Source organism: Nocardia sp. NPDC003979 (assembly GCF_053605015.1).
Genome location: NZ_JBSGIJ010000007.1, coordinates 55968 through 113638, shown reverse-complemented (window position 1 = coordinate 113638; position 57671 = coordinate 55968). Strand labels below are relative to the sequence as shown.

Genomic DNA, 57671 nt, shown 5'->3' with positions numbered 1-57671 from the left:
GTCGCCCTCGCGGCGGGCGGCGAGACCCTCCTGGACGGCCTGGGCGAGTTCGACCTGGCCGGTGTAGTGGGCGACGCGGGTGCTGATCCTGGTCGACAGTGTGGAGTCGGTGGTCCACACCGCGCGGACCAGCCCCTGACCGAGCACGTCCTCGCCCGCGAGCACGCTGAGGCGGGCCGCGAGCTTCTCCCGCCCGGGCGCGGCCGGTTCCAGTTCGATCTGCACGTGGTATTCGCGTTCTTCGGCCGCCCACGACGACAGCGGGTAGTCCCCCACCTGCGCACCGGAATCGGTACGGCGCGCGGTGAGGTCCTCCAGCACCGGTGCGACCTGCTTGACCATGCGCACCCGCGCGCCGGCCGGCGTCCACACGCGCAGGGTGAGTTCCGGGATCACCCGGGCCGCCGACGAGCGCATCATGGCGGCGAAATCGGCCGCCAGGTCCTTGGGGTCGGCGACGATATCGGCGCCGCCGGACAGCTTCGAGGAGATCTTGTGCAGATCGGCCGCCGCCCAGTCGGCACCGACACCACGGCAGTCGCAGACGAAAAGCCCTTCGGCGCGGTCGAGTTCGGTGGCCAGCTGCTCGGGGGTCTCGTGTTCGTTCTTGCCGTCGGTGAGCAGGATGGCGTGCGCCTGGGCACCCGGGTGCCCGGCCGCGACCTGGCGGGCAAGGGCGAGCCAGGACCCCATGGCGGTGCCGCCGTCGGGCCGCAACCGATCGAGGGCCCGCTTGGCGGCGGTGCGGTGGGTGTGGTCGGCGGGCGCCGACAGCGCGCCGGTGGGGTAGATCATCCGCGCCGACTCGGTGCCCTCGATGATGGCGAAGGCGGTGCCGTCGGGGATCTCGTCGAGCGCGGCGCGGGTGGCGGTGCGCGCGTTCTCGAACTTGCGCTTGTGCCCCATCGACCCGGAGCAGTCGATGATGAGGATCTCGAGCCGCGGCGGCGGGGTGGCGACGGCGGCCAGTTCGGGGCCGGTGGTGACGGTGAGCACCGCGTCGACCACGCTCGCACCCTCGGCGAGGAATTCGTTCTGGTCGACGGCGACCGAAAGGCCTGCGATATCAGGGGAATTCATGACACTCCTGGAGCGGGTACAGCGGCGCGCGCGGGCACGGGGGCGAGCGCGACCGTGATGTTGTCGCTGCCGCCGCTGTCGAGCGCGAAGTCGGCCAGGGCGCGGGCCGCGGCCTGCGGGGTGGTCTCGACGGTGAACCCGGCGAGCGCGACCGGATCGGGCAGGTAGTTCCAGAGCCCGTCGGTGCACAACAGCAGGGTGCCGGGTTCGGTGACGAGCATGCTCTGCAGGCAGTTCGCCGACCAGGGCGCCTCGCCGCCGTCGGCGCCGAGCCAGCGCAGCAGGGTGTGCGCGCGTGGGTCGCGCATGGCGGCTTCCTCGTCCATGGCGCCCGCGTCGACGAGGGCCTGGGCCCAGGAGTCGTCGACGCTGAGCCTGCGCGACGCCGTCGGATCGCCCGCGGCGAGCCAGAACGCCCGGCTGTCACCGACATTGGCGACGGTGATCTCGGTGCCCTCTGGGGTGTCGCGCAGGATCGCCGAGACGTAGGTGCACGAGGGCGCGTATTCGGGGGTGCGTGACATGCCGCGCACCGCGGCGACGGCGGTGGCCAGTCCGGCCATCACGGCGTCGGGGGCGGGGCGGCCGTCGGCGAGCGCGGCCAGCACCGCGTCGACGCCGGTGCGGGCGGCCGTGCCGGAGGCGGCCTGGGGGTCCTGGGAGGTCGAGACGCCGTCGCTGACGACGATCACCCGGACACCGTCACCGTCGCGCACGGCCGCGGCGACCGCGTCCTCGTTGCGGGAGTGGCTGATTCCGCGATCGGTGAGGATGTACACCGGACCGAGGTCTTCCTCGAAACGGTCCGGAACCGGCTTCGGAGTGCGGCACACCAGGCACAGCCCGGCCTCGTAGCGCCGTTCCCCACAGGTCGGGCACTGCGGCACCGTGACCGGATCGTGCACCGGCAGGGCCGCCTTGCGCACCCCGAGTTCGCGACCGCAGCTCTCGCAGTACCGGTATCCCGCCCTGGCCGCGCCCGCGCAGTCCGGGCAACCCGCGGCGGTCACAGCGTGGTCCTGGGGCGCACGTTGTTGGCCTGATCCACCAGCACGAAGCGGGTCCACATGTCGTCGGCTTCGCGCGCCAATGTCCGCAAGCATCGTTCCAACCCCGTCCGCACTCCCACTTCGGTGAATTCCACATCCAACAGCTTGCCTGGTGCACTCGGCCGTTGTCCCGACCGGATCCAGTTCAGTGCCGCCTCGAGCACGTGCATGCGCACTCGGGCGGTGCGCGCACGCGAGTCGAGGCGCAGGTGCTCGACCCGCTCCCCCGCCTCGCGCAACGCGGCTTCGTCCAGTTCGGCCGGACCACGATCGGCCAGCAGCGTCTCCACGGCACGCACGCGGGCCTCGGTGTACATCGACGAGGTGCGTTCGACCTGGTCGAGCACCCGCACCGCACCGGCGCGGTCGCCGTCGGCGCGGCGCAACCGGGCAGCGCCGAAGGCGGCCGACAGATAGGTGTGGTCCGTGCACCAGACCAGGTCGTAGAGGGTGAGCGCCTCGCGTGGCCGGTCGCCGTGCTCCAGCGCCACCGCGAGGGCGAGCTTGGGCGCGGGTTCGCCGGGCAGCGCCGCGTAGACGGCCTCGAAATCGGCTGCGGCGCTACCGTAGTCGCCCTTCAGCAGGGCGGCCTGAGCGCGGTACCACACCGTGCGCCAGTCGAAATCCAGCTCCAGCCCGGCGAGCCGGGCGAGGGCGGCGTCGGCCTCGCCCGCCTCGAGTTCGGCGCGCACCAGGCGCAACGGGATCTCCACCGACTCCCCGGCGCCGGTCACCACCGCGCGCAGGCCCGCGGTGAGTGCCTGCTCGAGTTCGGCGGGGGTCGCGGCGTCGGTGGTGGCCAGCAGCGCGGCGCCGCTGTCGCCCGGGTCGACGAGCGGCGCGGGCAGGGCGGCGACGACCGCGGCGGGCTCCGGTGTGGCGCTTTCGATTCCGAAGACGGCGCGGGCGGGACCGAAGACAGCCGACATGCCGGGGCGCGGTACACCGTCCTCGGCGGCGAGGACCTCGCGCAGCACACCGGTGAGCTGGTCGGCCATCTCGCTCGTCGAGGCGAAGCGGGCCAGCGGATCGGGGTCGGTGGCGCGCAGCAGGAACCGGTACAGCGAATCGTGGCGGGCCAGCAGCGGTTCGGTGTCGGGCGTGGGCAGCGGTCCGAGGCGGCCGTCCACCGAGGGCACGCGCATCATCAGCACCGCGAGGGTGCGGCCCGCCGTGTAGATCTCGGTGGCCACGGTCGGGCCCGTTTCGGCGATCTCGGGTGCCTGGTAGCCGAGGGTGCCGTAGATCGGGGACGTGGTGTCGTCCATGGCGATCACGGCGCCGAGGTCGATGAGTTCGAGGCGTTCCTCGGTCTGCATCACGTTGTCGGGTTTGAAATCGCAGTAGGCCCAGCCACGCGCGTGCAGATAGCCGAGGGCGGGCAGCATTTCCAGCACATAGGCGATGGCCCTGGCCGGCGGCAGGTAGGCGTTGTGCGCGGCGCGGTAGTCGCGCAGGATCTGTTTGAGCGAGGTGCCGCCCACATAGGCCATCACGATGTAGCCCACCGGTTCGCCGTCGGCGTCGGCGTGTTCGGTGAAGTTGTGGATCTTGACGATATTGGGGTGGTCCACCTCGGCGAGGAAGCGCCGTTCAGCCAGGGCGGCGGCCTGCGCGTCGCTGTCGCCGGTGTCGATGAGGCCTTTGAGCACCACCCAGCGGTCGTTGACGCGGATGTCGGTGGCCAGATAGATCCAGCCGAGCCCGCCGTGCGCGAGGGCGCCTTCGACCTTGTACTGTCCGCCGACCAGGTCGCCGGGTTGCAGGCGCGGCACGAACGAGTAGCGGGTACCGCAGTGCGGGCAGAAACCGCTGGTGCGTCCGGGGATTCCGTCGTTGGTTCGGCCGACCGGTTTGTCGCATCGGCCGCAGTAGCGGTCGGATTCGGGGACCCTGGGGTCGGTGAGCACGGCCGACGCGGGATCCACGCGCGGTACCGGCGGCACCTCGACCAGTCCGGCGCCGAGCCGGCCGCGCGCCGCCGATCGGGCCGAGCCCGAGCGGGTGCGTACCGAACGGCTCGAGGTGCGGTTGGCACTGATGGTCGCCGCCGACGGGCTGTGCACGGGGGCGCTGAGCGGGGCGGGCGCGGTGCCGCAGGTGTCGCAGTAGCCGTCGACGATCGTTCCGTCGCAGCCTGTTTCGGCGCAGAGTCCGGGCGCGGTCACCTTCGGGGCGGCACCGGTCGAGGTGTCGCCTGTCGGGGCAGGTGTTCGCCGGACGGCCGTGGTGTGGCCCGAGCGCCGGGGCGAGGTCGGCGCGGCGCCGTGGACGGCGACCGCCACGGGCGCGGTGCCGCAGACGGCGCAGTAGCCGTCCTCGATTACACCGCCGCAACCCGGTTCACTACAGATCATGCTGTCCGCCCCGCTTTCTCCCCGATGATCGAACGATAGTCGGCGACCGCCCGGGTGACGGCGGCCAGATCGCACGGTGTGCGCGTGAGCAGGCCCGAGGCGATGCGGTCGGCGGCGAGCACATCGCGCTCTTCGGCCACGCCCAGGCGCGAGGCCTTGGCACGGTAGGCGGCGAGCCTGCCCTGCAGCTCGGCCCGCCGATCGAGCAGACCCTGCGCCAATTCCGTTCGGCGCGCGGTACGGTCGGCCGCGTCGTCGGCACGGACGCGCAGGGCGAGGAGGTGTTCGACGATCGAGCGGGTCGGTTCGTCGCCGAGGGTCGACAGCTCGGCGAGCAAGGTCGCGGCCGACGCGCCATCTGGCGGCAGCGGTCCGGTGTGGACCTTGCGTTCGGCGCGGGCAGCGGTGTCGTCGGCGCGGTGCTGTGCATCGGCGAGGTCGACGAGCCGGGCCCGCAGAGCTGCAACGGCGGCGGGTAAATCGGTTGCCACCGAAAGGAATTCGGCATTGCGGGCGGTTTCGGTGTCGATCAGCTCGGTGAGCGAGGCCAGTGCCGCGGCGATCTCACCCGGTGCGAAGCCGAGCGGGTCGGTGCCCGCGCGGCGCAGCAGGGCGGCCAGGGGTTCGGTGGCGGCGGCCAAGGCGCCGTTGGCCTGCTCCACCCGCTGCTGCAAGGGCGCGAGGGCGCCGAGTACCTGCCGGTCGACGGCGTCGACCTCCTCGGCGAACGGTGCGACGAACGCGAAGGCGGCGCGCATGCGGTCGAGGCAGTCGGCGATCCCGACCGTCACCACGGTTTCGCTCGGCCCGGTGAGCCCGCGCTGCGCCAACGGCACCGGCACGCGGGCGATTTCGTGCGGACGCCCCCGCAGCAGGTCGGTGAGCCGGGCGCGGGCACGATCATCGATCCGGCCGCGCCCACGCACCGTCTCGGCCTCGGTGAGGATGGCGCGCACGCGGGCGAGGTCGTCGAAGAGCTCGCCGAGCGCCTTCTCCACCGGCGCCCAGCGGCGCGCGGTCTCCCCCTCCGGCGGATAGCGGCGCACCAAGGCGATGCCGGGGTGCCGGTCCAGCTCGAGCAGGGTACTGCTCACCGTCGCCAATTCCGCGGTGCGCCCGGCCAGTTCACGATCGATCTCGGCGGTGCCGAGTATCGGCGAACTCATCCGGCATACCTGGGCGCGGGCGCGCCGGGCGAGGGGCCGAGCACCGACAGATGCTGGGCGTATATCCGTTCCCAGGTGCCGTCGCTGCTGATCCGTTCGAGCACGCCGTTGACGAAACGCACCAATTCGTCGCTGCCCTTGGGCACACCGACCGCGTAGGCCCCCGAACCGATGGGCGCACCGACGAGTTCGAGATTGCGGTCCTGGGCGACCAGACCGGACAGGATCGGTTCGTCACCGCTGATCGCGTCGACGGTGCCCTGCTGCAGCGCGACGAGGCAGTCGGTCCAGTTGGTCACGCCGAGCACCGTCGGCGGGGTCGGCAGGGTGAACAGCGGCGCGGCCGCGGTGGTGCCCTTGGTGACGCACACCCGTTTGCCCGCCAGGTCGGCACCGGAGGCGATACCGGCGCCGCGCGGTGCCGCGAAGCGTTGGGCCGCACGGTAGTACACGCTGGAGAAGTCGACGTCGCGGCGGCGTTCGCAGGTGGCGGAGAAGGTGCGCACGATCATGTCGACCTTGCGCTCCTGCAGCAGCTGGATGCGGTCGGCGGCGGTCACCGAGCGCAACTCGATGCGGTCGGGGTCGCCGAACAGATCGCGCGCGATCTCGCGGGCCAGGTCGATGTCGAAACCCTCGAGCCGCCCGGTGGACGGATTGCGGAACCCGAACATGTAGGTGTTCTGGTCGACGCCCACCCGCAACCTGCCGTTGGCGACGATCGCGGCCATCGCCGATCCGGCGGGCATCGCCCCCGGTCGCGGCTGGGCACGCGGCGCCAAAGTGGCCTCGGTATCGCAGGATCCGGTGCCCTCGGCGGTCGGTGCCGAGGTGATCGCCTCGGCGCCCGGCAGCGGTGGTGCGACGGCGGTGGCCTCGATCGACGACGGCGCGGGCGCGTCACCACAGCCCGCGAGCAGGACGGCGGTCGCGGCCAGAACCAGCGCGAACCGGGAACGACGAATGCTCACAGGAACTCCTTCAACCGTGGCCACAGGCCCGTGACCACCGCACCGGCCGCGGCGAGCAACAGGAGCAGGGTGCCGAAGGGGCTCAGCGTCAAGGCCGTTCGCGCGTCGTCGACGCCGTCACGCAGATCGGTGCGTGCCTGGGCGAGGGCGTCGCGCAGTTCGTTGTCGAGGCAGGTGAAGCTCGTGGCCGAGCTCTCGGGGCCGGTACCGATGGCCTGGGTGACCGCGCCCGTGAAGTCGGCCTTCTCGTAGGCGGTGCGCTGCGCGTTGTGCCCGGCGTTCCAATTGGTCAGCGCGCGTGCGGCATCGGAGTCGGCGGCACCGGCGGCAGCCAGGCGCTGTTCCAGGTCGGCGGTGTGGGTGCGGAAGGCGGCCTCGGGTGCGGTGATGTCACCCCGGGTGATGAGGGCGAGAGTCTCGTCGGTGCGGGCCTGCTGGGCGAGGATGCGCGCGCCCGCCAGGTTCTCCACCCGCGCGCCCGCACCGGAGTCGCCGGTGTCGAGCAGCTGGGCGGCGGCGAGCGTCGAGCCGACGGTCCACAGCAGGGCGAGCGCGGCCGCCGCGGCAGCCAGTGCCACACCGGGGTTCACCAGGCGGTTGGTGCGGCGCAACAGGATCACCGAGGCCACCGCGCAGGCGAGCAACACCAGCAGCAGCAACAGGATCGCCGTGAGCGGCAGGGCGCCGATGCGCTGCTGATCGTCGCGAACGGCGGCGAAGCGGGCTTCGTTGAGCTGCTCGGCGTGCGGCAGCAGGGAGTTCTGCATGAGGTCGGAGGCCTGGCGCAGATAGGCCGAGCCGACCGGGAAGCCCTGGCGGTTGTTGGCGCGCGCGGTTTCCACCAGCCCGGTGTAGGTGGGCAGGTCGGCGGCGATGCGGGCCACGATCGCCCTGGTCTTGGCGTCGCCGGCGCCTGCCGTCGCCTCGGCGAGGGCGGCGGCGGCCTCGGCGAGCGCCTGCTCGTAGGTGTCGCGCACCTGCGGTGATTCGATGCCGCCCGACAGGAACGCGGTGGCGGCGCCCGCGTCGGCGGCCGAGAGCGACACGTAGAGGCTCTGCGCGGCGAAGGCCAGTGGTTCGGTGCGATCGAGCACCTGCTCGGAGCGGACGATCTTGGCGTCGAGCTGTTGTCCCGCAGTCGATCCCGCGATCAGACAGGCCAGGGTGGTGAGGACGAGGACAACCCCGATCACCCCCGGTGTCGTCGCGGCGAACCGCCGCAACCACGTCCCCGCGTCACGGATGGTCGCCGGTAGGCGAGATCCCACACCGTCCTCCTCACTTCTCCCCGGGCGGTGTCTTCGATCGCGATCCTACGGGAGCCGCGGATAATTCGCCCGCGCGCGGGAAAGGCGCTCGCGCAACCCGATTCACCAGGGAAAAAGCGACGGGCCCGCCGCACCTTCCGGTGCGACGGGCCCCGTGTGGTCGGCCGGTCAGGCGCTGGCGACCTGCTCGTCGGGTCGGGCGGCCGAGCGGGTCTTGCTGAACCGCAGCACACCGTCCTCGATGGGCGCCTTGTGCATGAGCGTGCGGTCGCGGTAGTAGTTGTTCACCAGCTTCCAGGCGCCACGCTTGCCCTGGCGCGGCATCTCACCGTTGCCGCGCTGGATGTAGCCCGAGGTGAGGGCGCCACCCATCAGCGACTCGTCGGCGTAGTCCTCCGGATCGGCGTGCACCTCGAAGGTGCTGTAGCCCCGGTCACGCATGATGTTGAGCACCCGGCACAGGTAGGCGGCGGCCAGGTCGGCCTTCAGCGTCCAGGAGGCGTTGGTGTACCCGATGATCATCAGGAAGTTCGGGATGTCGGAGTACAGGACGCTCTTGTAGGCGACCGTCTCGTTCATCTTCACCGGGTTGCCGTCGATGCTCATCGTCGCACCGCCGAGGATCTGGACGTTGAGACCGGTGGCGGTGACGATGATGTCGGCCTCGAGCTCCTGGCCCGACTCGGTCAGGATGCCCTTCTCGGTGAACTTCGCGATGCGGTCGGTGACGATGTCGGCCTTGCCGCTCTTGAGCACCTTGAACAGGTCGCCGTTGGGCACCACGCACAGGCGCTGATCCCACGGGTTGTAGCTGGGGGTGAAGTGGCGCAGATCGACCTTGTTGCCGAGCTGCAGGCGCACCTGGGCCAGCATCAGCTTCTTGGCCAGCTCGGGGTTGGTCCGCGAGAGCTGGAAGCTGGCGCGCTGCAGGGCGATGTTGCGGGCGCGGCCGATCTTGTAGGCGATCGAATCGGGCACCCGGGTCTTCTTGAACCCGATGGCGACCGGGTCGTCCGACGGCAGCGCCTGGATCCAGGTGGGCGAACGCTGCAGCATGGTGACGTGGGCGGCCTTGTCGGCCATCGACGGGATCAGCGTGATGGCGGTGGCGCCGGAACCGATGACAACGACCTTCTTACCGGTGTAGTCGAGGTCCTCGGGCCAGTGCTGCGGGTGCACGATCTGTCCCTGGAAGTCGGCCTCGCCGGGGAACTCGGGCCGGTAGCCCTTGTCGTAGTTGTAGTAGCCGCTGGCGCCGACGACGAAGTTCGCGGTCCAGGTCTCGGTCTCACCGGTGGCCTCGATCAGGGCGGTGACGGTCCACTGCGCGGCGTCGCGGTCGAAGGCCAGGTGCACGACCTTGCGGCCGAAGGTGATGTGGTCGGTGACGCCGTATTCCTTGGCGGTGTCCTCGACGTACTGACGGATGCTCGCGCCGTCGGCCAGCACCTTGGTGCCGATCCAGGGGCGGAAGCCGAAGCCGAAGGTGAGCATGTCGGAGTCGGAGCGGATGCCGGGGTACTTGAACAGGTCCCAGGTGCCACCGATGTTCTCGCGGCGCTCGAGGATCGCGTAGCTGCGTCCGGTCTGCTCGCGAATGAGGTGACAGGCCGTGCCGATTCCGGACAGGCCAGCGCCGATGATCAGTACGTCGACATGCCGCGTCATTGAGGAAACTCGTTTCGTAGGGTCGTCGCCGCCCGGGCACCGTCGCCCGAGCCTGCCACGAGGTTACGTGTTTCGCATGGTTACGTCTAGTTCCGTGCGGCGGGTGGGAGTTGTGCGCACGGTGAGCACAATGCGTGACCTCATCGGATGCGCCGGTCAGCATCGTTACCATGAGTAAGCAAGCACTGTCGTTCCACTGGTTCCTGCCCACCTACGGCGATTCGCGGGGGCTGGTCGCGGGTGGGCACGGCAGTTTCATGTCCGGTGACCGACCGGCCACCCTGCGCTATCTCAATCAGCTCACCGCCGCCGCCGAGGACAACGGATTCACCGGAGTGCTCACCCCCACCGGGGCTTGGTGCGAGGACGCCTGGCTCACCACCGCGATGCTGGTGCAGACCAGCGAGACCCTCAAATTCCTGGTCGCCCTGCGGCCCGGCCTCGTCAGCCCCACCCTGGCCGCGCAGATGGCCGCGACCTTCCAGCGCCATTCCGGCGGCCGGTTGCTGCTCAACGTGGTCACCGGCGGTGAACCGAAGGAGCAGCAGGCTTACGGCGATTTCCTCGACAAGGAGCAGCGGTACGCCCGCACCGGGGAATTCCTGCACATCGTGCGTGAACTGTGGCAGTCGACCGAGCCGGTCACCTTCACCGGCGAGCACCTGCGGGTGAACGAGGCGCTGCTCAGCGCGCGACCCGATCCGGTACCGCCGGTGTTCTTCGGTGGGTCGTCGGGTCCGGCGGGTCCGGTCGCGGCACGCTATGCCGACACCTATCTGACCTGGGGCGAACCACTCGACGCGGTCGCGAAGAAGCTGGACTGGATTCGTGGTCTCGCCGCGCTCGAGGGCCGGTCGGTCGACTTCGGGTTGCGCGTGCACGTGATCACCCGCGACACCGCCGCCGAGGCGTGGGCCGAGGCCGACCGGTTGCTCTCGGGCATCGCACCCGGCGAGATCGAACGGGTACAGGCGAGCCTGGCGCGGAGCGAGTCCGAGGGACAGCGGCGGATGGCCCGGCTGCACAACGGACGCACCGACAACCTCGAGATCGCCCCGAACCTGTGGGCCGGTGTGGGCCTGGTGCGCGGCGGGGCGGGCACGGCCCTGGTCGGCTCCCACGCGGAGGTGGCCGAGCGGCTGCTCGAGTACGCCGCGCTCGGCATCGACCACTTCATCCTCTCCGGTTACCCGCATCTGGAGGAGGCGTACTGGTTCGGTGAGGGTGTGCTGCCGATCCTGGAGCGGCAGGGGGTGTGGCGGCATCCGTCCCGGCCCGTCGCCCCGCGGGTCGTCACCCCGTTCACCGCGGCGGCCCAGTGAGTAGGCCGGGCGCCTGGATCACCGATTCCGCCTGACCTACGGCGAAACGGCGTGCCCGGCACCGGGTCTCAGGCGCGCGGCTCGCCGAACCATCGAGTGAGGGCTGGGGCGAGGTCGTGGCGGCCGTCGTCGACCCAGGCGACGTGGCCGTCGGGACGGATCAGGACGGCGGGTAGATCGACCATGGCGTCCACGAGGTGATCGACCCGGTCGGCCCAGCCGGTCACCGACAACGCACCGGCCGGGTCGAGGAGCAGGGCACGACCGGCGTGCAAGCGGTCGTAGAGACTGCCCTGCGCGAGTTCGATGTCGGGCAGGCGCTTGCCGAGCAGGTCGTGGCCGTCGCCCAGGTCGTAGCGGATGGCGGTGGCGATGATCTTCTCGATCAGGTGCCGGGTGACGCCCTCGAAGTCCATCAGTTCGGACAGGACGCGGCGCACCGCCTGGGCGCCGGGATCGAGCGAGACCAGCGTCATCTGCGCGCGGGTGTTGTCCAGGACGTCGGCGGCCACCGGGCGGCGTTCGGCGGCGTAGCTGTCGAGCAGCCCTGGTGGCGCCCAGCCGTTGACCTCGGCGGCGAGCTTCCAGCCGAGATTCACCGCGTCCTGGATACCCAGGTTCAAGCCCTGGCCGCCCAGCGGCGGGTGGATGTGGGCGGCATCGCCCGCGAGCAGGACGCGACCGCGGCGGTAGTCCTCGGCCAAGCGGGTGGCGTCGCCGAAGCGCGAGAGCCAGCGGGGTGCGTGCGCGCCGAGGTCGGTGCCTGCCGTGGCGATCAGCCGACTGCGGAATTCGTCGAACGTCGGCGGGACTGTGCGGTCATCGGCTACTTCGTCGGCGGGCACGACCACGCGATAGAAGCCGTCGCCGATCGGCGCGGCACCGAAGCGCAGCTGCGTCCGGCGCACCTCGGTGTTCACGGCCGACACCGTGTCGGACGTCGCGGTCAACCGCATCTCGCCGAGCAGGGTGTCGGCCCGGCTGGGTTCGCCGGGAAAGCCGATGCCGAGCAGCGAGCGCACCGTGCTGCGGCCACCGTCGCAACCGACGAGGTAGCGCGCGGCGAGCGTGGAGCCGTCGGCCAGTTCGGCGGTCACCGCATGCTCGTCCTGGGTGAGGCCGACCAGCTCGGTGTCGCGCCGGATCTCGGCACCCAGGGCCACGGCGTGCTCGGTGAGCAGGCGATCGGTGACGGGCTGCGGGAGGCCGAGTACGAACGGGTAGGTGGTGTCCAAGCCGGTTGGCTGGGGTTTGGCGATGCCGGCGAAGTAGCCGCCGAGCAGGTGGCGCGAGCCGAGTGCCAGGAACCGGTCGACCAGGCCTCGCTGGGCGAGTACCTCGAGGCTGCGGGCGTGCAGACCGAGAGCACGCACGACCGGGGTCGGTGCCGGATCCCGGTCGAGAACGACCATCCGCACGCCCTGCAACCGGAGTTCCCCGGCCAGCATCATCCCGGTCGGACCCGCACCCACGACAATGACGTCGATCATCAATCCACCTCTGTTTCCGCTGGTCACACACTCAGGCAGGCGATTGTGCAGGACGACGGGGGGCTTGTGGCAAGACCCGGGGTGCGCTATATGTTGAGAGTGGCAGGGAGTGGTTCGACCTCCTTGCCATTGTTTTTGCCCGAGCACGTTCCGTCGCGCGATGTGCGCTGAACCGAGATCGATCGGGCACCCCGCTCACGCGCTGGTAGGCACGATCACGGCCGGAATATTGCACTCGATGCACAGCTGCACGCGATGCGAGTAACCGAGGATTCCGCAAGCGCGGCGAGCGCGAATTCGCCCCGACCTGCACGATCACGACGCCCGCCGTACTCGAGGTTATCCGGCTGTCACTGCTCGCCCGCACGCCGTGCACCACGCATTCCCACTCCCGCAAGCGATTTCGGCACCGAGTGCAGCGGCGGTTCCACGTGAATCAGGGCTCTACCGGCGGTTTCGCACCGATGCCTGATCGGTCGTCCAGCCCGGCGGCGATACGCTCGGCGACGTGACCATCACCGTCGGCTTCGACCTGGACATGACGCTCATCGACTCGCGGCCGGGTGTGGCCGTGGCGATCGACACGCTCGCGCAGGAGTTCGACCTGCCGATGATCGGCGCGCGTTTCGCCGAGCACCTCGGCCCGCCGCTGGCCACCCTGCTCGGTGACGCGGGCGCACCCGACGACCTCGTCCCGCATCTGGTCACCCGGTACCGCGAGCTGTATCCGGATGTCATCGCGAGCATCCCGGCCCTGCCCGGCGCGGGCGACGCGCTCGAAGTCGTTCGAGCGAGCGGCGGGCGAGCCCTCGTCGTCACCGGCAAATACGAACCGCATGCCCGTCTGCATGTGGAACATCTGGGGTGGGAGGTGGACCGGGTGGCAGGTGATCTGTGGTCCACCGGCAAGGCGGCGGTGCTCCGTGCGGAATCGGCGTCGATCTTCGTCGGCGATCACGCCGGTGACATGCGCGGAGCGAAGGCGGCCGGTGCGTTCGCGGTCGGTGTGACCACCGGCCCCTACGATGCCGACGGACTGCGCGCGGCCGGTGCCGATGTCGTGCTCGACGGCCTCACCGGTTTCGCCGACTGGCTGGCCGGTCACATCACCGCCTGATCCGCGAAAGCGCCTGTGCGGTGATCCTTTCGGAACCCTGTGGGACGCGCGGGCGTTGACCGGTCATGTCGACGGACCCCTACTGGAACCACAACACGCACTACCACCCCTGGCTGCTCGATCAGGTGCCCGCGCACGCCCGCACCGCCCTCGATATCGGGTGCGGTGACGGCCTGCTCGCCCGCAAACTCGCCACCCGCTGTGATGCGGTACTCGGCATCGACATCGACCCCGAGGTCATCGCGAACGCACCGTCGACACCCCACGTGCACCTGGACAAGGCCGACTTCCGCGACCTCGACGACACCTTCGACATGGTGACCGCGGTCGCCACCCTGCACCACGTCCCCGTCCGCGAGGGTATGGCGGCGCTGCACGACCTCGTCGCCCCCGGCGGCACGCTCGCGGTGGTTGGACTCTGGAAGATGCACCCGCTCACCGACATCGGCTACCTCCCGCTGCTACCGGTCGTCTGGGCCACCGACCGTCGCCACCGCCGCGAGGCGGGCGGACCGAACGCGACGATCCGGGATCCGGAGGAAACGCTCGGCGAAATCCGGCGGGCCGCCGAGGAATTCCTGCCCGGTGCGCGGATCCGCCGCCGCCTGCTGTGGCGATACACGCTGCTGTGGCAACGACCCCGCTGACCCCACCGATCCCCTCACCGCACACGGCCCGGTAGCCCGCTGTGATCTGAATCGCAGTTGCTCAACTCCCCACGGTCGGCGGCGCGAACCCGGTGATACAGTCCGGCCAGTTTTTCGACGGGGAGGGATTCTCATCAGCACAATGCCGACAGTTCTGTGGCGCACCGGTTTCGGGGTGCCGCGGTGACCCGGACAAGATGGATCGTGGTCGGCATCCTGGCCTCGGTGGTCGCGGTGATCGTCGCGGTGGTCACGGTCGTCGCGGTGACCGGGCCGCAGGATCCGCGCGAGTTCGTCGCCGAGAAGTACCAGCGTGCGCGCCAGCTCGACCAGGCCAACGACGGCCTCGCCTTCACCACGGCCGCCGCGCCCGCCGCGGTCGCGGCCGCCATCGCCAAGGCCACCGAGCCGCGCGACCGCCGCAATACCGGCGACAACCACTATCTGCGGTTCGACAAGGACCTCGTCGCGGTGTCGCCGCACGCGGGCGGCTCGCTCGTGCTGGTCGACAGCTGGGCCAACGGCACCCGCCGTCATCACTCGCACACCAGCACCTACGGCTGGACCAGCGGTTCCGCGGCGGGTGACTACCGCGGTGGCGGCAGCGACAGCGGCGGCAAGTAGTTCATTCGGGGCATCTCGCCTCACAAGCACAGGAGGACACTCATGCTCGCCGAACTGGGGGCGGACGCGGGCGCCGCGCTCGCCTATTCCGCGGTGGGAATCGTGTTGATGGCCGTCGGATTCGGGCTCGTCGACCTGCTCACCCCCGGTGATCTGCGCGCGCAGATCTGGATCGAACGCAACCGCAACGCCGCGACCCTGCTCGCCTCGAACCTGTTCGGCACCGGCATCATCGTCGCCACCGCCATCTGGACCTCCGACGGGGAGATCGTGAAGGCGCTGCTGGCGAGCGCGGTGTACGGCGTGATCGGGCTGGCCGCGATGGCGTTGGCGTTCGTGCTGCTCGACGCGCTCACCCCCGGTGATTTCCGGACCGTTGTCGCCGATCCCGAACCGCACCCGGCGGTCTGGGTGACGGCATCGGCCCATGTCGCCGTCGCGCTGGTGGTGGCCGCGGGCCTCACCTGATGCCCACCCACCGCCTGGCGCGGGCGGCGCTGCTGGCGACGGTATTCGTCTGCGCCGCCTGCGGTCTGGTGTACGAGCTGTCGCTGGTGACCCTCGGCAGCTATCTGATCGGTGACACCGCCGCGCAGGCCTCGATCACCTTGAGCGTGATGGTGTGCGCGATGGGTGTCGGTGCGCTCCTCGCCAAACCGTTGCGCCCGCATGCCGCCGCCGCGTTCGTCGCGGTGGAGCTGGCGCTCGCGGTGATCGGCGGGTTGTCGGTGGCGGCGCTCTACGCCAGCTACGCCTGGCTCAACGTGTACACCGCCGCGCTCGTCGTGGCGGCGGCGGTGATCGGGATGCTCGTCGGCGCCGAGATCCCGCTGCTGATGGAGCTGTTGCAGCAGGTGCGCAGGCAGGAGGCCAGCAGCGCGGTGGCCGACCTGTTCGCCGCCGACTATGTCGGCGCGCTGCTGGGTGGCCTGGCGTTCCCCTTCCTGCTGCTGCCGGTGTTCGGACAGATCCGCGGCAGCCTCGTGGTGGGTGTGGTGAACGCGATCGCCGGTCTGGCGTTGGCGTTCTTCTTCTTTCGCGACCGGATGACCCGCGCCGCCCGGCACACATTGATCGCCACGACCGCCGTCGTCGCCTGCGGCCTGTCGAGCGCCTACCTGTACGCCGACCGTTTCGAGGCCACCGCGCAGCAGGCGCTGTTCGCGCATCCGATCGTGTGGCAGACCCGCACGCCATATCAGCAGATCGTGCTCACCGAGTCGTTCTCGCCGTTCGCCACCACCGACACCCGACTGTTCCTCAACGGCGGCCTGCAGTTCTCCTCCGTCGACGAGTACCGCTACCACGAGGCGCTGGTGCATCCGGTGCTCGCCGGGTCACGGCGCTCGGTGCTCGTGCTCGGCGGTGGCGACGGGCTCGCGCTGCGTGAGATCCTGCGCTACCCCGACGTGGAGCGGGTGACGCTGGTCGAGCTCGATCCGGCGATGGTGGAGCTGGCCCGCACCGACGACCGGCTCACCGAACTGAACCGGCACGCCTTCGACGATCCGCGCGTGCGGGTGGTCAACGCCGACGCCTTCAACTGGTTGCGCGGTACGCCAGGGCTTTTCGACGCGGTGATCGTCGACCTGCCCGACCCCGACCAGACCTCGGTCGCCAAGCTGTACTCGCAGGAGTTCTACGCGATGACCGCGAACGTCCTGGCGCCCGGCGCCCGCCTGGTCGTCCAGTCCGGTTCCCCGTTCTTCGCGCCACGCTCCTTCTGGACCATCGACGCCACCCTGCGCTCTGCCGGACTGCACACCACCCCGTTCCACGTGGATGTTCCCAGTTTCGGCGACTGGGGCTTCGTCCTCGCGGCGATGAACGAGCCCCCGACCCCCGCCCTGCGCTCCCCCACTCCCCTACGCTCCCTGGACGAGGAAACCCTCACCGCCGCCACCGTCTTCCCCCCGGACCGCCGCCCGAAAGACCCTCAGGTCTCCACCCTCATGCACCCGGTGATCCTGGACCTCCAACGCCAGGAATGGCGCTGAACCCGGTTCAACCGCAGGCCAATTGGGTTCCCGTGACGGCCAAGGCCAACACCGCCACGGAAGTCGACAGTGCCCGTCCTTGTCGCCGCATACGCCGTCCGAGACGGTTGAGCCGGGCACCCGCGCCAGCCGCCACGGCGCGCACCGCAGCACCGACACTCAGCGCGGCCGACGCCAGCCCGCGTCGCGCCCGGCGGTACACCTCGACCGGCGCTACGGACCGCAGACGGCCCCCGAATACTGACGCGTCCACGCACCGTGACGCAGATTCGCCACCCGCGCGGCGGCGCCGAGTCCGTCGGAACGCACCGACGAGGGTCAGGATCAGAGCGGTGACGAGCATCGTCTTCCCTTTCCGCTCAGCGTGTTCCGGCCGGAACGGCTGGTGCTGATCGACGCTTGCCCGGTGCGGTGACGACGCCGAAGGCGATCAGGCTGTCGGCGGTGTCGCGGACCGTCTGTTCCACCGGGCGCATGGTCCAGCCGAGTTCGCGGCGAGCCTTCTCAGAACTCACCCGTTCGGCACGGCCGAGGACCGGCACGGTGAGGCGGACAGTCTTGTCGAAGAGGGCGACGAGGCGGACCAGGGCGTCGGGCAGTACCCGTGTCGGCACGCGGAAGCCCTGGGGGCCGAAGTCGCGGGCGAGCAGGCCGGCCAGCTCCGCCATCCACAGCGGCTCACCGCCGCAGATGTAGCGGTTGCCCGCCGCCGCGGGGACTTCCATGGCGAGGCGGTGGGCGACGGCGAGGTCGCGCACGTCGACCGGGGACCAGCCGGTGCGCACCGAACCCGGCACATCGCGGGCCAGCAGGCGCTGGATCGGTGCGTGCGAGGTGCTGGTTCGTGGTTCGAGCAGCGGCCCGAGAATCATGCCCGGGTTCAGCACCACCAGCTCGAGATCGCTGGTGTCGCCGAGGGATTCGACGTAGTCCCAGGCAGCGCGTTCGGCGAGGGTCTTGCTCTTCTGGTAGGCCGGAATCCGGTCGACCACCGACCAGTCGTTCTCGGTCCGCACGTCGTCGTTGCCGTGGCCGTAGGCGACCGCCGCCACCGAGGAAGTGAGCACGATCCGTCGCACCCCGGCCGCGGCCGCCGCACGCAGCACCCGAAGTGTGCCCTGTACGGCGGGCTCGATGAGGTCGCGCTCGTTCTCCGGCGGACTGTCGGGGAACGGGGAGGCGACGTGCAGCACGGTGTCGCAGCCGGCCACCGCCTCGGCCCACCCGGCATCGTCGTCGAGCGTCGCGGCGGCGAATTCCAGCTCGCCACCGGTACGGGCGGCCAGCTCGGTGAGGTGGGCGCGCTTGGCGGTGGCGCCGAGATCGCGCACGGTGCCGCGCACGGCGTATCCGTGGTCGAGCAGTTCGGCGACGCAGTGTCCGGCGACGAAGCCGGTGGCGCCGGTGACGAGAACCCTTGCGGTCATGGTGTTCATCCGTTCCCTCGGAGGAGCCCACCCATCTGAGCGGTGCTCAGATAATCTAAGCACCGCATAGATTTGCTGTCCAGTGCCTATTTTCCCGGGCGCGTCGCCTAGGCTCGGAGGGGTGAAGCGCACCAGTTACCACCATGGCGACCTGCGAGCCACCCTGATGGCGGCCTGCCTGCGCCTGATCGAGAGCGAAGGGCTCGCGGCGGTGAGCCTGCGCCGGGTCGCGCGCGAGGCCGGGGTGAGCAGCGGCGCGCCGTACCACCACTTCGCGGATCGCGCGGCGCTGCTGTCGGCGCTGTCGGTCGACGGCTTCCAGCGCCTTGCCGAGGAATTGATCGCCACGCGGGCGCAGGCGAGCAGCCCACTGGCCGCGCTCACCGAACTCGCCGCCACCTATGTGCGGTTCTCCCGCGAGAACCCGGCCCTGTTCCGGCTGATGTTCCGGCCCGAATTGTCCCAACCGGACAAGCATCCCGACGCCGCGCACGCCGGTGACACCGCCTTCGGCGTGCTCGCCGACACCGTCACCGAATGTGTCGCCGCCGGACAGCTTCCCGCGAACCAGGCCGACACGCTGGCCGTGGCGTGGTGGAGTCTCGGCCACGGACTCGCCTCGCTGTGGCTCGACGGCCACCTCGAAAAGCGCAGTGAACAGCTGGGAACCAACGCGCCCGACCTCGTCGACGAGATCATGCGCGCCTTCACCGCGCTCGTCGCCACACGCACCTGAAAATTTTGCGGTGCGGGGTGTACGAGCGGCCCTAGAGTGGGTAAGGCTGTTCTACCCAGTGCGCCCGAACACGAGCAGGAGGCCCGATGGCTGAGACTGTGAAACTCGATCCCGCGGTCGAGGCGTTCGTCGACGCGCTCAACGCCCAGGACACCGACCGCTTCTACGGCGTGCTCGCCGAAGACGCCACGATGTCCGACGACGGCGTGGAACGCAACCTCGCGCAGTGGACCGAGGCCGAGATCTTCAGCGCCAACGGGCATCTGGAGATCGACACGGTGGAAGCCGACGGACTCGAGTTCACCGCCGACTACACCAACAGCCGCTGGGGTTCCATGCGCACCACCTGGCGATTCGATGTGCGCAACGGCCTCATCAGCCGCTTCGAGACCGGACAGGCGTGAACGAACTTCTCCTCCCGCGTTACGGCCACGCGTCACTGGCCGACCTGCTCCCCTCGATCCTGGCTTGTCTCGGCGTGCCCGGCGAGCACGACCGACTCGGTCTCGAGCTGGATGTCGACCATGTGTGCGTGCTGCTCGTCGACGGGCTGGGTGCCACCGCTCTGGACGCCGAAAGCGCTGCGGCGCCGTTCCTTTCGGGGTTGCCCGCAGCCACACTCGATGCCGGGTTCCCCAGCACGACGGCGACCAGCCTCACCACCCTCGGCACCGGCCTGCCGCCGGGCGAACACGGCACCGTCGGCTACACCTTCCAACTGCCCGGGCAGGACCGCCTGTTCAACGGCCTGCGCTGGCAGCTCACCGGCGACGGGCCGAAACTCGACGCTCTCGCCGAGTTCCCACCGGAGCGAATCCAGCCGCACCGCACCACCTTCGAACGCGCGACCGCCGCGGGCATCGCCGCCGTCCAAGTGGCACCGAGCTACCAGGACGGCTCGGGTCTCACCCGCGCCGGCTGGCGCGGTGGCGGGTTCCGGACAGCCTTCTCGGTGGGCGACCTGGTCGACGGTGTGCTCTCCGCGCTCGGCTCGGCACCGAAAACCCTTGTCTACACCTATCATTCGGATCTCGACACCACCGGACACGCGCGCGGCCCGCAGACCGGGGCGTGGCGGTTCGAACTGGCCAATGTCGACCGGATCGCGGCCGAGCTGGCGAGCAACCTGCCGCCGCGCTCGGCGTTGATCGTCACCGCCGATCACGGCATGGTGCCGCTGGTGCACCGCATCGACTTCGACACCCACCCGCACCTGTCCGCGGGCGTGCGCGCGCTCGGCGGCGAACCGCGCGCCCGCCACGTCTACACCGAAGCGGGCGCCGCCGAGCAGGTCGCCGACACCTGGACAGGCACGCTCGGTGACGAGTTCGTGGTGCGCACCAAGGCCCAGGTCATCGAGGCCGGATGGTTCGGCCCGCGCGTGGATCCGGAGGTGGCGGCGCGGATCGGTGACCTCGTGGTGGTCGCCACCGGGACGAGCGGGGTGATCCGCAGCGGCGCCGAACCCCTGCAATCGCAGATGCCCGGCCATCACGGGTCGTTGACCGCCGACGAACTGCTCGTGCCGTTGCGGATCCACCGCAGCTGACCGCTGTGTTCGATGGTGCCGACCCTCGAGGTCCCGGCGTGGACACGCTCCGCTACCGCCTCCGTGCCCGTCGCGATCGGCATCTAGTCTGAAGCGGACCCGGGCGAGTCGCACCGGGCGCGACCTTTCAGGAGGAACCATGCACGCCACCCGCAGCGGCGCCGTCGCGGTCGGACTCGCGGTGCTGGCGGCGCTGGTGACCAGCTGCTCCGATGTCGAGCGCCTGCTCAACCAGGGCGGCGACACCCCCTGCCGCGATTACATCAACCAGGAGCCCGACACCAAGCGGATCACCATCACCAAGGCGATCAAAGAGCAGACGGGCAACGACAACGAACCGGCAGGCACCGTGGTCGACGCGATGATCGTGCAGGTCGATCTGCTGTGCGCGGGCCAGCGCAATATCGACACCCCCATCAAGAACGCCGATATCGCGGGCCTGTTCCTGAACAAATAACCGACCGCGCGTCAAGCCGACGCGACAGGGCACACCCCGGTGACCCGGTAGTCCGCCCGGAATCCCGGCCCACGCCGGTGGCACACCTGATAGACAGGAACAGCCACCGACGAGCAGGAGTGAACGTGGGCGCATCCGACGATCCGATTCCCGGATCGCCCAGGCCCGACGGGCTCGCGGACTATCGCGGCGCGATCGAGAAGCAATAGAACCGCCTCGCCGCCCCGTCGCGTCCGCTGCAACTGCCCCGCGACACCGGCCCCGTGCGCCGGGAGGTGGCCAGGTCCTGGCAGCGTTCCCTGCACACCGTCGACCCCGCCCAGACCGTCGCCCCCGGGTTCGACGACATCAGCGGCCGCTGGCGAGAGTCACCGCTGCGCAGGCCGGTCACCGAACTCGCGGGCCAATTGCGTGGTATCGCCGAGGATTCCGGCTACCTCGCCGTCGTCAGTGACGAATCGGGCACCATCCTGTGGACCGCGGGCGACCGCACCCTGCGCCGCCAGGGTGAGCAGGTGAACTTCGCGCCCGGCGGGGTGTGGGACGAAAGCCATATGGGCACCAACGGCCTGTCGCTCGCCCTGCACGACGACCGGGCCTGCACCGTGTTCTCCGCCGAACACCTCGTGGCCGCCCTGCACGGGTGGGTCTGCTATTCGGCGCCCATCCACGGACCTGACGGACGCACCGTCGGTGTCCTCGATCTGTCCTCCACCTGGGAACGCTCGCACCCGATGGTGATGACCTCGGTACGCGCCCTCGTGACGGCCGTGGAGACCATGCTGCGCGCCGAGGCACCGACTCCCGTTCCCGGTGTCCGTCTCGAATGTCTCGGCGCGGCAAGGCTGCTGCGCGACGGCCGACCCGTCCCGCTGCCGCCGCGCCAGCTCGAGATCCTCGCCCTGCTCGCCCTCGAACCCGACGGGTACACCCCGGAACAGCTGCACGCCGCCGTCTACGGCGACCGCGCGGTATCGCTGAACACGCTCAAAGCCGATGTCTCCCATCTGCGCCGGGCGACCAGGGGCGAGATCACCAACCGCCGGTACATGCTCACCGGTGCGGTGTCGTGCGATGCGGTGGAACTGCTCGCGGCCATCGAGGGCGGCGACCTCACCTCGGCGCTGTGGCTGTATCGCGGACCGCTGCTCCCCGGCTCCGATCTGCCCGGCGTGCACCAGTGGCGCGACCATCTCGATGTCGGCCTGCGCGACGCGGTGCTGGCCAGCGATCGCCCCGAGCACTCGGTGGCCTTCGGGCAGCGCTGCCCCGGCGATGTCGCCGTGCACGAACACGCCCTGCGACTGCTGCCGCGCGACGACGTCCGCCGGGCCGTCGTCACCGCTCGCCTGTACACCGCGCGCCAGGGCTGACCTGCGCGAACACTACGACCAACCTCGTACCAACCTTCGCCGACCATAGTGTGTCCCACCACGCACGAGGTCGCGAGGAGCCAGACGCATGATCTACGGCAAGCCCGGATCGGATACCGGCATAGTCAGCTATGCCGCCCGATACGACAACTTCATCGGAGGCGAATGGGTCGCCCCCGTCGAAGGCCGCTATTTCGACAACACCTCCCCCGTCGACGGCGAGCCGTTCTGTGCTGTCGCCCGTTCCGGCGCCGCCGACATCGACCTGGCGCTCACCGCCGCCCGCCGCGCCGCTCCCGGCTGGGCCGCCACCTCCCCGGCCGATCGCGCGGCCATCCTGCTGGCCATCGCCGACCGCATCGAGAACAGCATCGAACCGCTCGCGGTCGCCGAGACCTGGGACAACGGCAAACCCGTCCGCGAGACCCTGCACACCGATCTACCCCTGGCCGTGGACCACTTCCGGTATTTCGCCGGCGTGCTGCGCGGACAGGAGGGGACGATCTCCACGGTCGACAGCGAGACCGTGGCCTACCACCTGTCCGGTCCGCTCGGCGTCGTCGGGCACATCCTGCCGTGGAACTACCCGATCCTCACCGCCGCATGGGAACTCGCGCCCGCCCTCGCGGCGGGCAACTGCGTGGTACTCAAACCGGCCGAGCAGACCCCGGCCTCGCTGCTGCTCGTCGTGGAGCTGATCGCCGACCTGCTGCCCGACGGTGTACTCAACGTGGTCAACGGATTCGGGGCGGAGGCGGGCGTACCGCTGGCGCGCAGCCCGCACCTGGACAAGCTCACCTTCACCGGTGATACCGCGACGGCGCAGCTGATCCTGCGGCACGCCGCCGAGAACATCGTCCCGGTGTCGCTGCGGCTGGGTGGCAAGTGCGCCAACGTGTTCACCGCCGATGTCCTCGCCGCCGACGACACGTTCCTCGACAGCGCCGTCGAGGGATTCGTGATGTTCGTCCTGAACCAGGGTGAGGTCGGCACGTGCCCGTCACGTGCGCTGATCCACTCGTCGATCTACGACGAGTTCCTCGCCCGCTGCATCGCCCGCACCGAGGCCGTCGTGTCCGGTCATCCGCTCGACACCGAGACGATGATCGGCGCGCAGGCCGGCAACGACCAGTACGAAAGGATCCTGTCCTACTTCGATATCGGCAGAGCCGAAGGCGCCCGCGTGCTGACTGGAGGGGAAGCACGCAAGGTCGACGGCCTGCCGGGTGGGTACTACATCGAACCCACCGTCTTCGAAGGCCACAACTCGATGCGGATCTTCCAGGAGGAGATCTTCGGCCCGGTGCTCGGGGTGACCCGCTTCGACACGCTCGACGAAGCGGTGCGGGTCACCGACGACACCTCCCACCGCCTCGGTGCGGGCGTGTGGACCCGCGATCTGGGCACCGCGCACCTGTTCGCGGGCGCGGTCGGCACCCGCCGGGTGTGGGCCAATTGCTATCACCCCTACCCCGCGCACGCCGCGGGCGAGAACACCGCCATGATGCTCGGGCGCTACCAGCGGTCCAAGAACCTGCTGGTGCGCCATTCGACGACGACACCAGGGATGTTCTGATGCAGAACACGATCCACCGCGTGGATATCACCGAACGCGCCCAGGACCTGCTGCGCCGCGTCATCGAGGACAACGGCCCGGTGCTGTTCCGGCAGGCGGGCGACTGCTGCGGGGACGACTCCGCGCCGATGTGCTTACCCACCAGGCAGTTCCCGATCGAGAAGAGCGACATCCTGCTCGGCCGGCTGAGCTGGCACACCGAATTCTGGATCAGCCCGGAACAATTCGAGTGCTGGAAAGACACCCACCTCACCATCGATGTGACCCGTGGACCCGCCTCCGAGCAGTCCCTGGAAGCCTCGCACGGCCTGCGATTCGTCCTGCGCGCGCGGCAGTTGACCGCGGCGGAGAACGCGGCGCTCGCGGCCGCACCGCCACCGCGCACCGGCGCCGACCGCACGCTGTAGGCGCGGGAGAAGACCTGACCTGGCCCACCCCTCCGGGTACGCCAGGGCACGGCGAGCCCCCGCCGACTGGGCCATCGCGGCTCAGCCGGCGGGGCGAGCTCGAGGTCGCCCCGAATGCCAAATCGCGTCTCGCTCAGCGAGACCCGTGCGGCAACACTGCAACAATTCCGTTACGTTATGGCGATGTTCTTAGCGAGACTCGGTGTTCGCACCCGGATTCTGGCGATCGCTCTCATCCCCAGTCTGACCCTGGTGGTGGTCGGCGTCGGCACGGCGGGCTACCTGGTCGAGGAGAGCAACAAGGCCAAGACCTGGGCGACGGAGATGCAGGCGGCCGTCCCCTATACCCGCGCGCTGATCGAAGCGGTGCAGTCGGAACGTCAGCTCACCCTGGCCTATCTGGCCGGTGACGACACCGCCGCCGACGCCCTCGGCCCGGCCAGGACCCGCCTCGACGCGGCCGTGCAGGGCCTGATCGACATCTCCACCGATATCCGCGCGGTCGACGATTCCGAAATCGGTGACGACAAGGGTGGATTCAACACTCTCAAGACGCATCTGACCGGTGTGCGCCAGGGCGCCGACGCGCGGATGTTGCCCGCCAACGACGCCTACACCTTCTACAGCCGGCTGCTCGACGTGCTCACCCAGGGCACCAAGGTGGCCGAGCGGGCGGCCCCCGACGCGGAGGTGGCCTCCGGTGTGGCCGAGGGTGTGCGTCTGCTGCACGCGGCCGAGGCGATGTCGCGCAGCAACGCGATCTCCCTGTCGCTGGTCACCGCCGACGGCCCGACGGGCATCCCGATCGAGGAGCTCGTCAACCAGATCGGCTACTACCACACCGAATTGGCAGGCATCGTCACCGAGCTCGACGAGGACGAACGCGCCCCGATCGCCGCGATGATGTCCTCGCCGCACTTCGCCCAGCTCGCCGCGATGGAGTCGGCGATCGTGAGCCGTTTCGCCGCGCCGCAGCAGCCGTCCGGCTCGTCGAGCCGCACGCAGGCCGTCGCCGCCCTGCCCATGTCGATCCCCGAATGGCACACCGCCGCAGGCGAAGTCAACCGGGCCATGATCGAGGCCTACGGCGCTCACAACAGCCATATCCAGAAGCTGGCCGAGAAGACCGCGCAGCGCGCCGAGGTGAACGCGGCGATGGCCGGTGGCGGCGTCGTCGTGGTCAGCCTGCTGGCGTTCCTGGTCGCGGTGATCCTGGCCAACCGGATCATCCGCCGCCTGCGCAGGCTGCGCACCGAAACCCTCGCCCTTGCCGACGAACAGCTGCCGGCCACCATGCGCGCCCTGCGCGAAGGCGGTCAGGTCGATCCCGCCGACATCGCCCCGAAGCTCGACTTCGGTCGCGACGAGATCGGTCAGGTCGCCGACGCCTTCGAGCACGCCGCCGCGGCAGCGCTGCGCGCCGCCGTCGACGAGGCACGCACCCGTGAGGGTGTGCGCGCGGTGTTCCTCAATATCGCCCACCGCAGCCAGATCGTGGTGCATCGTCAACTCGAGATCCTCGACGAAGCCGAACGCAGCCAGGAGGATCCGGCGCTGCTCGAGACCCTGTTCCGGCTCGACCACCTGGCCACCCGCGAACGCCGCAACGCCGAGAACCTCATCATCCTCGGTGGTGGCCGCCCGGGTCGCCAGTGGCGCAACCCGATTCCGCTGATGGACATCGTGCGCAGCGCCATCGGCGAAACCCTCGACTACGCGCGGGTGCGGGTCACCAAGCTGCCCGAGGTCGACGTCGTCGGCACCGTGGTCGCCGACCTCGTGCACCTGCTCGCCGAACTCGTCGACAACGCCACCGCGTTCTCCCCGCCGCAGTCGCGGGTCGAAGCGGGCGGCAACATCGTCGGCAAGGGTGTGGTCGTCGAGATCACCGACCAGGGCATGGGCATGAGCCCCGAGGATCTGGCCCGCTACAACGACATGCTCGCCGATCCGCCGGACTTCGGCGTGGGCACGCTGTCCTCGGATTCGCGTCTGGGCTTGTTCGTGGTCGCGAGACTGTCCACCGCGCACGGGGTTTCGGTGCGGCTCAGCGAATCCGACTACGGCGGCATCCGTGCCATCGTGCTCATCCCGCAGAACCTGCTCGCCGGGACCGCGGCGATGCCGAGCTCCCCCGCGACCACCGGGCCGCTGCGCCGTGGTCTGCCCCGCCCGCACGAGCAGGCGCCCGCTGCCGCGCTCGAGCAGGCACCGGTGGCCACTCTCGTCGCCGAGCCGCCCGCACCGCGCACCGCCGAGCCGATCGTCGACACCCGCGTCGTCGAGGTCGAAGCCCCGCCGCAGCCGGAGACCGGCCCCGACGGCAGGCCCCTGCTGCCTCGCCGTCAGCGGCAGACGAATCTGCGACCCGAACTCGCCGAGGAACCGACCACCGCCGAAACGACCGCGCCCGCGCCGCGTCCCCGCTCCGCCGAGCAGGCCCGCGACCTGATGTCCGCGATCGAGATCGGCACTCGACAGGGCCGCAAGCCCCTGTCGAACTCTCACCAGGACGAACAGGAAGGCTGAGGTGAACTCTCCCCAACCAGGTGATCTCAACTGGCTGCTCGACGATCTCGTCGACCGGCTGGCAGGGGTCCGCTACGCGGTCGTGTTGTCCACCGACGGGCTGCTGCTCGGGCGCTCCACCCAGATGAAGCGGGAGGACGCCGAGCATTTCGCGGCGATGTCGTCCACGCTCTACGGGCTGGCGCGCAGCGCGGGCAACCGGTTCGACGGCGGCGGCGTACGCCAGGCCGTGATCGAACTCGATCGGGCCGTCCTGTTCGTGACCTCCGCCGGTGACAACGCCTGCCTGGCGTTGCAGGCCACCGAGTCGGCCAATCTCGGGATGGTCGCCTACGAGATGAACCTCACCGTGCAGCGGGTCGGCAGCTTCCTGTCGGCGGAACCGCGTCACGGGCTGGCCGAAATATAGGACGCGGCACCATGACTCGACTCGGCGATCCGTGGTTCGACGACGCGGCCGGACCCCTGGTCCGGCCGTACGCGGTGACCCGCGGCCGCACCATGGGTGCGGCGCACGACCTGGACATGCTGACAGTGGTTGTCGCGGTGCATCCCGCGCCGACCCTGCGCAGGCCCGAACCCGAGTACGGCACGATCGCACAGCTGTGCAAACGTCCGCAGTCGGTGGCCGAGGTGTCGGCCGTGCTGAAACTTCCTCTTGCGGTGACCAAGATCCTCGTCGGTGATCTCATCGGCGACGGCCACCTCATCTTCCGGGCTCCGGTAGCGGCCGAGGCAGGCGCCGGCGACCTCAACGTATTGCGAGCGGTTCTGGATGGCATCCGAAAACTTTGACCCGACCATGAGCAGGCACCTCGCCGCCTCGGTCAAGATCCTCATCGCCGGCGGCTTCGGCGTCGGCAAGACCACGATGGTCTCCTCGATCAGCGAGATCGCCCCGCTGCGCACCGAGGAGCTGATCACCGAGGTGAGCACCGGTGTCGACGATCTGTCGGGGGTGGAGCAGAAGTCGACGACCACGGTCGCGCTCGACTTCGGCCGCATCACCATCGACCGCGACCTGGTGCTGTACCTGTTCGGCACGCCCGGCCAGGACCGCTTCTGGTTCCTGTGGGACGAGCTGTGCCGCGGCGCCCTCGGCGCGATCGTGCTCGCCGATACCCGCAGGCTGAGCAATTCCTTCGCCGCCGTTGACTTCTTCGAACGTCGTGGGCTGCCGTTCCTGATCGCGGTGAACTGCTTCGACGGTGCTCCCCGCTACACCGTTGACGAGGTCCGCGACGCGCTGGACCTGGACCCGAACACCCCGGTGATCCTGTGTGATGCCCGCGACCGTCCGTCGGCCAAGGCGGTGCTCACCCACCTGGTGGAGTACCTCATCGACCGCGCCACCCGCACGCCGGTCACCACCTAGCTCCCACGGCGACGCCCACCAGCACCCTGGTGGGCGTCGCCGCTGTCAGTGACCGCCCGGTGCGGCGACCGCTCGTTCGGCGGCCCGGCTGGTCGCCTCCCACGCCGCCCAGGTGTCGAGCTTGGCGCGGGTGAGGTCGAAGGCCAAGTCGTACACCATGTTTCCGAGCAGCAGGCGCCGCGGAGGGTCGTCGGAGCCGACCAGTTCCAGCAGTGCCTCGGCGGCCAGCGCCGGTTCGCTGTCGATGGAACCCTCCGCCCACTGGGCCTCCAGCTGGGCGCGCAGTGGGGCGTAGGCCTCGATCGGTTCGGTGTTGCGCATCGCGGTGTAGAGCTCGGTCCAGTAGCCACCGGGCTGCAGAATGCTCACCCGCACACCGAAATCGGCCGCCTCGAGCGCGAGTGCCTCACTCATGCCCTCGAGCGCGAACTTGCTCGCGGCATACATTCCCGACAGCGGGAATCCGGCCAGACCCCCGATGCTCGAGACCTGGACGATGTGGCCCGAGCGCTGCGCCCGCAGGTGCGGGAGAACGGCCTGACTCACCCACAGGGCGCCGAAGAAGTTCACCTCGAACTGGGCACGGGCCTCGTCCTCGGTGAATTCCTCGATCATGCCCATCGACAGGGTGCCCGCGTTGTTCACCACGATGTCGAGGCGGCCGAAGTGCGCGACAGCTTCCTCGACGGCATCGATCACGGCGGCCCGGTCGGTGACGTCGAGGGTCAGGGGCAGTACCCGGCCCGGGTGGGCGGCGGCGAGTTCGTCGAGTGCGGTGCGGGTGCGAGCGGCGGCCACCACCCGGTCCCCCGCGGCGAGCGCGGCCTCGGCGAAGGCGCGGCCGAGACCCCGGCTGGCGCCGGTGATGAACCAGGTGCGGGGAGATACGGCGGTGGTCATGTCACTCTCCTATCCAGACGAGACGATCCGTCTCGCCTCACGAGTTACACCATGCCAACAGTCGACCGCGCTGTCAAGACGCAACGTCTCGTCTCCTTACGGCTTGCTGAGCGCCACGCGCTCTCCGAGATATCCGCCCGTAGTCGGATCTGCGGACCGCTCGAACCGGTTAGCGTGGGACCAGGCGGTTCTGCGGAAGGCGGGAAAAGCTGTGGACAGCAAGACGATCGCGCGCCAATGCACACTGTGCGAGGCACACTGCGGAATTCTGGTGACGGTGCGGGATCACCGCGTCACCCGGATCGAAGGCAATCCCGACGACGTTCTCTCCCGGGGCTACATCTGCCCCAAGGCCACCGCCATAGGCGGCCTCCATCACGACCCCGACCGATTGCGCACCCCGATGCGGCGCACCGCCACCGGATTCGTCCCGGTGACCTGGGACGAGGCGTTCCGCGAGATCGGCATCAGACTGCGGGCCGTGCGCGCCACGCACGGCCCGAGCGCGATCGCCATGTACATGGGTAACCCGGCAGCGCACAGTTCGTCGGTGCTCTACGGCGGGTTGTTGCGGACGGCCCTGTTCACCCGCAACTTCTTCACCGCGTCCTCGATCGACCAGTTCCCGCAGGAATTCACCGCCTGGCGAATGTTCGGATCGAATGTGCTGATGCCGGTGGCCGATATCGACCGCACGCACCGACTGGTGGTCCTCGGGGCCAATCCGGCGGTGTCGAACGGCTCGATCACCACCATGCCCGGCGCCAAACAGCGCATCAAGGACGTCCGAAAACGGGGCGGCACGGTGGTCGTGATCGACCCGCGCCGCACCGAAACCGCCCGCCTGGCCGACGAACACGTCGCCGTGCGGCCCGGCGGTGACGTCTATCTGCTGCTCGGCATGCTGCACGTGTTGCTCACCGAGGGGTTGTGCGACGAACGCCGGGTGCGCGGGCAGTGCGTGGGCCTGGACGAACTCAGCGCCTTGGTCGCCGACACCACGCCGGAGCGGATGGCCGGTCCGGCCGGGGTCGAGGCCGACACCATCCGCAAGCTCGCCCGCGACCACGCGGCCGCGCCCTCGGCGGTGCTGTACGCGCGGATCGGTGTCTGCCAGCAGGTCACCGGCACCCTCACCCACTGGCTGGTGAACACGATCAACGCCGTCACCGGCAATCTCGACCGGCCCGGCGGCCAGATGTTCGCCACGCCGGTCGTCGACGGCGCGCGGTATGCCAAGTACCTGCGGGTGGGCTACGGCGCGTGGACCGACCGCACCGGCGCCTACCGGTCCTTCCGCAGCGAATTGCCCGTCGCCGCCCTCGCACACGACATCCTCGAACCAGGCGAGGACCGGATCCGGGCGATGATCACCTACGCGGGCAACCCGGTGCTCTCGACACCGCAGGCGGGCAAACTCGACGAAGCCCTCGCCGCCCTCGACTTCTTCGTCGCCGTCGACATGTACATCACCGAGACCACCCGGCACGCCGACTTCATCCTGCCGCCCGTCTCCGCGCTGGAACGCGAGGAGCTGAACCTGCTGTTCCCCATCTTCAGCGTGCGCAACAACGCCCGCTACGACGCGAAGGTGTTCGACCCACCCGCCGACGGCAAGGACGACTGGCAGATCCTGGCCCGCCTCATAACCGAGGTGACCCCGCTGCCCGCACGCCGGCTCACCGGCCGGGTCCTCGACGCGGTCTTCGAACAGCTCAGTCCCCTGCGCCTGAGCGCGGCCGCTGTGGCGGCAGGCCCCTACGGGGTCTTGCGGCGCGGCCGAAAAGGATTGACGCTCGGCAAGATCCGCGACACACCGGGCGGCGTCGACCTCGGTCCGTTGCGCCCGCGCCTACCCGAATTGATCGGCACCCCCGACCGGGCGGTCCACCTGGCACCCGACGATTTCCTCACGGCGGTCCGCACGGTCCTCGACGAAACCGGCTCCCCCACAACCGAATACGACCTGCAACTGATCGGCCGACGGCACCTGCGCAGCAACAACTCCTGGCTGCACAACATCGAGTCGATGGTCAAGGGCCGCGACCGCTGCACGGTCCTGATGCACCCCGACGACGCCGCCGCCCGCGGCCTCGCCGACGGCGACCAGGCCACCGTCGAGTCCCCGATCGGCGCCATCGAGGTTCCGGTGGAGATCAGCACCGACATCCGGGCCGGTGTGGTGGCCGTGCCACACGGATACGGCCACCGCGAACCCGGCGTCGGCTGGCAGGTGGCCGCCGCCCTGCCGGGCGCCAATGTCAACCTGCTGCACGACCCGGCCCGCACCGACCCGCTCTCGGGCACGTCGGCGGTGAACAACACCTGGGTGCGGGTCGGCCGGGTCGAGAAGGCAGGCAGCGCAACCGGATCCGAGGTGGCCGTGGCGCCGCGGTGAAGTCACCGCGGCGAGACGGTCAGCGGAAACGCAGGTCGGCGGTGGCCAGACCGAAGATCTTGCGACCGGCCGACTTGGCGACGACCGCGATCACCGCGGTGCGGGTGACCGGATCCAGGGACTTCACTCGGCCGGTGTACTCGACCTGCCCGCCCTCGCGGCCGACGATCGTGTAGTTCGACAGGCGGACACCGTAGCGGGTCACCGCGCCCGGATCGCCCGACCAGGCGGACAGGAAGCCCGCACCGAGGCCCATGGTCACCATGCCGTGGGCGATGATGTCGGGCAGTCCCGCCAGCTGGGCGATGCGCTCGTCCCAGTGGATCGGGTTGCTGTCGCCGGACACACCGGCGTAGTTCACCAGATCGCCACGCGACAGGCGCGCGTCGCGCAGCGGCAGTTCGTCGCCGACGCTGAGGTCCTCGAAGGCGAGCGTGGTGCTCGGCACCCGGGCGGCCCCGGCGGCGGACAGGTGGATGTCGCCCTCGGGGCGGCGCGGGGTCTCGACGTCGGACGCGGCGGCGTCCTTGTCCTGGCTGAAGACCTTCACCCCGTGCACCATCACGTTCTCCACCGCACGAGTGATCTCGGGGTCCACCCCGTCGTCACCGGTGATGCCGACGACCGTGGTGTGCATGATGTGCACGGTCTCGCCGGATTCGTCGGCGAAGGTGTTGGTGACGGTGATGAGGTCCTTGCCCGCGATGCGGCGCACCGAGGACAGCTCCACATCCACGGTCAGGCGGTCACCGGCGACGATCGGCTTGTGCTGCTCGAAGACCTGCTCGGTCTGCACGAACATGTCGTAGCCGACGACCACCGATTCGAACAGGTGCCGGTTGGCCGCCATCGCGGGAATGGAGACGAACGTCAACGGGGCGACCAGACCCTGGTACCCGAGCGCGGCGGCCGCCTCGTCCTCCCAGTGCGCGGGATGGAAATCCTGCACCGCGCGGGCGTATTCGCGCACCTTCTCACGGCCGACCTCGTAGACGTCGTCCACCCGGTAGTAGTGCCCTACCTTCGACGCGATATCGGGGGCTTCGGCCACGGAAGTCACTATGGATCACCTTCGTTCGGGGGACGGACTCCCGGCAGGGTAGCCGACGAGCCCGTCCACCGGGCGCACCATGGCACAGTTCACAATCACGCGAGCTGTGCGATGGGCTCGATCAGAACGAGGGGACGTCGCTCGTGGAGGCGTTGCCGCCGATCGAGGGCTGCAGGGTGATCTCCCACTCGGTGTCGGCGTCGAACACGTCGTCGAACTTCGAGAACTCCTGATCCCGGGTGAAGCCGAGTGCGGCCTGGTCCCAGTCGGTTCCGTACTTCATGTAGACGTAGTAGGAGCCGGCGATTCCGCTCAGCGTGGCGTTGGAGTTGCCCTGCACGTAGATCGTCGCCTGCGGCGACTTCGGGTCGCTGCTGGTGACCACGATCGCGCAGTCGGAGGAATTGCCGTTGACGATCTTCAGCTCGCCCGACCCGTTGAGGCCGTTCTGCTGGACGACGGCGCCGTTGTCGGCCCTGCGGTTCTGCAGCGGGGCGGCGACGGTGCTCGAGGTCGAGGTGGACCCCTTACCGGTCGGTGCGGACTTCGTGTCGTCCAGGCAGGCGCTCGTGGCGAGCGCGGTCGCAATGGCGATCACGGCGAACAGGCGGCGGTGAAGCATTCTTCCCCCGTACTCAGGACCGGAATTCGATACCGGTGTCGGCGCACAGTATTGCGCGAAATGCCGGAATTGTCAGATCGCCTGTCAGCGTTGCCGGTTCGCTCCTGGGCATATGCGAGCAGGTCCTTACGTCCTCTAACGTTGCGGGGTGCTAGGACATTCACACGCGACCAGTGGGGCGCTGGCCTGGGCGGGGACCGCCGCGGCGCTGCCGCTCACCGTCGCCGCCTTCCCCCTGTTCGACAGCGAGACAACACGATTCGGCGTCGCCGAGCTGATCATGGGAACCTTCCTCACCGCGGGCGCGGCCCTGCTGCCGGACGCGGATCACCCGAGCGGGACCATCTCGCACGTGCTCGGGCCGGTGTCACATCACCTGTGCCGCTTCATCTCCTGGGTGTCGGGCGGGCACCGGCACGGCACGCATTCGCTGTTGTTCGTCGCGGGCGCGGTGGGCGCCACCTGGGCCGGTGAGCACTGGCTCGGCAGGCCGTTCACCTTGAGCCTGGTGTTCTTCCTGCTCGCGCTGGCGGTGCGGTCGTTGCACCTGTGTCCGCCGGGCAAGAGTGTGCGCACGTACGGCACGGTGATCGTGCTGGCCAGCGCGGGCACCTTCGCGGTCGACCACTGGATCGTCGACCGGCCCGCCTGGTTGCCGGTCTGCGTCGGCCTCGGCTGCCTCGCGCACCTGCTCGGCGACTGCCTCACCGAGCGCGGCTGCCGGCTGCTGTGGCCGTTTCCGCTGCGCACCCGGGTGCCACTGATCGACCGCACCGGCAACCGGGTGGAGACCTGGGTCATCTCACCGCTGTTCGTGCTCGGCACGATGGGCGCGCTCTGGTACGCGATCACCCAGCAGGGCTGACCGCGCAAGGACGGCGGAACCCCTCACCCCGCCGTCCTTGCCCGTTCTTTCCCTCGGTGTTCCAGTGAGGTTTATATATTTAGATGCGCATATCGCGCTGATCTAATGCCTTGTGCTGGAGCACGGAACCCGACCGGTGAGTCCGGTCAGATCTCCCGAAGCATCCCCGAATCCGCCGCGTTTCAGTGCACAGTTGTACTCTCAAAAGCGTGACCGAGCAACTCTCCCAGTCCCAGGCCGAAGTCCAGGCCCTCGCCCGCCTGGCGGGCGACGAGTTCGTCGGTGCGGTCGACGGGATCGCGGCCATCCACCGCGCCATCAGCGATCGGGTGTTCACCGCCGTGCGCGCGGGTGTCGGGTCGGCCGCGGATCCGGTGAAGGTCGTGCACGACGCCATCACCGAGAGCGTGTACGCGGTCGTCGGCGGCACCGGCTACGTCGTCGGGGAGATGGCGAGCGCGGTGCAGATGCCCGGCCTGCCCGCGCCCTCGCGCACCGTCTGGGGCGCGGGCTTCCTCGCGGCCGTCCAGGGACTGATCGGTGACGCGCTCGAGGACGACGCACCGATCCTGGCCTCCCCCATGACCATTCGTGTCGACGGAGCCCCGGTCCCGGCCGAACAGCTGGCCGCGCACGTTCCCGTGCCGACCACGAAGCTCGTCGTCCTGCTGCACGGGCTGGTCGAGACCGAACACGCCTGGCGCCTGGGCGGCAGGCCGACCTACGGCGAACGCCTCGAAGACGACCTCGGTTACACCCCGGTCTTCGTGCGGTACAACACCGGCCTGCACATCTCCGAGAACGCCGCGCAACTCGACGCCCTGCTGACCCGGCTGGTCGAGCAGTGGCCGCTCCCGGTCCACGAGATCTGCCTGATCGGGCACTCCATGGGCGGGCTCGTCGCGCGCAGCGCCTGCCACCGGGCCGAGCAGAGCGACGCCGTCTGGGCGCGTTCGGTGCGACAGGTGGTGTGCCTCGGCTCGCCGCATCTGGGCGCCCCGCTCGAACAGTTCGTGCACTACGCCGCCGCGGTGCTCGACCGACTGCCCGAGACCCGCCCGCTGAGCACCCTGCTGCGCAGGCGAAGTGCGGGTATCCGCGATCTGCGCCAGGGCTCCCTCGTCGACGAGGACTGGCGCGACCGGGACGTCGACGCGCTGCGGGCCGAGGCGGTGCGGGAGGTACCGCTGCTGGCCGGTGCCGACCACTACTTCGTCACCGCCACCGTCACCCACAGTCCGAAGCATCCGCTCGGGATGGTGGTCGGTGACGGGATGGTGTTGCGTGGCAGCGGTTCCGGGGTCGGGCGCAGCAGGCGCATCGGTTTCGACAGCGGCAACGGGTTGCACGTACCGGGCGCCAACCATTTCAGCCTGCTCAATCACGACGCCGTCTACACCGCACTGCACGGATGGTTGTCGGGGACGCCCCACCATCCGGTCCAGCTCGATACGCTGGGGTCATGACTCTCGACCACGGCGATCCCGGCGACGCACCGGCCATTCCGCTGCCCACCGCTCCCCTGGCCAACGACGCGCGACCGTCCGCCGCCGAGGAGGCCAGAACGATTGCGGCCGCGTCCAATACGGGCACGCTGGCCAGCCTGACCGCCGACGGCGCGCCGTGGGCGTCGTTCATCACCTACGGGCTGCTCGACGGCGCTCCCGTGCTGAGCGTGTCGCACCTGGCCGAGCACGGACGCAATCTGGCCGCCGATCCGCGCGCCAGCATCGCGATCGTGACGCCGGACATGCCCGCCGATCCCCTGGCGGGCACGCGCATCACCCTGGCCGGTGTGGTGGAGCGGCCGACCGGTGCCGAGGCCGAGGCGGCCCGCGCCGCGCACCTGGCCGCGGTGCCCGCGGCCAAGTACTACATCGACTACAGCGATTTCACGCTGTGGGTGCTGCGGGTGGAACGAGTGCGCTGGGTCGGCGGCTACGGCCGGATGGAGTCCGCGACCGCCGCGCAATACCTGGCCGCACGACCGGACCCGATCATGCCGCAGGCGGCACCCGGCATCGCCCACCTCAACGCCGATCACGCCGACGCCCTGCTCGCCATGGCCGCCCAGCTCGGCGGGTTCCCCGATGCCACGGCCGCGAGCTGCGAACGGGCCGACCGCTATGGTCTCGAACTGCGGGTCGAGACACCGCGCGGAGTGGCCCGCACCCGTGTCGGCTATGCCGAACCGCTCACCGAGATCGGTCAGTTGCGAGCCGCGACAGTGGAGTTGACGCGCCGGGCGCGGGCGATGGCCGGTCAGGTCTCGTAACCGGTCAGTTCCAGAGCACGGCGACCAGCACGTTGACGATGGCGAGTCCGCCCGCGGCATCGGTCATCCAGCCGACCTGCTTGCCGCGCTTGGCATCGGCCCGGCCGACTTCGGCGAATCCGGCCACCGCGATCGAGATGACGAGTTTCACGGCCAGTTTCGTCGTGTCGGGTTCCTTGTCCAGCGATTCGACGCCGGAGGCGAGGCCGGCGAGGATCACGCCGGTGAGGAGCTGGGCGCGGGCGCCCCACACCATCAGTTCCGAGACCACCGGGCGCGATGCGACATAGCCACCGACCACCGCGGCCATGCCGAGCAGGTGGGTGACGACCACCAGGTCGTAAACGAATTCCATGACTGCCGAGGGTAGTTCACACGACAATGGCCGGCACCCGATGGCGCCGGCCATTGTGGGCGAATGTAGCTAGCGGGTGGCCTGGTCGAGCAGGTGCGCGTCCTTGCGCATCCCGAACGCCGTGACGACCTCCATGATGCCGATGACGATCAGGAAGATACCGACGACGAGAACCAGCGTGGCGATGGAGCTGATCGGCCAGACGATCAGGATCACACCGGCGATCGCGCTCAGCACGCCGTAGAAGATCTGCCAGCCGCGGCCCGGGATGCTCGGTTCCGAGATCGCCGCGAAAAGCACGGTGATGCCGCGGAACAACCAGCCGATGCCGATCCACAAGCCGAGCAACACGATCGAGGTGAGGTCGTCGCGGAAGCAGAACACACCGATGATCAGCGACAGCACACCGCTGATGAACGAGAGCACCCGCAGGCTCGTACTCGGCAGATGAGTGAATGCGGCGGCCAGCTGGAAAATACCGCTGGCAACCATATAAATACCGAAAAGCACGCCCGCGACGAGCAATGACGGACCGGGCCATACGAGCACGATGATGCCGAGGACCACCGCGAGAAGACCGGTGACCAGAATTGTTTGCCAGGTTTTCTTGGCAAGCGCGGTAAATGGGCTCTCCAACACGGTATTTGTCGTCATGACGAGATGTTATGCCCACCAGCTCTCATTCCCTGGAAAGTTGCTGAAGCTGTGATCGTGTCGCGGCACACAACCCGACGCCGAACGGGCGCGACGCGGCGCGCGGTGACGAGCGACACCTCATTGCCACTGCGAACGTTTGGCGCGTTCCGGGTCCGGGTAGGTGATGGGAGTGTCGGTTGTACTCGTGCTGCAAGCTCGTGGACTCGGTGATCTGCTCGCCGCGGTCCCGGCTCTGCGTGCCCTGCGCCGGGCCGAACCAGGCAGCCGGATCGTGCTGGCCGCGCCCCATCGCCTCGAACAGATCGTCGACCTGATCTCCTCGGTCGACGAACTCGTCGCCACCGCCGATCCGGCGGCCCTGATCTGGGACGGTCCCGCGCCCGAGCTGGCGGTGAATCTGCACGGCCCCGACGGTGCGAGCGCGCGAGCGCTGGCCGATACCGGCGCCAAGCGGATCATCGGGCACCGGACGCCGGGCCTGCCCCGGCTCACCGGGCCGCGCTGGGATCCCGAGGCCCATGTGGCGGATCGGTGGTGTCAGTTGCTCGAGAGCGAGGGCATCACCGCCGACCGGCGCAATCTGGGCCTGGTACCGCCGGTGGCCTCGATCAGCCGACGTGACTGCGTGGTCGTGCACGTCGGCGCCGGTGCTCCCGCGCGCCGCTGGCCGCCGGAACGGTTCGCCGCGGTGGTGCGGCACCTGATGGTGCTGGGCCGCGACGTGGTGCTCACCGGCGACCCGTTCGAACGAGACATCGCCGTGCAGGTGGCCGCGCAGGCCGGGCTGCCCGACGACCGGGTGCTCGCGGGCAGGCAGAACCTCACCGATCTCGCGGCGACGGTGGCCGGGGCCGCGCTCGTGATCTGCGGCGACACCGGCGTCGCCCACCTGGCCACCGCCTTCGGCACCCGCACGGTACTGCTGTTCGGGCCAACCCCGCCGCGTCGTGGCGGCCCACCGGCCCACCTGCTCGGCAGGCACGCGGTGCTGTGGGCCGGGCAGGTCGGCGACCCGGACGCCCGCACCCCCGACCCCGGCCTGCTGCGAATCGGGGTGCCGGAGGTGATCGCCGCTGTCGACGCACAGCTGGACAAGCAGGACTGGGCGGAGTCGAGCCGCTCGCGTTATCGCCGGGTCGGCTGACCAGGAGGCGCAGCCGCGAGGGATTGACCCGCGGCGCGCAATGCGGCGGCATGTGCGGCCAGGGCGCTCGGCCAGAATCGTTCGAGGTAGTCGCGGGCGTCGTTGAGTCCGCGCGGGTCCAGCGAGTACAGGTGCCGGTTGCCGTCGCGGCGCATGGTCACCAGGTGCGCCTCGCGCAGGATGCGCAGGTGTTGGGAGGCGGCCGAACTGGTGATGCCGGTGGCCTCGGCCAGCTCGGCGACCGAGCGCGGACCCTGGGGTAGCGACTCGAAGATCGCGCGCCGAGTCGGGTCGGATAACGCGGTGATTGCCCGAACTCCGTTAGCGTCCACTGAATCAGTGTGCGTGGATAACGCCTGGTCGGCAATGATCTTGAGGTCACGGTATTTCCCCCGGTCGTCCTCCGGAATTCGCGCAATCGAAGCGCAATTGTTATAGATCAACCGGCGTTTTGCCTACTCGTGACGGCAGCCACAGGATTCGCCGCGCCCGTTACGAATTAGCTACCTTCGAGACATGTTCGTGACCAACCCGTTATCCGCCCGAATCTCCGACGCCTTCGCCGGTCGTCTGGGAGGCGTTGTCGCGGGTGCGGTGGCCCTGTCCGCACTCGTGGGAACGTCCGCCGCTGCCTTCAGCGGCCCCGAGACCCCTACCACCACCGCCGTCGCGGCGTCTTCGGCAGACGCCCTCGGCGTTTCGCAGGCCCGCTTCACCTCCGCCACCGCGCCCGAGGTGCAGGCCGAGACCCCCGCCGCCGCACCGGTGGCCTGGGAAGAGCACCGCGAGGCCATCCAGGCCGCGCTGCCGCCGCTGCCCGCTCCGCTGCCCTTCATCGCGCCGCCCCCGCCGCCGCGCCCGCAGACCGTTCGACCGGTCAACGGCCGCCTGACCTCCTACTACGGCCCCCGCTGGGGTGCCGCGCACAACGGCATCGACTTCGGTGACCCGATCGGTGCGCCGGTCTTCGCCGTCACCGACGGTACCGTCATCGAGACCGGTCCGGCTTCCGGGTTCGGCCTGTGGGTCCGCGTCCAGCAGGACGACGGCACCATCGGCGTGTTCGGTCACGTCAACGAGATCCTGGTCCAGCCGGGCCAGCACGTGAACGCCGGCGACGTCATCGCCACCGTCGGTAACCGTGGCCAGTCCACCGGCCCCCACCTGCACTACGAGGTGCACGTGCCGGACGGCTCGCTCTACGGCGCCCCGATCGACCCGCACCCGTGGCTCGCCGCGCGCGGTATCGACGTCGGCGTTCCGCAGGACTGATCCTCACCACCCACTGATCGCCGCCCGACCGGCGATCAGGAAATCCCGAAGCCGCGCGACCGCGAGCGTCGACCCATGGTCTCCCGAGACCAGGCCGATCTCGCGGTCGCGTTCGCCATCGATGCGCACCACGGCCAGGTCGGGGTGCGGTGTCTCGGCGGGTGGGAGCAGCGCCACGCCGAGCCCCAGCGCGACGAGCGCCCGCAGCGTCTCGAACTCGGTGATCTCGAACAGCACGCGCGGGGTGAAACCCGCTGCGGCGCACCAGGAATCGAGCAGTGCTCGCAGCTGATAGCTCGGCGGGTTGGCGATGAACGCCGCATCGGCGAGCTCGATCAGCGCCACCCGCGAGCGCCCCGCCAGCGGGTGGGTTCGGGCCACGTGCAGATCGATGCGCTGGCGCCCGAGGACGACCGTCGGCAGGTCGTCCGGCGGCGGGATCATCACCGCCAGATCGAGCCTGCCTTCGCGAACCTGCTCGGCCAGCGCCTCACCGTGGGCCTGCACCAGGTGCAGGCGGATGCCGGGCGCGCGGGTATGGAACTGGGCGAGCAACGCCGGGACGCTGATCGGTCCGAGGGTGAGCGGGAATCCGAATCGAACGAGACCGGTCTCCGGGTCGGCGTCGGCCCGCACGCGGCGCACGGCGTCGTCGAGCGCGCGCAGCACGCCGTGCGTTCGTTCGTGCAGGTCGCGACCCTGAGGCGTGAGCGTCACGCCGCGCCCCGACGGCTGGAACAGCGACACCTCGAGGTGCTGTTCGAGTGACTTGATCCGGCGGCTCAGTGAGGACTGGGGTACCCCGAGACGCTGCGCCGCGCGGGTGAAGTTTCCCTCCTCGGCGGCCGCGTCGAAGGCCGCGAGCAGGGGCGCGACGGCCTGCGCGCCGTATTCATCCATATCCGGATCATATGCCCGGCGATTCCGTGTTGGACGGATCGGTAGTGGCGGCCCGACGATAGCGGGACACGGCTATCGGGAGGTTCGACATGGATGCCAGGACACACGAATCCGGTTGCGGGGACGACATTCTCGACGCGGTGCTGATCGGTGGCGGCATCATGTCGGCCACCCTCGGCGCGCTGCTGAGCACCCTCGCTCCGGACTGGTCGATCGCGCTGTTCGAGCGACTCGGGGAACCGGCGGGCGAGAGTTCCGGTGCGTGGAACAACGCGGGCACCGGGCACTCGGGGCTGTGCGAGCTCAACTACATGCCCGACCCGGACGACGCGAGTACGGCCGCGCGGATCGCCGAGCAGTTCGCCCTGTCCCGGCGGTTCTGGTCGGCGCTGGCCGCACGCGGCGCGTTCCCCGCCCCGGACCCTGCCCACCCGGCGGCCGAGCGCGGTCCCCTCGGGGCCTTCCTGACCTCGACACCGCACGTGACGGTGGTCTTCGGCGACCGCGATATCGCTTACCTGCGGCGCCGCTGGACCACCCTGCGTGAGCTGCCGGCCTTCGCCGAGATGGAGTACACCGAGGATCGCGCGGTGATCGGTGCGTGGGCGCCGCTGCTGATGCGCGGACGGGCCGATGACGAACCGATGGCGGCGACGCGGCACACCGGCGGCACCGATATCGACTTCGGCGCCCTCACCAGGGCGTTGCTGGCGACGATGACCGAGGCGGGCAATCCAGTGCGGCTGCACCGCGAGATCACCGGCTTGCGGCGCGGCGCCGATGGGCTGTGGACCGTGCGCGGGCGCGATCTGGATTCCGGGCGGACGTTCCTGGTTCGCACCCGGTTCGTGTTCGTCGGCGCGGGCGGCTACGCGCTGCGGCTGCTGCAGCGGGCCCGGCTACCCGAGGTGCGCGGGTACGCGGTGCTGCCGATGGGCGCACAGTTCCTGCGGACCCGCGAGCCCGAAGTGGTGGCCGAGCATGCCGCGAAGGTGTACAGCCAGGCCTCGCTCGGCGCACCGCCGATGTCGGTGCCGCATCTGGATCGACGGGAGGTCGACGGGTCGGCCGCGTTGATGTTCGGCCCGTACGCCACTTTCAGCACCCGGCTGCTGCGCCACGGGTCGCTCACCGACCTGTTCACCACCGTGCGCCCGCACAACGTGGTGCCACTGTTGTCCGCGTGCTTGCGGAATCTGCACCTCGGGCGCTATCTGCTCGGTCAGCTCCTGGCTTCGCGTCGGGACAAGTTCGCCGAGCTGCGGCGGTTCTATCCCACCGCCGACGCCGCCGATTGGGAGCTGATCCAGGCCGGTCAGCGCGCGCAGCTGGTGAAACCCGACGGGCGCTTCGGCGGGGAACTCCAGTTCGGTACCGAACTCGTCACCGGGGCCGACGGCACCATCGCCGGTCTGCTCGGCGCCTCCCCCGGCGCCTCCATCGCCCCCGACATCATGCGCGATCTGCTCGATCGCTGCTTTCCCGCACGACGCCACGAGTGGGCGCCGTTGCTCGCCGAGCTCCTGCCGGAGGCCCCGGAAACGAATTCGGCGGGGATTCCGTTGGCTACTGTGCTCTCCCTTGTCGCCCAACAGATTTCGCTGGACGATGCCTCCAACGACAGCTGACACTCCGGCGACCGCGCGCCCCGGAATGATCACCGCGCGAAGGCTCGCTCAGGGGTGAGGCACACACCGAGTTCTAGGGGTGGTCCCACAGATGAGCCAGGGGTGAGGTCGGCATAGTACGGCGGTAGGGGTACCCGGACCGTTCCGCAGCGGGAGGTGCTGGGGCGCACGGCATTTCTACCGTCGGGACATGGCGACGATCGACCTCACCCAGACCCTTTCCCGCTTCCGGTCGCAGACCGGGCCGAGGAGCGAGCAGGCACCCTGGCACGGCCCGCTGTTGGTCAATTCGGCCCTGATGTCCGCGCTGGTGGTGGTGTCGATGATCGGCATGGTCGTCGACGACCGGTTGCTGCTCGGTGAATCGGTGTGGCTCAAACCGGCGAAGTTCGGTTTCGCGTTCGCCGTCTACGGCCTGACGCTGGCCTGGATACTGCGGTTGCCGCATCGGGGGCGGCGGGCCACCTGGTGGCTCGGCACCGTCTTCGCGGTCACCGGGGTGCTCGACGTCGGGTTCATCGCCGTGCAGGCGGCGCGCGGGACCTTCAGCCATTTCAATACCGCCGCCGACCCGGTCAATCAGATCGGTCAGCAGGTCTTCGCCTCCGGTGTACCCGGCCTGTTTCTGGCGAATCTCGTTCTGGTGGTGATCATCTCGTGGCAGAAGCTCACCGATCGTCCGACCGCGATCGCCTTGAAGGCCGGATTGTGGCTGGCGGTGGCAGGCATGATGCTCGGGTATCTGATGGGCTTCACCGGCGCGCAGCTGGTGCGTCAGGCCGACGGCACCGTGATCGGGTTGATGGCCGGGCACACAGTCGCGCCGGGCTCCCCCGCCGACGCCGCCCGGGACGGGCTCGGCGCGATGCCGATCACCCACTGGAGTACCACCGGTGGCGATCTGCGGATCCCGCATTTCGTCGGACTGCACGGCATCCAGGTGCTGCTGGTCCTGGCCGTCGCGCTGACCGCGCTCGCCGCCCGCTATCGGTGGCTGCGCGCCGAGCGCACTCGTGCCGCACTGATCGGCGTCGCCGCCATGGGGTACGCCGGACTGCTCACCCTCGTGTTCTGGCAGGCACTGCGCGGTCAGCCGCTGACCGGTCCGGATCCGGCAACGGTCGGCGCGATGCTCGGGCTGATCGGATTCGTCGCCGCCGGTGTCACCGCGATCTACCTGCGCTCCCGCGAGACACCGGCCGACCCGGCCTAGCCACTGTCAGCGCAGGCGTTCGGCTTCCTTGGTCAGCTGCACGAGCGTCGCACTCAACTGCGCCAGCTCGGCCTGATCCGCGCCCTCGGCCACGGCAGTGGCCACGTCCTCGGCCGCGCACCGCGCCGCGAACCACCGGTCGGCCAGATCGGCGGCCTCCTGGGCGGTGAGCACCACCGCGTCCTCGGGAATCCCCGTCCCCTTGAGACTCGTGCGGTGTTCGTAGGCACGTTGCCGACACGACTGACGGCAATAGCGGCGACGCCGACCCGATTCGGAATCGACGATCTCCCGCCCGCACCATGAGCAGGACAGCAGGCGACTGCGCGACATGCTGCGAAACCCTAGCGGCCCGACGACCGATCCGGCGGTTCAGGTCTCGCTGAGCGGGCACTCACCCAGTGGGTCCGACGGCCACGCTGGCCGTAGCGACTACAATGGAACAGTTCAGTCTTCCCGCGCGTTGAACGGTAGTACCACGTACCGGTTGTCGGCCGCCTCGATCTGGACTGACCAGAGGGTGCGGGGAACAGGCCGACAACCACGCGGCGCCAGCCGCCAAAGACACAGGAGCACACATGGCAGATCGCGTACTCCGGGGCAGTCGGCTCGGAGCGGTGAGCTACGAGACCGATCGCGACCATGACCTGGCCCCGCGCCGGATCGCCCGCTACCGCACCGACAACGGTGAGGAATTCGACGTCCCGTTCGCCGACGACGCGGAGATCCCGCCCACCTGGTTGTGCCGTAACGGCCAGGAGGGGCAGCTCATGGAGGGCACCTCGGTCGAAACCAAGAAGGTGAAGCCGCCGCGCACCCACTGGGACATGCTGCTGGAGCGTCGCAGCAAGGAGGAGCTCGAGGAGCTGCTCAAGGAGCGCCTCGACCTGCTCAAGTCCCGCCGCCGCGGTTAGCACAGGCGACAACGGCGAAGGCCGCCTCCCCTCGGGGAAGGCGGCCTTCGCCGTTTCATCTCGTCAGTGACTGGCCACTTTTCGGTACTGCAGCAACGCAGCGGGCATGGCGACGGCCAGGATGACCAGCGAACAGATCACCGCGTAGAGGATGCAGTTGTCGGCGGCCCAGCCGGTGGCCGGGGCGAACGACGGCGGTGCGGAGTTGTCGAACAATTTGCGCCCAGCGGCCGAGACGGCGGTGATCGGATTCCATTCGGCGATGGTGCGCAGCGGACCGGGCAGGGTTTCGGCGGAGATGAACGCCGAGGAGATGAACGACAGCGGGAACATCCAGATCAGGCCCGCGCTCTGCGCCACCTCGACGGTCGGCGAGATGAGCCCGGTCAACGCGCCGACCCAGGACATGGCGAAGGCGAACAGCAGGATGATCGCGAAGGCGAGCGCGGCGTCGGCGATGCTGCCGTTGATCCGCCAGCCGACGATGTACCCGCAGATCACCATCACCCCGAGGCTCGCGACATTGACCACCAGGTCGGACAGTGTGCGGCCCATCAGCACCGCGAGCCGCGACATCGGCAGCGTTCGCATCCGGTCGATGATCCCCTTCTGCAGGTCACCGGCCAGCCCGACCGTGGTGAACGCGGCATTGAACGCCACGGTCTGGGTGAAGATGCCCGCGAGCAGGAACTCGCGGTACTGGTCGCCGCCGAGGGACGCGCCGAAGATGTAGGCGAAGAGGAACACGAACATCAGCGGCTGGATGGTCGCGGTCACCAGCAGCGTCGGCACCCGCAGGATGGTGAGCAGGTTGCGGTAGGCCACGATCGCGCTGTCGCGCAGGAATCGGGCACGCGGCGGGGTCTGGTCGGCGGCAGCGGGCCGCGAGCTGCCCGGGGTGATGGGCATTTCGCGGGTGTCGTTGTCCACCTCGACGTCGGGGGCCACGCTCACGACAGGATCTCCTCTGGCACGTCGTCGGTTTCGGGTTCGGTGGCCGGTTCGGCCGGGGTTCCGGTGAGCGAGAGGAACACGTCGTCGAGGGTCGGGCGGACCACGACGGCGTCGAGCACGCACACCCCCGCGTCGTCGAGCCGGCGCAGGGCCTCGACCATCGTGCGGGAGCCGTTGCCGACCACCACCGATACTTCGTCGCTGCCCGGCTCGTGGATCGGCGTGCCGACACCCACCTGATCGAGCACCGAGACCGCGAGGTCGGGACTCTGCCCGGCGGCCAGGGTGACCGTGAGGCGGTCGCCGCCGATGGAGGTCTTGAGTTCGTCGGCGGAGCCACGGGCGATGACGGTGCCCTTGTCGATCACGGTGATCCGGTCGGCGAGCAGGTCGGCTTCCTCCAGGTACTGGGTGGTGAGCAGCACCGTGGTGCCGTCGTCGACGAGGTCGCCGATCACCTTCCACATGTCCAGGCGCCCCCGGGGGTCGAGGCCGGTGGTCGGTTCGTCGAGCACGACCACCGGCGGCCGTGCGACGAGAGAACCGGCCAGGTCGAGACGCCGGGCCATACCGCCGGAGTAGGTGCCCGCACGTCGGCTCGCCGCGTGGTCGAGACCGAGCGCGGTGAGCAATTCGTCGGCACGTTCGGTGGCCTGCTTCTTCGACATGCCGTAGAGGCGAGCCACCATGCGCAGGTTCTCGTATCCGGTCAGGTTCGCGTCGACCGCCGCGTACTGGCCGGACAACCCGAGGCGGGTGCGGGCCGCGGCCGGGTCGGCCAGCACGTCGACCCCGGCCACGCGCACCGTGCCCGCGTCGGGGCGAAGCAGGGTGGTGACGATCCGCACGGTGGTCGTCTTACCCGCGCCGTTGGGCCCGAGCAGGCCGAGCACCGTGCCCGCCGGTATCTCGAGGTCGATCTCCTTCAGTACGCGCACCTTGCCGAAACTCTTGGCGAGGCCGCGCACTTCTACGGCCAGACTCACGGACGCATCTCCTTCTCGGCGCCGCCGCACACGGTGATCCCGGGCACCCCGTCGAGATGGCGGTGCAGCACGGGGCCGATCGCCGCCAGCGCCTCCGGTGTGGTCATCGCCGCGTGCCTGCAGGGCAGGTCGTGGTTGTGGATGGTGCCGGTGACGAACTGTTGCCAGGAACCGGCCCGCCTGGCGGGATCGGCGGCGTTGATCTCGTCCGCCGCCGCGGTGAAGAACAGCAGGTCGCCGTCGAAGGTGCGCGGCCGGAACGCGTTGGCCATCACCGTCCCGTCGGCGTACCCGGTGTAGAGGCGTTGCAGGTTGTCCACCGACAGCGCCGCGAACGGCCCCGGCTGTGCCCGCAGCAGATCCGCCGCTTCGTGCAGGTCGAGGTCGGCCGGCAGTGGTGCACCGTCGACGAGGTCGGCACCGAACTCGCCGAGGATGTCGGCGACGCTCGGCATCGCGGTGTCGAGCCAGCGGTCGCCGAGCTGGTAGCTGTCCATCATCGCCAGCAGCGCAACGTCCTCACCCAGCTCCTGCAGCTGCACCGCGATCTCCTGGGCGATGAGCCCGCCGAGCGACCAGCCGAGCAGGTGATACGGCCCGTGCGGCTGAATCGCCCGGATATTGGCCACGTAGTGACCCGCGGCCTCCGGGATGGAGGTGAAGCTGTCCTGACCGGACACGTGCGGAGCCTGCAGGCCGTACACGGGACGATCGGGAGCCAGGTGTGCGAGCAGCCCCGAGTAGCACCAGGCCAGGCCGATGGCCGGGTGCACACAGAACAGCGGGGTGTCGTGCGGTCCGGTCGACGGGCGGATCGGCAGCACCGGTTCCAGGGCGGCGGCCATCACGTCCGCCGGGTCGGCGCCGTCGAGCCGGGCGGCGATGGCGGCCGGCGTGGCATCGCCGAACATCATCTGCACCGGCATCTCGTAGCCCTGCTCCCGCAGCGCCGCAACGACTTTGGTGGCCAGCAGCGAGTTGCCACCCAGTTCGAAGAACCCGTCGTCGGCGCCGACCCGTTCGACCCCGAGTACCTCGGCGAAGGCGGCACACAGCGCCACCTCGGCGGGAGTCACCGGTGCGCGGTACCCTCCCGAGGCGGTGAACACCGGTTCGGGCAGCCGGGCACGGTCGAGCTTGCCGACCGGGCTGAGCGGCACCTCGTCGAGCAGCATGATCGCCTGCGGCACCATGTAATTGGGCACATGCGCACCGATGTGCTCGAGCAGTTCGGGCACCGTCGGCGACGCACCCGCGCGGGCCTTCACATACGACACCAGCGCGGTGGCCCCGGCCTGAGTGGTGTGCCCGACGGTGAGCGCCAGCTCCACGTCGGGGTGCCGGGCGAAGGCCACGTCGATCTCGCCGAGTTCGATCCGGAACCCGCGCACCTTCACCTGGTGGTCGGTGCGGCCGACGTATTCCACGTCGAGCGCCGACTTCCTGCCGTCACGCCAGCGCACCAGGTCGCCGGTGCGGTACATGCGTTCACCGGGCGCACCGTACGGATTGGCGACGAAACGTTGCGCGGTGAGCCCCGGCCGATTGTGGTAGCCGCGGGCCAGTGCCGCACCGGCCAGCTGCAGTTCGCCCGTGACACCGATCGGGGTGGGATGCAACCGCCGGTCGAGCACCGTGGCCGAGACACCGCGGATGGGACCGCCGATGGTGATCGGGCCCTGCGGGCTCATCGGTTGCGGCATCAGGGTGACGATAGTCGTCTCCGTGGGTCCGTAGACGTTGTAGAAGTTGCGTCCCGGCGCCCAGCGGGCGAGCAGGTCCGGCGGCAGCGCCTCACCACCGGTCAGGATGTGCGCGAGCGAATGCACACCCGCCGGATCGACGGTGCCGAGTGCGGCGGTGGTGATGAAGGCGTGCGTGATCCGCTCCCGGATGAACAGCTGACGCAGGTCCTCGCCGCCGACGATGCCCGCGGGCGTGATGACGAGGGTGCCCGCCCCACCGAGCGCGAACAGGATGTCGAGCATCGACCCGTCGAAGCTCGGGGTGGCGAAGTGCAGCACCCGGCTGCCCGGTCGCACGTCGTAGCGGTCGGCGCATTCGGCGGCGAAGTTCGAGATGCCGCCGTGGGTGACCACCACACCCTTCGGGGTGCCGGTCGACCCGGAGGTGTACACCACGTAGGCCGGGTTGGCCAGGCGCAGCGGCCGGACCCGGTCGGCGTCGGTGATCGGCGCGTCGTCGGTGCCGAGCACGGTGGCGCGGGTGTGCGGGTCGTCGAGCACCAGCCACCGGCAGTCACCGGGCAGCTGGTCGCGGTGCGCGAGCAGGGTCAGACCGATCGCGGCACCGGAGTCGGTGAGCATGTGACTGATCCGCTGCGGCGGGTAGTTCGGGTCCACCGGGACGAACGCGGCGCCGGCCTTGGCGACGGCCAGCATGGTCGCCACCGACTCCACCGAACGCGGAATACCGAGCGCGACAAGGCTTTCCGGGCCGATTCCCTGGCCGATGAGCAGCCGGGCGAGCCGGTTGGTCCAGCGGTCGAGGGCGTCGTAGGTGACCACGGTGTCGCCCGCGCTGAGCGCCACCCCGTCGCGGGCCCGCGCCGCCGCGGCGTCGAACACCTCGGCCAGGGTGACCGGGGTGTCGGGCCGGGCACCGTGGACGGGTGCCAGCGCGGTCCACTCGACCGCGTCGAGCAGGGCCAGGTCGCCGACGGCGGTGTTCGGGTCGGCGGCGACAGCGGTGAGCAGCCGCACCAGGCGGTCGCCGAGGCGGCGCGCGGTGACCTCCTCGAACAGGTCGGCGGCGTAGTTCACCGACAGGGTGATGCCGTCACCGACGCGATCACCGGTCTGGGTCTCGGTGAAGGTGAACTGCAGATCGAACTTGGCGATGCCTGCGTCGGCGTCGACCGCCTCGATCCTCAGGCCGGGCAGTTCCAGCATCCGCACCGGGTTGTTGCGCACCGAGAGCATCACCTGGAACAGCGGGTGATGCGCCTGCGAGCGTGCGGGATTGAGCACCTCGACCAGTCGCTCGAACGGCAGGTCGGCATGGGCGAAGGCGTCGAGGTCGCGGTCGCGCACGGTGCGCAGCAGGTCGACGAAGGCGCGGTCGTCGGACACCTCGGTGCGCAGCACAAGGGTGTTGACGAACATGCCGATCAGCGCGTCGAGTGCCGGATGACCACGTCCCGCGCTGGCGGTGCCGACGACGATGTCGTCGGTGCCCGTCACCCGGTGCAGCAGTACCGCGAGCGCGGCGTGCAGCACCATGAACATGCTGACGTTGTTGGCGGCGGCGATCCCGCGCAGCGCTCGGTGGGTGGCGGCGTCGACCGTGCAGTCGACGGTGCCGCCCCGGTAGGAGGGCACCGGCGGGCGCGGCCGATCGGCGGGCACGGTGAGCAGTTCGGGCAGCCCGTCGAGGGTGTCGCGCCAGTGCTCGAGCTGCTTGCGGATCAGCGAGTTCTCGTCGTCCTCGGTGCCGAGGAGCTGCTGCTGCCACAGCGTGTAGTCGGCGTACTGGATCTCGGGAATCTGTTCGCCGAACGGTTCACCGGTGCGGATGCCACGGTATGCGGCGGCCACCTCGGCGGCGAGCGGTTCGAGCGACCACCCGTCCATGGCGATGTGGTGCACCACCAGCACGAGCACGTGCTCCTGAGACCCGGCGACGGCCAGTTTGGCCTGGGCGGGCACCGGCAGCCCGGTGCGGTCGACGGTGATGAGCGCGGCCCGCAACGGCACCGAGACCGACAGGTCGAAGCCCGGCGCGGCGAAACGCGCGACGGCGGCGTCGACCTCGTGCGGTGTCGCACTCGCATGGAAGAGGGTGACCGCCGCGAGCTGCGGGTCGAGGACCAGCTGCTCGGGCTCGCCCGCCGTTTCCGGGAACACCGTGCGCAGCGTCTCGTGCCTGCGTTGCACCGTGTGCAGGGCGGCGATGAGTGCGTCGAGGTCGATCGGACCGTGCAACCGCAGCACCACCGGGATGTTGTACGCGCCGGCGGACTGGTCCTGCGCACCGGCGTTGAACCGGTTGAGGAACCACAGCCTGCGTTGGGCCGCCGAGAGCGGGATCCGTTCCGGGCGATCCTGTTTCACCAGGTCCGGGCGACCTTCGTCGCCGGACGGGCCGGTCTCCACCAGCGCCGCGAGCTCGGCGACGGTCGGTGCGGCGAACACGGTACGCACCTCGAGTCGCACATTGCTCGCGGCCGCCAGCCGGGCGACCAGCTGGGTGGCCAGCAGCGAGTTGCCGCCGATGTCGAAGAAGCTGTCGGTGGCCGACACGTCCTCGACGCCGAGCAGCTCGGCGAACACCCTGGCCACCAGGCGTTCGGACTCGGTGCGCGGGGCGCGGCCCGCAGCGACGGTGAACTCCGGTTCGGGCAGCGCCGTCCGGTCGAGCTTGCCGACGGGTGTGAGCGGCACGGCGTCGATCAGGTTCAGCGAGGCCGGAACCATATGCCCGGCCAGGTGTTTGACGGCGTGATTGCGCACGTCGGCCAGATCGGCTGGGACCGCGCCTTCGCCCAGCTGCACCCAGGCGACGATCCGGTCGTCACCCGCGATGGTGCGCACCTCGGTATGGGCGAAACGGACATCGGGGTGGCTGCCGAGCACGGCGCTGATCTCGCCGAGCTCGATACGGAAACCGCGCACCTTCACCTGGTGGTCGCTGCGGCCCAGGTAGTCCAGTTCGCCGGTGGCCGTCCAGCGCACCACGTCGCCGGTGCGGTACATCCGGCTGCCCGCGGGTCCGCACGGGTCGGCGACGAAGCGCGAGGCGGTGAGCCCGAACCGCTGGTGGTAGCCCTGGGCGATACCCGCACCACCGATGTAGAGCTCGCCGGGAACCCCGGCCACGACCGGTTTCAACCGTTCGTCGAGTACCAGGGCCCGCGATCCGCGCACCGGTGTACCGATGGTCACCGGCACACCGACCCGCAGCTCCGACATGGCCGCGATGACGGTGAACTCCGTCGGCCCGTAGGCGTTGACGAATCGGCGCCCGGGCGCCCAGTTCTCCACCAGGTCCGGCGGCACGGCCTCGCCACCGGCCATCAGCCCGCGCAGTCGCGGCAGCGGCCACCGGCTCGCGTCGATCGAGGCGAGTACGGCGGGGGTGAGGAAGGTGTGGGTGATCTCCTCCCGTTCCAGCAGGGCGCCGAGTTCGTCGCCGCCGTAGACGTCGATCGGGCCGATCACCATCTCCGCGCCGGAGTACACCGCGAGCAGCATGTCGAGCACGGACACGTCGAAGCTGGGGGTGGAGAAGAAGAACGTCCTGGCGAACCGGTCGAGGCCCATCCGTTCGCGCAGGTCGAGCGCGAGGCTGACCAGACCACCGTGGGTGACGGTGACGCCCTTGGGCAGACCGGTGGAGCCGGAGGTGTAGATCTGGTACGCCAGGTCGGCGGTGTGGATGGGGCGGATGCGTTCGGCGTCGCGGATCGGGGCGTCGTCGTATCCGGCCAGTTCGGTGTGCAGGTCGGGGTCGTCGACCAGCAGCCACCGGGTGTCGAGCGGTCCGGCGGCCTCGCGCAGGGCGGGGGCGTCGGCGCTGGTGGTGAGCACGGCGCGCGCACCGGAGTCGGTGAGCATGTGCCGCACCCGGTCGGCCGGGTAGCGCGGGTCGACGGGCACGAACGCGGCACCGCTCGCGGCGACACCGAAGATGGCGAGCGCGCAGTCCAGCGACCGGGTGAGGCCGACGGCGACCCGATCGCCGGTGCCGATCCCCCGTGCGATGAGTGCGCGACCGAGCCGGTGGGCACGGCGGGCCACCTCGTCGTAGTCGAGTTCACCGACCTCGCCCGCCACACTGCCGCCGGCGAACCACCGCAGCGCGGGCCTGCTCGGATACCAGTCGGCGGCCCGGTCGATGATGTCGGACAGCACCACCGGGGTGACCGGCGCCGGGCCCTGCGCCGGGACGAGCGCGCGATGTTCGGCGACGGTGAGCTGGTCGATATCGCACACCAGCCTGCGCGGGTCGGCGGTCACCTGGGTGAGGATCGCCGCGAACCGGGTGGCCAGCGTCTCGATCGTCGCCCGGTCGAAAAGCTCGGTGGAATAGACGAATTCGAAACGCTGGCCGTCGCCGTCGGGGGCCACCCGCAGTTCCAGGTCGAACTTGGCGCGGGCGATGTCGAGCTCCTCGGCGCGCAACCGCAGGCCGGGCAGTTCCAGTTCCGGCGCGCTGTCGTCCTGCATGCTCAGCGCCACCTGGAACAGCGGGTGCCGGTTGTTGGCCCGGCTGTCGCGGCCGAGCGCATCGACGACCCGTTCGAACGGCAGGTCGGCGTGCGCGAGCGCGGCCAGCTCCGAATCGCGGTCGGCGTGCAGCAGTTCGGTGAAGCTGGCGCCGGGGTCGACGTCGGAGCGCAGCACGAGGGTGTTGACGAACATGCCGACCAGCTCGTCGAGCTGGATGTCGGTGCGTCCGGCGACCGGGGTGCCGATCGGGATGTCGCGACCGCCGGTGACCCCGCGCAGCAGCACCGCGAGCGCCGAACGGACGACCATGAACAGGCTGACGCCGGTGTCGGCCGCCAGTTCCTCCATCGCCGCACGTAACGGCGCCGACACCGGGCACACCACGGTGGCCGCCGTGCCCACCGGCTCGGCCGGACGCGGCCGGTCGAACGGCAACGGCAGTTCGTCGGGCAGCTCGGCCAGCGTCTCGCGCCAGAACGCGAGCTGGGTGGCGGCGATGCTGTCCGGGTCGTCCTCGGCGCCGAGCACGGCCCGCTGCCACAGGCTGAAGTCGGCGTACTGCACCGGCAGCGGTTCGCGCACCGGGACACTGCCGCCGGCGCGCGCTACGTACGACACCGCGAGATCCTTGGTCAACGGGCCGAGCGACCACCCGTCGGCGGCGATGTGGTGCACGACTACGCCGAGCAGGTACTCGTTGGTGCCGGTGCGCAGCAACGAGACTCGCAACGGCGTCTCGTGGGTCAGATCGAAGCCCTGCCTGGCGAACTCGGCGAGCACCTCCTCCGCCCGTGCGGGATCGGTGTCGACGGGCTCGATCGCAGGCACCGACCCGGCCGTCGGCAAGACCACCTGCTGGGCGCCCGAGAGGTCCTCGGGGAAGACCGTGCGCAGCACCTCGTGCCGCTGCACCAGGTCGGTGACCGCGCCGCGCAGGGCGTCGATATCCAGATCGCCGCCGATTCGCAAGACGAAAGCGATGTTGTAGGCGCTGGATTCGGGTGACAATCGGTTGAGGAACCACAGTCGTTGCTGCGGCAGCGACAGTGGTATGCGTCCCGGGCGCGGGGTGTGTACCGCCAGCGCCACCCGCTGCGTCCGGGGCGCTTCCGCGATCAAACCGGCGATGCCCGCCACCGTCGGCGCCTCGAAGATCTGACGTACCGGCAGATCGACCTCGAAGTCGGCGTGCAGCGCCGCGGCCAGCCGGGTGGCGAGCAGCGAGTTGCCGCCGATGTCGAAGAAGCTGTCCTCCGCGCCGGGCACCGGCCGACCGAGGATCTCGGTGAACACCGCAGCCACCCGCATCTCGAGGTGGGTACGCGGTGCGCGCGATCCGCCTGCCGCCGCGAATTCCGGTGCGGGCAGGGCCTTTCGGTCCAATTTGCCCGCCGGGGTCACCGGCATCCGGTCGAGCACCGCCAGCGCGGCGGGCACCATGTAACCGGGCAGCCTGCCACGTGCGGTGTCGAGCACGGCCGCCGGTTCGATCGGCCCGTCGGCGGTGACGTAGGACGCGAGCCGCTGCTGACCGTGTTCGTCCACGTGCACCACGGTCGTCGCCGAGCGCACCCCCGGGTGTTCGCGCAGCACATGGTCGATCTCGCGCAGCTCGATACGGAAGCCACGGATCTTGATCTGGTCGTCGGCGCGGCCGAGGAAACGCAGGCGTCCGGTGGCGTCGGCGACCACGAGATCGCCCGTGCGGTACATCCTTTCGCCCACTCGACCGTGCGGGTTCGCGACGAAGCGCTGTGCGGTGAGCCCGAGTTTGCCCAGGTACCCGCGTGCCACGCCGGGACCGGACACATACAGCTCCCCCGGAGTCCCCGGCGGCACCGGGTGCAGCCGGGAATCGAGGAGGAACAAGCGCATCCCGCGCACGGGCGCACCGAGGGGCACCGGTTCGCCGGGCACCATGGCGGCGCTCGCGGTGACCGCGACGGTCGCCTCCGACGGGCCGTACATGTTGTGCATCCGGTAGCGACCGGCCCAGATGTCGACCAGTTCGTCGGAGCATGCCTCGCCGCCGACGATGACGGTATTGAGTTCGGGGAACTCACCGGCGGGCACGGTCGCCAGGGCGGCCGGGGTGATGAAGGCGTGCGTGATCCGCTCCGAGCGGAGGAATCCCGCCAGTTCGGCGCCGCCGTACAGGTCGGCCGGGGCGACGACGACGGTCGCGCCCGCGGCGAAGCCCAGCAGCAGCTCCAGCACCGAGGCGTCGAAACTCGGTGAGGAGAAGTGCAGGGTACGAGCGGCATCGGTCACCCGAAACAGCTGGGTCTGCTCGCTGGCCAGCGAGGAGACGCCCGCATGGGTGACGACGACCGCCTTGGGCAGGCCGGTGGAGCCCGAGGTGTAGATCAGGTACGCGGGCTGGGTCGGCCGCATCGGGTGCGTGCGCTCGATGTCGCGCACAGGTGCGGCCGAGCGGTGTGCGCAGTCGGCTTCGAACGCGGCGGTCCCGAACACCAGCCATTCCGGCGCCCGGCGGTGCTTGCCGACGGTGGTCGGCAGCGCGGCGAGGTGTTCGGGCAGGGTGAGCCCGAGCACCGCACCGGAGTCGCCGATCATGTGCGCGATGCGCTCGGTGGGGTACGCCGGGTCGACCGGTACGTACGCGGCACCGGTCTTGGCCACCGCCCAGATGGCGATGATGGATTCCAGCCCACGCGGCAACGCCACCGCCACCACCGACTCCGGGCCCGCGCCGTGGGCGATCAGGCTGCGCGCCAACCTGTTCGAACGCTCGTCGAGCTCTCGGTAGGTCGTATCGAGCCCGAGATAACGCACCGCGACCGAGTCCGGCAGGCGCTGGGCGGTATCGGCGAGCAGGCGGGCGAGGGTGTCGGCCGGTTCGGCCGGTGCGCCCGCCACGGGCACGAGCCGCGCGATCTCGCGACGGTCGAGCAGCGGCAGGTCACCGATCGGTTCCTGCGGCGCGGCAAGCGCGCACCGCAGCATGGTGGTGAACCGGCGGGCGATGGCCTCGATGGTCGAGCGGTCGAAAACATCGGTGGCATAACCGAATTCGGCGTGCAGCGGGCCGTCATCGTGGTTATCGCGCACCTCGAGCTGCAGATCGAACTTGGCGACACCGGTCTGCACGGGTACCAGTTCGGCGGCCACACCGGGCAGTTCGACGCGCAGCTCGGGGGTGCGGTCATAGGACAGCATCACCTGGAACAGCGGATGCCGGTTGGTCGACCGGTCCGGGTTCACCAGTTCGACGAGCCGTTCGAAGGGCACGTCGGGGTTGGCGAAGGCGTCGAGGTCGGTTTCGCGGACCTGGTCGAGGACCCGGTCGAAACCGGCGCCGAGGTCGACGTCGGTGCGCAGTACGAGGGTGTTGACGAACATGCCGACGAGTTCGTCGAGCGCCGGGTCGGAGCGTCCCGCGATCGGGGTGCCGATGGTGATGTCGGTGCTGCCGCACACACGCGCGAGCACGGTGGCCAACGCGGCGTGCAGCACCATGAACATGCTCACCCCGCGGCCGCTGGCGAGTTGGGCTGCTGCCCGGCGTGTTTCGGCATCGATGGTGAAGGCGACCGTGTCGCCGCCGGTGGTCCGTCGCAGCGGGCGCGGGCGGTCGAGCGGCAGGTCGAGCTGATCGGGCAGTCCGGCGAGGGCCCGGCGCCAGTGCCCGAGCTGACGCCCCAGCGGTGCCTCCGGGTCGGTCTCGTCACCGAGCAGTTCCCGTTGCCACAGTGCGAAATCGGCGTACTGCACGGGCAGTGGCGTCCACCCCGGCGCAGTGCCCTCGGCGCGGGCGGCGACGGCGGTCATCAGATCCCTGGCCAGCGGCGCGACCGACCAGCCGTCACCACAGATGTGGTGCAGCACCACCACCAGCAGATGCTCGTCAGGGGCCAGGCGGTACAGCACCACCCGCAGCGGAGTCTCGCCGCGCAGGTCGAAGCCGCGACCGGCGACCTCGGCGACGAGGTCGTCGATGCGGCCGTCCACGTCGTGCGCGACGAGATCGGGTGCCACGACGGCGGCCGGATGGATCAGCTGGTACGGCCCGTCCGGGCCGTCGGGGAAGCTGGTGCGCAGGCTTTCGTGGCGGTCGAGCACGTCACGCAGGCCGGCCCGCAGGGCGGACAGGTCCAGCCGGCCGGTCAGCCGCAGCGCCAGCGGCATGTTGTAGGCGGCGGCGTGTTCGGCGAACCGGTTGAGGATCCAGAGCCGCTGCTGGGCCAGCGACAGCGGCACCCTTTCCGGCCGGGTCGCGGGAACCAGCTCGGGTGTGGAGGACTCGGGCCGGTGGGTGCTGATGTACTCGGCCAGCGACGCGATGGTCGAGTACTCGAACAGGTGCCGGATGCTGATGCTCGCGTCCAGGGTGGTGTTGATCCTGGCGACGGCGCGCGCGGCGACGAGCGAGTTGCCACCGAGGTCGAAGAAGCTGTCCTGCACGCCGATTCCGGTGCCGTCGAGCGCGAGCACCTCGGTGAAGATCTCGGCGAGCGCGCATTCCAGCTCGGTCTGCGGTGCGTCCGCGCCGGTGGTCACCCGCACACCGACCTCGGGGGCGGGCAGTGCCTTGCGGTCGACCTTGCCGTTGGCGCTCAGCGGCAGTTCGTCGAGCACGACCAGGGCCGAGGGCACCATGTAGGAGGGCAGCGCCCGGCGCAGCGCCGCCATCAAGGCCGCCACCTCGGGTGTGGCGGCACCCGGCGCGGCGACCACGTAGGCGACGAGTTCGTCGTCGCCGGTGCGGCTGGTGCGTGCCACGCAGACGGCACGGGCGATACCGTCCTGAGCGAGTAGCGCCGACTCGACCTCGCCGAGTTCGATGCGCAACCCACGGATCTTCACCTGGAAGTCGGTGCGCCCCAGGTATTCCAGGACGCCGCCGTCGAGCTGCCAGCGGGCCAGGTCGCCCGTGCGGTACATGCGTTGCCCGGGGGTGAACGGGTTGGCGACGAACCGGTCGGCCGTCAGATCGGGCCTGCCGAGGTAGCCGCGCGCCAACTGGGTACCCGCGAGGTACAGCTCGCCGACCACGCCGGGTGGAACCGGGCGCAGCTGCGGATCGAGTACGTAGGTCTTGGTGTTCCACACCGGCGACCCGATCGGCACGGTGGTCGCTCCGACCGGGCACGGCCAGTAGGTGACGTCGACCGCGGCCTCGGTCGGCCCGTACAGGTTG

The 57671-nt window shown here is 69.9% G+C and carries 46 protein-coding genes (2 of these 46 cut by a window edge); 26 read left to right on the top strand and 20 right to left on the bottom strand.

Annotated features, from left to right (window positions below; all coding sequences use genetic code 11):
* The 7 genes from ACWEVR_RS17210 to ACWEVR_RS17180 all read right to left on the bottom strand — a co-directional run.
* Window positions 1-1080 carry the 5' portion of a VWA domain-containing protein gene (locus tag ACWEVR_RS17210; RefSeq protein WP_452467709.1) on the bottom strand. It extends 210 nt beyond the left edge of the window, so only the first 1080 of its 1290 coding nucleotides appear in the window; its start codon is at window positions 1078-1080; the stop codon falls past the left edge of the window.
* On the bottom strand, window positions 1077-2090 hold the full coding sequence (locus ACWEVR_RS17205) for a PP2C family protein-serine/threonine phosphatase (protein WP_452467708.1): 1014 nt from the start codon (window positions 2088-2090) through the stop codon (window positions 1077-1079). The genes ACWEVR_RS17210 and ACWEVR_RS17205 overlap by 4 nt, the downstream gene beginning before the upstream one ends.
* Window positions 2087-4486, bottom strand: coding sequence for a tetratricopeptide repeat protein (locus tag ACWEVR_RS17200; RefSeq protein WP_452467707.1), 2400 nt, complete (start codon window positions 4484-4486; stop codon window positions 2087-2089). Before ACWEVR_RS17200 ends, ACWEVR_RS17205 begins: the two co-directional genes overlap by 4 nt.
* Window positions 4483-5652 carry a hypothetical protein gene (locus ACWEVR_RS17195; protein ID WP_452467706.1) on the bottom strand — a complete coding sequence of 390 codons (1170 nt, stop codon included), beginning with the start codon at window positions 5650-5652 and terminating at the stop codon, window positions 4483-4485. The genes ACWEVR_RS17200 and ACWEVR_RS17195 overlap by 4 nt, the downstream gene beginning before the upstream one ends.
* The gene (locus ACWEVR_RS17190) at window positions 5649-6623 is read right to left on the bottom strand and encodes a glutamate ABC transporter substrate-binding protein (protein WP_452467705.1); all 975 of its coding nucleotides are present in this window, start codon (window positions 6621-6623) and stop codon (window positions 5649-5651) included. Before ACWEVR_RS17190 ends, ACWEVR_RS17195 begins: the two co-directional genes overlap by 4 nt.
* On the bottom strand, window positions 6620-7891 hold the full coding sequence (locus ACWEVR_RS17185; RefSeq protein ID WP_452467704.1) for a hypothetical protein: 1272 nt from the start codon (window positions 7889-7891) through the stop codon (window positions 6620-6622). The genes ACWEVR_RS17190 and ACWEVR_RS17185 overlap by 4 nt, the downstream gene beginning before the upstream one ends.
* A gap of 168 nt (window positions 7892-8059) precedes the next feature.
* Entirely contained in the window at window positions 8060-9559 is a 1500-nt protein-coding gene (locus ACWEVR_RS17180) for a flavin-containing monooxygenase (RefSeq protein WP_067492246.1), read from the bottom strand.
* A gap of 170 nt (window positions 9560-9729) precedes the next feature.
* On the opposite strand from ACWEVR_RS17180, the gene ACWEVR_RS17175 reads away from it, so the two are divergent.
* A complete protein-coding gene (locus ACWEVR_RS17175; RefSeq protein ID WP_452467703.1) occupies window positions 9730-10881 on the top strand; it encodes an LLM class flavin-dependent oxidoreductase in 1152 nt (383 codons plus the stop codon).
* Window positions 10882-10949: 68 nt separating this feature from the next.
* Here the strand turns inward: ACWEVR_RS17175 and rox are convergent, their stop codons facing one another.
* Window positions 10950-12371: a rifampin monooxygenase gene (rox, locus tag ACWEVR_RS17170; RefSeq protein ID WP_452467702.1), complete on the bottom strand. Its 1422-nt coding sequence runs from the start codon at window positions 12369-12371 to the stop codon at window positions 10950-10952.
* Between the two features lie 508 nt (window positions 12372-12879).
* On the opposite strand from rox, the gene ACWEVR_RS17165 reads away from it, so the two are divergent.
* From ACWEVR_RS17165 to ACWEVR_RS17145, 5 genes are all read left to right on the top strand, one after another.
* Window positions 12880-13488, top strand: coding sequence for an HAD family hydrolase (locus ACWEVR_RS17165; protein ID WP_452467701.1), 609 nt, complete (start codon window positions 12880-12882; stop codon window positions 13486-13488).
* Window positions 13489-13553: 65 nt separating this feature from the next.
* Entirely contained in the window at window positions 13554-14135 is a 582-nt protein-coding gene (locus ACWEVR_RS17160) for a class I SAM-dependent methyltransferase (protein WP_452467700.1), read from the top strand.
* Between the two features lie 183 nt (window positions 14136-14318).
* Complete coding sequence (locus tag ACWEVR_RS17155) at window positions 14319-14759, top strand: DUF4247 domain-containing protein (protein ID WP_167353228.1); 441 nt, start codon at window positions 14319-14321, stop codon at window positions 14757-14759.
* Between the two features lie 42 nt (window positions 14760-14801).
* Window positions 14802-15227 carry a DUF350 domain-containing protein gene (locus ACWEVR_RS17150; RefSeq protein WP_067492240.1) on the top strand — a complete coding sequence of 142 codons (426 nt, stop codon included), beginning with the start codon at window positions 14802-14804 and terminating at the stop codon, window positions 15225-15227.
* Window positions 15227-16756 (top strand): polyamine aminopropyltransferase, encoded by a 1530-nt coding sequence (locus ACWEVR_RS17145; RefSeq protein WP_452467699.1) that lies wholly within the window; start codon window positions 15227-15229, stop codon window positions 16754-16756. The genes ACWEVR_RS17150 and ACWEVR_RS17145 overlap by 1 nt, the downstream gene beginning before the upstream one ends.
* Before the next feature lie 359 nt (window positions 16757-17115).
* On the opposite strand, the gene ACWEVR_RS17140 is transcribed toward ACWEVR_RS17145, so the two are convergent.
* Window positions 17116-18183, bottom strand: coding sequence for an NAD-dependent epimerase/dehydratase family protein (locus ACWEVR_RS17140; RefSeq protein ID WP_452467698.1), 1068 nt, complete (start codon window positions 18181-18183; stop codon window positions 17116-17118).
* A 121-nt stretch (window positions 18184-18304) separates the two neighbouring features.
* Between ACWEVR_RS17140 and ACWEVR_RS17135 the strand changes: the two genes are divergently transcribed.
* The 11 genes from ACWEVR_RS17135 to ACWEVR_RS17085 all read left to right on the top strand — a co-directional run bounded on the left by ACWEVR_RS17135 (window position 18305) and on the right by ACWEVR_RS17085 (window position 28185).
* Window positions 18305-18919: a TetR/AcrR family transcriptional regulator gene (locus ACWEVR_RS17135; protein ID WP_067635471.1), complete on the top strand. Its 615-nt coding sequence runs from the start codon at window positions 18305-18307 to the stop codon at window positions 18917-18919.
* Between the two features lie 86 nt (window positions 18920-19005).
* Window positions 19006-19323: a nuclear transport factor 2 family protein gene (locus tag ACWEVR_RS17130; protein WP_067492236.1), complete on the top strand. Its 318-nt coding sequence runs from the start codon at window positions 19006-19008 to the stop codon at window positions 19321-19323.
* Window positions 19320-20468 (top strand): alkaline phosphatase family protein, encoded by a 1149-nt coding sequence (locus ACWEVR_RS17125; RefSeq protein ID WP_452467697.1) that lies wholly within the window; start codon window positions 19320-19322, stop codon window positions 20466-20468. Before ACWEVR_RS17130 ends, ACWEVR_RS17125 begins: the two co-directional genes overlap by 4 nt.
* Before the next feature lie 139 nt (window positions 20469-20607).
* Window positions 20608-20925, top strand: a complete 318-nt coding sequence (locus ACWEVR_RS17120; RefSeq protein ID WP_452467696.1) for a hypothetical protein — start codon at window positions 20608-20610, stop codon at window positions 20923-20925.
* 263 nt (window positions 20926-21188) lie between these two features.
* Complete coding sequence (locus ACWEVR_RS17115; protein WP_452467695.1) at window positions 21189-22298, top strand: transcriptional regulator; 1110 nt, start codon at window positions 21189-21191, stop codon at window positions 22296-22298.
* Between the two features lie 88 nt (window positions 22299-22386).
* Window positions 22387-23874, top strand: a complete 1488-nt coding sequence (locus tag ACWEVR_RS17110; protein ID WP_452467694.1) for an aldehyde dehydrogenase family protein — start codon at window positions 22387-22389, stop codon at window positions 23872-23874.
* Window positions 23874-24281 (top strand): DUF779 domain-containing protein, encoded by a 408-nt coding sequence (locus tag ACWEVR_RS17105; protein WP_067635477.1) that lies wholly within the window; start codon window positions 23874-23876, stop codon window positions 24279-24281. The genes ACWEVR_RS17110 and ACWEVR_RS17105 overlap by 1 nt, the downstream gene beginning before the upstream one ends.
* Before the next feature lie 183 nt (window positions 24282-24464).
* Window positions 24465-26810 (top strand): nitrate- and nitrite sensing domain-containing protein, encoded by a 2346-nt coding sequence (locus ACWEVR_RS17100; protein WP_452467693.1) that lies wholly within the window; start codon window positions 24465-24467, stop codon window positions 26808-26810.
* A 1-nt stretch (window position 26811) separates the two neighbouring features.
* Window positions 26812-27219, top strand: a complete 408-nt coding sequence (locus tag ACWEVR_RS17095) for a roadblock/LC7 domain-containing protein (RefSeq protein WP_067492231.1) — start codon at window positions 26812-26814, stop codon at window positions 27217-27219.
* 11 nt (window positions 27220-27230) lie between these two features.
* Window positions 27231-27605 carry a DUF742 domain-containing protein gene (locus tag ACWEVR_RS17090; protein ID WP_067492230.1) on the top strand — a complete coding sequence of 125 codons (375 nt, stop codon included), beginning with the start codon at window positions 27231-27233 and terminating at the stop codon, window positions 27603-27605.
* Window positions 27586-28185: a GTP-binding protein gene (locus ACWEVR_RS17085; protein ID WP_067492229.1), complete on the top strand. Its 600-nt coding sequence runs from the start codon at window positions 27586-27588 to the stop codon at window positions 28183-28185. The genes ACWEVR_RS17090 and ACWEVR_RS17085 overlap by 20 nt, the downstream gene beginning before the upstream one ends.
* A 45-nt stretch (window positions 28186-28230) precedes the next feature.
* Here ACWEVR_RS17085 and ACWEVR_RS17080 read toward each other — a convergent pair whose 3' ends face one another.
* Entirely contained in the window at window positions 28231-29085 is an 855-nt protein-coding gene (locus ACWEVR_RS17080) for an SDR family NAD(P)-dependent oxidoreductase (RefSeq protein ID WP_452467692.1), read from the bottom strand.
* Between the two features lie 211 nt (window positions 29086-29296).
* Between ACWEVR_RS17080 and ACWEVR_RS17075 the strand changes: the two genes are divergently transcribed.
* On the top strand, window positions 29297-31483 hold the full coding sequence (locus ACWEVR_RS17075; protein ID WP_452467691.1) for a molybdopterin oxidoreductase family protein: 2187 nt from the start codon (window positions 29297-29299) through the stop codon (window positions 31481-31483).
* Window positions 31484-31502: 19 nt separating this feature from the next.
* Here the strand turns inward: ACWEVR_RS17075 and ACWEVR_RS17070 are convergent, their stop codons facing one another.
* Together ACWEVR_RS17070 and ACWEVR_RS17065 are read right to left on the bottom strand one after the other, a co-directional pair.
* A complete protein-coding gene (locus ACWEVR_RS17070; protein WP_067635484.1) occupies window positions 31503-32543 on the bottom strand; it encodes a fused (3R)-hydroxyacyl-ACP dehydratase subunits HadA/HadB in 1041 nt (346 codons plus the stop codon).
* A 112-nt stretch (window positions 32544-32655) separates the two neighbouring features.
* Complete coding sequence (locus ACWEVR_RS17065; RefSeq protein ID WP_357144970.1) at window positions 32656-33156, bottom strand: hypothetical protein; 501 nt, start codon at window positions 33154-33156, stop codon at window positions 32656-32658.
* A gap of 148 nt (window positions 33157-33304) precedes the next feature.
* On the opposite strand from ACWEVR_RS17065, the gene ACWEVR_RS17060 reads away from it, so the two are divergent.
* The 3 genes from ACWEVR_RS17060 (at window position 33305) to ACWEVR_RS17050 (ending at window position 36296) form a co-directional block, all read left to right on the top strand.
* Window positions 33305-34021, top strand: coding sequence for a metal-dependent hydrolase (locus ACWEVR_RS17060; RefSeq protein WP_452467690.1), 717 nt, complete (start codon window positions 33305-33307; stop codon window positions 34019-34021).
* Between the two features lie 209 nt (window positions 34022-34230).
* Entirely contained in the window at window positions 34231-35487 is a 1257-nt protein-coding gene (locus tag ACWEVR_RS17055; RefSeq protein WP_452467689.1) for a lipase family alpha/beta hydrolase, read from the top strand.
* Entirely contained in the window at window positions 35484-36296 is an 813-nt protein-coding gene (locus ACWEVR_RS17050; RefSeq protein WP_452467688.1) for a HugZ family pyridoxamine 5'-phosphate oxidase, read from the top strand. The genes ACWEVR_RS17055 and ACWEVR_RS17050 overlap by 4 nt, the downstream gene beginning before the upstream one ends.
* A 4-nt stretch (window positions 36297-36300) precedes the next feature.
* On the opposite strand, the gene ACWEVR_RS17045 is transcribed toward ACWEVR_RS17050, so the two are convergent.
* Window positions 36301-36651: a hypothetical protein gene (locus ACWEVR_RS17045; protein WP_452467687.1), complete on the bottom strand. Its 351-nt coding sequence runs from the start codon at window positions 36649-36651 to the stop codon at window positions 36301-36303.
* A gap of 69 nt (window positions 36652-36720) precedes the next feature.
* Window positions 36721-37305 carry an HdeD family acid-resistance protein gene (locus ACWEVR_RS17040; RefSeq protein ID WP_452467686.1) on the bottom strand — a complete coding sequence of 195 codons (585 nt, stop codon included), beginning with the start codon at window positions 37303-37305 and terminating at the stop codon, window positions 36721-36723.
* 172 nt (window positions 37306-37477) lie between these two features.
* On the opposite strand from ACWEVR_RS17040, the gene ACWEVR_RS17035 reads away from it, so the two are divergent.
* Window positions 37478-38452, top strand: a complete 975-nt coding sequence (locus ACWEVR_RS17035; RefSeq protein ID WP_208115296.1) for a glycosyltransferase family 9 protein — start codon at window positions 37478-37480, stop codon at window positions 38450-38452.
* On the opposite strand, the gene ACWEVR_RS17030 is transcribed toward ACWEVR_RS17035, so the two are convergent.
* The gene (locus ACWEVR_RS17030; protein WP_452467685.1) at window positions 38434-38784 is read right to left on the bottom strand and encodes an ArsR/SmtB family transcription factor; all 351 of its coding nucleotides are present in this window, start codon (window positions 38782-38784) and stop codon (window positions 38434-38436) included. The genes ACWEVR_RS17035 and ACWEVR_RS17030 overlap by 19 nt on opposite strands.
* A gap of 184 nt (window positions 38785-38968) precedes the next feature.
* Here ACWEVR_RS17030 and ACWEVR_RS17025 point away from each other — a divergent pair, with 184 nt between their 5' ends.
* Window positions 38969-39724: a M23 family metallopeptidase gene (locus tag ACWEVR_RS17025; RefSeq protein WP_084456271.1), complete on the top strand. Its 756-nt coding sequence runs from the start codon at window positions 38969-38971 to the stop codon at window positions 39722-39724.
* 3 nt (window positions 39725-39727) lie between these two features.
* On the opposite strand, the gene ACWEVR_RS17020 is transcribed toward ACWEVR_RS17025, so the two are convergent.
* Window positions 39728-40624, bottom strand: coding sequence for a LysR family transcriptional regulator (locus ACWEVR_RS17020; RefSeq protein ID WP_452467684.1), 897 nt, complete (start codon window positions 40622-40624; stop codon window positions 39728-39730).
* A gap of 89 nt (window positions 40625-40713) precedes the next feature.
* Between ACWEVR_RS17020 and mqo the strand changes: the two genes are divergently transcribed.
* On the top strand, window positions 40714-42252 hold the full coding sequence (gene mqo / locus ACWEVR_RS17015; protein ID WP_452467683.1) for a malate dehydrogenase (quinone): 1539 nt from the start codon (window positions 40714-40716) through the stop codon (window positions 42250-42252).
* Window positions 42253-42442: 190 nt separating this feature from the next.
* On the top strand, window positions 42443-43465 hold the full coding sequence (locus ACWEVR_RS17010; protein WP_452467682.1) for a hypothetical protein: 1023 nt from the start codon (window positions 42443-42445) through the stop codon (window positions 43463-43465).
* 6 nt (window positions 43466-43471) lie between these two features.
* Here the strand turns inward: ACWEVR_RS17010 and ACWEVR_RS17005 are convergent, their stop codons facing one another.
* Window positions 43472-43798: a hypothetical protein gene (locus tag ACWEVR_RS17005; RefSeq protein ID WP_067492213.1), complete on the bottom strand. Its 327-nt coding sequence runs from the start codon at window positions 43796-43798 to the stop codon at window positions 43472-43474.
* A 245-nt stretch (window positions 43799-44043) separates the two neighbouring features.
* Between ACWEVR_RS17005 and ACWEVR_RS17000 the strand changes: the two genes are divergently transcribed.
* On the top strand, window positions 44044-44379 hold the full coding sequence (locus ACWEVR_RS17000; protein WP_067492212.1) for an RNA polymerase-binding protein RbpA: 336 nt from the start codon (window positions 44044-44046) through the stop codon (window positions 44377-44379).
* A gap of 63 nt (window positions 44380-44442) precedes the next feature.
* Here the strand turns inward: ACWEVR_RS17000 and ACWEVR_RS16995 are convergent, their stop codons facing one another.
* The 3 genes in view from ACWEVR_RS16995 to ACWEVR_RS16985 are tightly spaced (at most 41 nt apart) and all read right to left on the bottom strand, a layout consistent with a single transcriptional unit that may run on beyond the window.
* Window positions 44443-45288, bottom strand: a complete 846-nt coding sequence (locus tag ACWEVR_RS16995) for an ABC transporter permease (RefSeq protein ID WP_247606747.1) — start codon at window positions 45286-45288, stop codon at window positions 44443-44445.
* Between the two features lie 41 nt (window positions 45289-45329).
* Window positions 45330-46319, bottom strand: coding sequence for an ATP-binding cassette domain-containing protein (locus tag ACWEVR_RS16990; RefSeq protein WP_067492211.1), 990 nt, complete (start codon window positions 46317-46319; stop codon window positions 45330-45332).
* Window positions 46316-57671: the 3' portion of an amino acid adenylation domain-containing protein gene (locus ACWEVR_RS16985; protein ID WP_452467681.1), read on the bottom strand. It continues 2288 nt past the right edge of the window; 11356 of the gene's 13644 nt are visible here — the last part of the coding sequence; the start codon falls outside the window, past its right edge; the stop codon is at window positions 46316-46318. The genes ACWEVR_RS16990 and ACWEVR_RS16985 overlap by 4 nt, the downstream gene beginning before the upstream one ends.

Coding starts and splice junctions, on each gene's coding strand:
- ACWEVR_RS17130 (WP_067492236.1), top strand. CDS start 19,006: ATGGCTGAGACTGTGAAACTCGATCCCGCGGTCGAGGCGTTCGTCGAC.
- ACWEVR_RS17120 (WP_452467696.1), top strand. CDS start 20,608: ATGCACGCCACCCGCAGCGGCGCCGTCGCGGTCGGACTCGCGGTGCTG.
- ACWEVR_RS17105 (WP_067635477.1), top strand. CDS start 23,874: ATGCAGAACACGATCCACCGCGTGGATATCACCGAACGCGCCCAGGAC.
- ACWEVR_RS17090 (WP_067492230.1), top strand. CDS start 27,231: ATGACTCGACTCGGCGATCCGTGGTTCGACGACGCGGCCGGACCCCTG.
- ACWEVR_RS17110 (WP_452467694.1), top strand. CDS start 22,387: ATGATCTACGGCAAGCCCGGATCGGATACCGGCATAGTCAGCTATGCC.
- ACWEVR_RS17150 (WP_067492240.1), top strand. CDS start 14,802: ATGCTCGCCGAACTGGGGGCGGACGCGGGCGCCGCGCTCGCCTATTCC.
- ACWEVR_RS17175 (WP_452467703.1), top strand. CDS start 9,730: ATGAGTAAGCAAGCACTGTCGTTCCACTGGTTCCTGCCCACCTACGGC.
- ACWEVR_RS17040 (WP_452467686.1), bottom strand. CDS start 37,305: ATGACGACAAATACCGTGTTGGAGAGCCCATTTACCGCGCTTGCCAAG.
- ACWEVR_RS17100 (WP_452467693.1), top strand. CDS start 24,465: ATGTTCTTAGCGAGACTCGGTGTTCGCACCCGGATTCTGGCGATCGCT.
- ACWEVR_RS17020 (WP_452467684.1), bottom strand. CDS start 40,624: ATGGATGAATACGGCGCGCAGGCCGTCGCGCCCCTGCTCGCGGCCTTC.
- ACWEVR_RS17140 (WP_452467698.1), bottom strand. CDS start 18,183: ATGACCGCAAGGGTTCTCGTCACCGGCGCCACCGGCTTCGTCGCCGGA.
- ACWEVR_RS17180 (WP_067492246.1), bottom strand. CDS start 9,559: ATGACGCGGCATGTCGACGTACTGATCATCGGCGCTGGCCTGTCCGGA.
- ACWEVR_RS17010 (WP_452467682.1), top strand. CDS start 42,443: ATGGCGACGATCGACCTCACCCAGACCCTTTCCCGCTTCCGGTCGCAG.
- ACWEVR_RS17085 (WP_067492229.1), top strand. CDS start 27,586: ATGGCATCCGAAAACTTTGACCCGACCATGAGCAGGCACCTCGCCGCC.
- mqo (WP_452467683.1), top strand. CDS start 40,714: ATGGATGCCAGGACACACGAATCCGGTTGCGGGGACGACATTCTCGAC.
- ACWEVR_RS17145 (WP_452467699.1), top strand. CDS start 15,227: ATGCCCACCCACCGCCTGGCGCGGGCGGCGCTGCTGGCGACGGTATTC.
- ACWEVR_RS16995 (WP_247606747.1), bottom strand. CDS start 45,288: ATGCCCATCACCCCGGGCAGCTCGCGGCCCGCTGCCGCCGACCAGACC.
- ACWEVR_RS17045 (WP_452467687.1), bottom strand. CDS start 36,651: ATGGAATTCGTTTACGACCTGGTGGTCGTCACCCACCTGCTCGGCATG.
- ACWEVR_RS17005 (WP_067492213.1), bottom strand. CDS start 43,798: ATGTCGCGCAGTCGCCTGCTGTCCTGCTCATGGTGCGGGCGGGAGATC.
- ACWEVR_RS17050 (WP_452467688.1), top strand. CDS start 35,484: ATGACTCTCGACCACGGCGATCCCGGCGACGCACCGGCCATTCCGCTG.
- ACWEVR_RS17025 (WP_084456271.1), top strand. CDS start 38,969: ATGTTCGTGACCAACCCGTTATCCGCCCGAATCTCCGACGCCTTCGCC.
- ACWEVR_RS17000 (WP_067492212.1), top strand. CDS start 44,044: ATGGCAGATCGCGTACTCCGGGGCAGTCGGCTCGGAGCGGTGAGCTAC.
- ACWEVR_RS17160 (WP_452467700.1), top strand. CDS start 13,554: ATGTCGACGGACCCCTACTGGAACCACAACACGCACTACCACCCCTGG.
- ACWEVR_RS17195 (WP_452467706.1), bottom strand. CDS start 5,652: ATGAGTTCGCCGATACTCGGCACCGCCGAGATCGATCGTGAACTGGCC.
- ACWEVR_RS17065 (WP_357144970.1), bottom strand. CDS start 33,156: ATGCTTCACCGCCGCCTGTTCGCCGTGATCGCCATTGCGACCGCGCTC.
- ACWEVR_RS17200 (WP_452467707.1), bottom strand. CDS start 4,486: ATGATCTGTAGTGAACCGGGTTGCGGCGGTGTAATCGAGGACGGCTAC.
- rox (WP_452467702.1), bottom strand. CDS start 12,371: ATGATCGACGTCATTGTCGTGGGTGCGGGTCCGACCGGGATGATGCTG.
- ACWEVR_RS17080 (WP_452467692.1), bottom strand. CDS start 29,085: ATGACCACCGCCGTATCTCCCCGCACCTGGTTCATCACCGGCGCCAGC.